Annotated in this window: 55 protein-coding genes and 2 tRNA genes (2 of these 57 cut by a window edge); 50 read left to right on the top strand and 7 right to left on the bottom strand. The window is 38.4% G+C overall.

Translation table 11 applies throughout. The annotated features are described in order from the left end of the window. From JOD28_RS06410 to JOD28_RS06340, 15 genes are all read left to right on the top strand, one after another. A protein-coding gene (locus tag JOD28_RS06410) for an amino acid ABC transporter ATP-binding protein (RefSeq protein ID WP_275587490.1) crosses the window boundary here: on the top strand, positions 1 to 626 show its 3' portion. The gene continues 112 nt to the left of window position 1, outside the view; 626 of the gene's 738 nt are visible here — the last part of the coding sequence; its start codon lies off the left edge, out of view; it ends in the stop codon at positions 624 to 626. Positions 627 to 695: 69 nt separating this feature from the next. Next, a complete protein-coding gene (locus JOD28_RS06405; protein WP_204769998.1) occupies positions 696 to 1,562 on the top strand; it encodes a transporter substrate-binding domain-containing protein in 867 nt (288 codons plus the stop codon). Beyond that, positions 1,562 to 2,203, top strand: a complete 642-nt coding sequence (locus JOD28_RS06400; RefSeq protein ID WP_204769997.1) for an amino acid ABC transporter permease — start codon at positions 1,562 to 1,564, stop codon at positions 2,201 to 2,203. Before JOD28_RS06405 ends, JOD28_RS06400 begins: the two co-directional genes overlap by 1 nt. A 9-nt stretch (positions 2,204 to 2,212) precedes the next feature. Beyond that, positions 2,213 to 2,872, top strand: coding sequence for an amino acid ABC transporter permease (locus JOD28_RS06395; protein WP_204769996.1), 660 nt, complete (start codon positions 2,213 to 2,215; stop codon positions 2,870 to 2,872). A gap of 176 nt (positions 2,873 to 3,048) precedes the next feature. Continuing rightward, positions 3,049 to 4,686 carry a peptide ABC transporter substrate-binding protein gene (locus JOD28_RS06390; protein WP_204769995.1) on the top strand — a complete coding sequence of 546 codons (1,638 nt, stop codon included), beginning with the start codon at positions 3,049 to 3,051 and terminating at the stop codon, positions 4,684 to 4,686. 270 nt (positions 4,687 to 4,956) lie between these two features. Next, the gene (locus JOD28_RS06385; RefSeq protein WP_204769994.1) at positions 4,957 to 6,591 is read left to right on the top strand and encodes a peptide ABC transporter substrate-binding protein; all 1,635 of its coding nucleotides are present in this window, start codon (positions 4,957 to 4,959) and stop codon (positions 6,589 to 6,591) included. A 77-nt stretch (positions 6,592 to 6,668) separates the two neighbouring features. Next, entirely contained in the window at positions 6,669 to 7,586 is a 918-nt protein-coding gene (locus JOD28_RS06380; RefSeq protein WP_204769993.1) for an ABC transporter permease, read from the top strand. Positions 7,587 to 7,597: 11 nt separating this feature from the next. Further along, positions 7,598 to 8,629 (top strand): ABC transporter permease, encoded by a 1,032-nt coding sequence (locus JOD28_RS06375; protein ID WP_204769992.1) that lies wholly within the window; start codon positions 7,598 to 7,600, stop codon positions 8,627 to 8,629. 14 nt (positions 8,630 to 8,643) lie between these two features. Next, the gene (locus JOD28_RS06370) at positions 8,644 to 9,693 is read left to right on the top strand and encodes an ABC transporter ATP-binding protein (protein ID WP_204769991.1); all 1,050 of its coding nucleotides are present in this window, start codon (positions 8,644 to 8,646) and stop codon (positions 9,691 to 9,693) included. Positions 9,694 to 9,695: 2 nt separating this feature from the next. Continuing rightward, on the top strand, positions 9,696 to 10,631 hold the full coding sequence (locus tag JOD28_RS06365; protein WP_204770018.1) for an ABC transporter ATP-binding protein: 936 nt from the start codon (positions 9,696 to 9,698) through the stop codon (positions 10,629 to 10,631). Between the two features lie 136 nt (positions 10,632 to 10,767). Next, positions 10,768 to 12,660 (top strand): M13-type metalloendopeptidase, encoded by a 1,893-nt coding sequence (locus tag JOD28_RS06360; RefSeq protein ID WP_204769990.1) that lies wholly within the window; start codon positions 10,768 to 10,770, stop codon positions 12,658 to 12,660. A gap of 169 nt (positions 12,661 to 12,829) precedes the next feature. Beyond that, a complete protein-coding gene (locus JOD28_RS06355) occupies positions 12,830 to 14,572 on the top strand; it encodes a glycosyltransferase family protein (protein WP_204769989.1) in 1,743 nt (580 codons plus the stop codon). 171 nt (positions 14,573 to 14,743) lie between these two features. Then, positions 14,744 to 15,637, top strand: a complete 894-nt coding sequence (locus JOD28_RS06350; protein ID WP_204769988.1) for a sodium:solute symporter — start codon at positions 14,744 to 14,746, stop codon at positions 15,635 to 15,637. Positions 15,638 to 15,691: 54 nt separating this feature from the next. Continuing rightward, positions 15,692 to 15,774 (top strand) — tRNA-Tyr (locus JOD28_RS06345). 39 nt (positions 15,775 to 15,813) lie between these two features. After that, positions 15,814 to 15,885 (top strand) — tRNA-Gln (locus JOD28_RS06340). Between the two features lie 52 nt (positions 15,886 to 15,937). On the opposite strand, the gene JOD28_RS06335 is transcribed toward JOD28_RS06340, so the two are convergent. The 3 genes from JOD28_RS06335 to JOD28_RS06325 form a co-directional block, all read right to left on the bottom strand. Next, a complete protein-coding gene (locus JOD28_RS06335) occupies positions 15,938 to 17,362 on the bottom strand; it encodes an aspartate ammonia-lyase (RefSeq protein ID WP_204769987.1) in 1,425 nt (474 codons plus the stop codon). 179 nt (positions 17,363 to 17,541) lie between these two features. After that, the gene (gene rpiA, locus JOD28_RS06330; protein WP_204769986.1) at positions 17,542 to 18,225 is read right to left on the bottom strand and encodes a ribose-5-phosphate isomerase RpiA; all 684 of its coding nucleotides are present in this window, start codon (positions 18,223 to 18,225) and stop codon (positions 17,542 to 17,544) included. Next, positions 18,222 to 18,503, bottom strand: coding sequence for a GNAT family N-acetyltransferase (locus JOD28_RS06325; RefSeq protein WP_204769985.1), 282 nt, complete (start codon positions 18,501 to 18,503; stop codon positions 18,222 to 18,224). Before JOD28_RS06325 ends, rpiA begins: the two co-directional genes overlap by 4 nt. Before the next feature lie 252 nt (positions 18,504 to 18,755). On the opposite strand from JOD28_RS06325, the gene JOD28_RS06320 reads away from it, so the two are divergent. The 5 genes from JOD28_RS06320 to JOD28_RS06300 are packed head-to-tail and all read left to right on the top strand — an operon-like array spanning position 18,756 to position 22,366. Continuing rightward, a complete protein-coding gene (locus JOD28_RS06320; RefSeq protein WP_204769984.1) occupies positions 18,756 to 19,295 on the top strand; it encodes a dCTP deaminase/dUTPase family protein in 540 nt (179 codons plus the stop codon). Next, the gene (locus tag JOD28_RS06315) at positions 19,295 to 19,768 is read left to right on the top strand and encodes an NUDIX hydrolase (protein ID WP_204769983.1); all 474 of its coding nucleotides are present in this window, start codon (positions 19,295 to 19,297) and stop codon (positions 19,766 to 19,768) included. The genes JOD28_RS06320 and JOD28_RS06315 overlap by 1 nt, the downstream gene beginning before the upstream one ends. A 4-nt stretch (positions 19,769 to 19,772) precedes the next feature. Then, complete coding sequence (locus JOD28_RS06310) at positions 19,773 to 20,633, top strand: metallophosphoesterase family protein (protein WP_204769982.1); 861 nt, start codon at positions 19,773 to 19,775, stop codon at positions 20,631 to 20,633. Between the two features lie 2 nt (positions 20,634 to 20,635). Then, positions 20,636 to 22,003, top strand: a complete 1,368-nt coding sequence (radA, locus tag JOD28_RS06305) for a DNA repair protein RadA (RefSeq protein WP_204770017.1) — start codon at positions 20,636 to 20,638, stop codon at positions 22,001 to 22,003. Between the two features lie 24 nt (positions 22,004 to 22,027). Next, a complete protein-coding gene (locus tag JOD28_RS06300) occupies positions 22,028 to 22,366 on the top strand; it encodes a hypothetical protein (protein ID WP_204769981.1) in 339 nt (112 codons plus the stop codon). A gap of 97 nt (positions 22,367 to 22,463) precedes the next feature. On the opposite strand, the gene JOD28_RS06295 is transcribed toward JOD28_RS06300, so the two are convergent. After that, on the bottom strand, positions 22,464 to 22,691 hold the full coding sequence (locus JOD28_RS06295) for a hypothetical protein (RefSeq protein WP_239531128.1): 228 nt from the start codon (positions 22,689 to 22,691) through the stop codon (positions 22,464 to 22,466). A gap of 230 nt (positions 22,692 to 22,921) precedes the next feature. Between JOD28_RS06295 and JOD28_RS06290 the strand changes: the two genes are divergently transcribed. From JOD28_RS06290 to JOD28_RS06280, 3 genes are all read left to right on the top strand, one after another. Beyond that, a complete protein-coding gene (locus JOD28_RS06290; RefSeq protein ID WP_204769980.1) occupies positions 22,922 to 25,033 on the top strand; it encodes an MMPL family transporter in 2,112 nt (703 codons plus the stop codon). A gap of 140 nt (positions 25,034 to 25,173) precedes the next feature. Beyond that, the gene (locus tag JOD28_RS06285; protein WP_239531127.1) at positions 25,174 to 26,301 is read left to right on the top strand and encodes a sensor histidine kinase; all 1,128 of its coding nucleotides are present in this window, start codon (positions 25,174 to 25,176) and stop codon (positions 26,299 to 26,301) included. After that, complete coding sequence (locus tag JOD28_RS06280; RefSeq protein WP_204769978.1) at positions 26,294 to 26,929, top strand: response regulator; 636 nt, start codon at positions 26,294 to 26,296, stop codon at positions 26,927 to 26,929. The genes JOD28_RS06285 and JOD28_RS06280 overlap by 8 nt, the downstream gene beginning before the upstream one ends. A 161-nt stretch (positions 26,930 to 27,090) precedes the next feature. On the opposite strand, the gene JOD28_RS06275 is transcribed toward JOD28_RS06280, so the two are convergent. Further along, positions 27,091 to 28,329, bottom strand: coding sequence for a YhgE/Pip domain-containing protein (locus JOD28_RS06275; protein WP_204769977.1), 1,239 nt, complete (start codon positions 28,327 to 28,329; stop codon positions 27,091 to 27,093). 143 nt (positions 28,330 to 28,472) lie between these two features. Here JOD28_RS06275 and JOD28_RS06270 point away from each other — a divergent pair, with 143 nt between their 5' ends. The 18 genes from JOD28_RS06270 to dnaB all read left to right on the top strand — a co-directional run bounded on the left by JOD28_RS06270 (position 28,473) and on the right by dnaB (position 46,941). Further along, entirely contained in the window at positions 28,473 to 29,060 is a 588-nt protein-coding gene (locus JOD28_RS06270; protein WP_204769976.1) for a TetR/AcrR family transcriptional regulator, read from the top strand. Between the two features lie 324 nt (positions 29,061 to 29,384). Beyond that, positions 29,385 to 30,065, top strand: coding sequence for a hypothetical protein (locus JOD28_RS06265; RefSeq protein WP_204769975.1), 681 nt, complete (start codon positions 29,385 to 29,387; stop codon positions 30,063 to 30,065). A 465-nt stretch (positions 30,066 to 30,530) separates the two neighbouring features. Next, the gene (gene gltX / locus JOD28_RS06260; RefSeq protein WP_204769974.1) at positions 30,531 to 32,027 is read left to right on the top strand and encodes a glutamate--tRNA ligase; all 1,497 of its coding nucleotides are present in this window, start codon (positions 30,531 to 30,533) and stop codon (positions 32,025 to 32,027) included. Between the two features lie 146 nt (positions 32,028 to 32,173). Next, on the top strand, positions 32,174 to 33,076 hold the full coding sequence (locus tag JOD28_RS06255; protein WP_204769973.1) for an NADP-dependent oxidoreductase: 903 nt from the start codon (positions 32,174 to 32,176) through the stop codon (positions 33,074 to 33,076). A gap of 176 nt (positions 33,077 to 33,252) precedes the next feature. Beyond that, positions 33,253 to 34,308 carry an alcohol dehydrogenase AdhP gene (gene adhP / locus JOD28_RS06250; protein ID WP_204770016.1) on the top strand — a complete coding sequence of 352 codons (1,056 nt, stop codon included), beginning with the start codon at positions 33,253 to 33,255 and terminating at the stop codon, positions 34,306 to 34,308. Positions 34,309 to 34,506: 198 nt separating this feature from the next. Then, on the top strand, positions 34,507 to 35,046 hold the full coding sequence (locus tag JOD28_RS06245; protein ID WP_204770015.1) for a hypothetical protein: 540 nt from the start codon (positions 34,507 to 34,509) through the stop codon (positions 35,044 to 35,046). 397 nt (positions 35,047 to 35,443) lie between these two features. Then, positions 35,444 to 36,304: an SAM hydrolase/SAM-dependent halogenase family protein gene (locus JOD28_RS06240; protein ID WP_204769972.1), complete on the top strand. Its 861-nt coding sequence runs from the start codon at positions 35,444 to 35,446 to the stop codon at positions 36,302 to 36,304. A 37-nt stretch (positions 36,305 to 36,341) separates the two neighbouring features. Beyond that, the gene (locus JOD28_RS06235) at positions 36,342 to 36,908 is read left to right on the top strand and encodes an ECF-type riboflavin transporter substrate-binding protein (RefSeq protein WP_204769971.1); all 567 of its coding nucleotides are present in this window, start codon (positions 36,342 to 36,344) and stop codon (positions 36,906 to 36,908) included. A 52-nt stretch (positions 36,909 to 36,960) separates the two neighbouring features. Beyond that, positions 36,961 to 38,640: an ABC transporter ATP-binding protein gene (locus tag JOD28_RS06230; protein ID WP_204769970.1), complete on the top strand. Its 1,680-nt coding sequence runs from the start codon at positions 36,961 to 36,963 to the stop codon at positions 38,638 to 38,640. Positions 38,641 to 38,735: 95 nt separating this feature from the next. Then, the gene (locus tag JOD28_RS06225; RefSeq protein ID WP_204769969.1) at positions 38,736 to 39,560 is read left to right on the top strand and encodes an energy-coupling factor transporter transmembrane component T family protein; all 825 of its coding nucleotides are present in this window, start codon (positions 38,736 to 38,738) and stop codon (positions 39,558 to 39,560) included. 54 nt (positions 39,561 to 39,614) lie between these two features. Beyond that, the gene (gene pepV / locus JOD28_RS06220; protein WP_204769968.1) at positions 39,615 to 41,060 is read left to right on the top strand and encodes a dipeptidase PepV; all 1,446 of its coding nucleotides are present in this window, start codon (positions 39,615 to 39,617) and stop codon (positions 41,058 to 41,060) included. Positions 41,061 to 41,133: 73 nt separating this feature from the next. Next, entirely contained in the window at positions 41,134 to 41,439 is a 306-nt protein-coding gene (locus tag JOD28_RS06215) for a hypothetical protein (protein WP_204769967.1), read from the top strand. 166 nt (positions 41,440 to 41,605) lie between these two features. After that, on the top strand, positions 41,606 to 41,902 hold the full coding sequence (rpsF, locus tag JOD28_RS06210) for a 30S ribosomal protein S6 (RefSeq protein WP_013103025.1): 297 nt from the start codon (positions 41,606 to 41,608) through the stop codon (positions 41,900 to 41,902). A 33-nt stretch (positions 41,903 to 41,935) separates the two neighbouring features. Further along, positions 41,936 to 42,478: a single-stranded DNA-binding protein gene (ssb, locus tag JOD28_RS06205; RefSeq protein WP_204769966.1), complete on the top strand. Its 543-nt coding sequence runs from the start codon at positions 41,936 to 41,938 to the stop codon at positions 42,476 to 42,478. Positions 42,479 to 42,514: 36 nt separating this feature from the next. After that, on the top strand, positions 42,515 to 42,799 hold the full coding sequence (gene rpsR / locus JOD28_RS06200) for a 30S ribosomal protein S18 (RefSeq protein WP_013103027.1): 285 nt from the start codon (positions 42,515 to 42,517) through the stop codon (positions 42,797 to 42,799). Positions 42,800 to 42,948: 149 nt separating this feature from the next. Beyond that, positions 42,949 to 44,979 carry a DHH family phosphoesterase gene (locus JOD28_RS06195; protein ID WP_204769965.1) on the top strand — a complete coding sequence of 677 codons (2,031 nt, stop codon included), beginning with the start codon at positions 42,949 to 42,951 and terminating at the stop codon, positions 44,977 to 44,979. A 46-nt stretch (positions 44,980 to 45,025) separates the two neighbouring features. Continuing rightward, positions 45,026 to 45,478 (top strand): 50S ribosomal protein L9, encoded by a 453-nt coding sequence (gene rplI, locus JOD28_RS06190; RefSeq protein ID WP_204769964.1) that lies wholly within the window; start codon positions 45,026 to 45,028, stop codon positions 45,476 to 45,478. A gap of 2 nt (positions 45,479 to 45,480) precedes the next feature. Further along, positions 45,481 to 46,941: a replicative DNA helicase gene (gene dnaB / locus JOD28_RS06185; protein WP_204769963.1), complete on the top strand. Its 1,461-nt coding sequence runs from the start codon at positions 45,481 to 45,483 to the stop codon at positions 46,939 to 46,941. Positions 46,942 to 47,053: 112 nt separating this feature from the next. Here dnaB and JOD28_RS06180 read toward each other — a convergent pair whose 3' ends face one another. Both JOD28_RS06180 and JOD28_RS06175 read right to left on the bottom strand, forming a co-directional pair. Then, positions 47,054 to 47,446 (bottom strand): Rid family detoxifying hydrolase, encoded by a 393-nt coding sequence (locus JOD28_RS06180; protein WP_204769962.1) that lies wholly within the window; start codon positions 47,444 to 47,446, stop codon positions 47,054 to 47,056. Between the two features lie 122 nt (positions 47,447 to 47,568). Then, positions 47,569 to 48,069: an aminoacyl-tRNA deacylase gene (locus JOD28_RS06175; protein ID WP_204769961.1), complete on the bottom strand. Its 501-nt coding sequence runs from the start codon at positions 48,067 to 48,069 to the stop codon at positions 47,569 to 47,571. Positions 48,070 to 48,148: 79 nt separating this feature from the next. Here JOD28_RS06175 and JOD28_RS06170 point away from each other — a divergent pair, with 79 nt between their 5' ends. The 9 genes from JOD28_RS06170 to walK all read left to right on the top strand — a co-directional run. Beyond that, positions 48,149 to 48,877, top strand: coding sequence for a GntR family transcriptional regulator (locus JOD28_RS06170; protein WP_204769960.1), 729 nt, complete (start codon positions 48,149 to 48,151; stop codon positions 48,875 to 48,877). Between the two features lie 264 nt (positions 48,878 to 49,141). Next, a complete protein-coding gene (locus tag JOD28_RS06165) occupies positions 49,142 to 51,595 on the top strand; it encodes a phosphoketolase family protein (protein WP_204769959.1) in 2,454 nt (817 codons plus the stop codon). Positions 51,596 to 51,730: 135 nt separating this feature from the next. Then, a complete protein-coding gene (locus JOD28_RS06160) occupies positions 51,731 to 52,255 on the top strand; it encodes an NUDIX hydrolase (RefSeq protein ID WP_204769958.1) in 525 nt (174 codons plus the stop codon). Positions 52,256 to 52,413: 158 nt separating this feature from the next. Continuing rightward, entirely contained in the window at positions 52,414 to 53,646 is a 1,233-nt protein-coding gene (locus tag JOD28_RS06155; protein ID WP_204769957.1) for an MFS transporter, read from the top strand. 206 nt (positions 53,647 to 53,852) lie between these two features. Beyond that, positions 53,853 to 54,668 (top strand): Cof-type HAD-IIB family hydrolase, encoded by an 816-nt coding sequence (locus JOD28_RS06150; RefSeq protein WP_204769956.1) that lies wholly within the window; start codon positions 53,853 to 53,855, stop codon positions 54,666 to 54,668. A 66-nt stretch (positions 54,669 to 54,734) separates the two neighbouring features. Continuing rightward, positions 54,735 to 55,235 (top strand): thiol peroxidase, encoded by a 501-nt coding sequence (gene tpx / locus JOD28_RS06145; RefSeq protein WP_204769955.1) that lies wholly within the window; start codon positions 54,735 to 54,737, stop codon positions 55,233 to 55,235. A gap of 148 nt (positions 55,236 to 55,383) precedes the next feature. Beyond that, the gene (locus JOD28_RS06140; protein ID WP_204769954.1) at positions 55,384 to 56,364 is read left to right on the top strand and encodes a ribose-phosphate diphosphokinase; all 981 of its coding nucleotides are present in this window, start codon (positions 55,384 to 55,386) and stop codon (positions 56,362 to 56,364) included. A gap of 133 nt (positions 56,365 to 56,497) precedes the next feature. Beyond that, complete coding sequence (yycF, locus tag JOD28_RS06135) at positions 56,498 to 57,205, top strand: response regulator YycF (RefSeq protein ID WP_204769953.1); 708 nt, start codon at positions 56,498 to 56,500, stop codon at positions 57,203 to 57,205. 119 nt (positions 57,206 to 57,324) lie between these two features. Continuing rightward, positions 57,325 to 57,671: the 5' portion of a cell wall metabolism sensor histidine kinase WalK gene (gene walK, locus JOD28_RS06130; RefSeq protein WP_204769952.1), read on the top strand. The gene runs 1,525 nt beyond the window's last position; only the first 347 of its 1,872 coding nucleotides appear in the window; it begins with the start codon at positions 57,325 to 57,327; its stop codon lies off the right edge, out of view.

Genomic DNA, 57,671 nt, shown 5'->3' with positions numbered 1-57,671 from the left:
CCGGTTCAGGTAAATCAACACTTATTCGTACAATTAATGGTCTGGAAGAGATTCAAGAAGGCCAATTACTAGTTAATGGTTTTGATTTACATGATCCTAAAACAGATATGAACCGTATGCGAAAAAATGTTGGTATGGTTTTTCAGCATTTTAATTTATACGACAACAAAACGACGTTAGAAAACGTTATGTTAGCACCTCGGTTAGTTTTGAAACGTGACGAAGCTGAAAATAAAAAAATTGCAATGGAGTTGCTAGAAAAAGTTGGTTTAGCTGATAAAGCGGCTAATATGCCTTCAGAACTATCTGGTGGTCAAAAGCAGCGTGCAGCAATTGCGCGTTCCTTGGCAATGCGTCCAAAAGCTCTGTTGTTTGATGAACCAACATCTGCTTTGGATCCTGAAATGGTTGGTGATGTTTTGGATGTCATGCGTGATATTGCCAAAGACTCATCAATGACAATGCTAGTTGTTACTCATGAAATGAGCTTTGCTAAGGCAGTTGCCGACCGTGTTATTTTCATGGCTGATGGCGAGGTATTGGAAGATAGCACTACCAGGGAATTCTTTGAAAAACCAAAGGAAGTTCGTGCACAAAAGTTTTTGAGTCAAGTTGAACATCATTAAGATTATGGAGGAAATGCGTTTGCCAGTATGAATGAAAGTTGTGCATACTAGTGTTGACGTATAAACATTATGGAAAAAGCTAAAAAACGACAGTTTGGTATTATTGCCACAATTGTCTTGGCTGCCGTTATTGTCCTCGGTTTAATGTGGGCAACAGCAACTGCTAAGAAAAACGAAGAACATCAAGATACGTTAGCCCGAGTAGAAAAACTCGGTCGCATTGTATGGGGTGTTAAAGCGGATACACGTTTATTTGGGCTAATGGATACCAAAACTGGTATCTCCCAAGGATTTGATATTGATATTGCGCGAGCGATTACGGTTCAAATATCCAAACAAACGGGTGTACCCATGTCAGCAGAATTTGTGCCAGTATCATCATCATCAAAGATGCAATTAATCAAAAACACCAACATTGATGGTTCTGTCTCGACAATGACCATCACGCCAGAACGTGAAAAGATCATTGATTTTACTAATCAATACTTTGATGCTGGACAATCTATTCTGGTTAAAAAGGATTCAGGCATTCGTTCAATTAAAGACATGAATAGTTCAAAATACACGGTAATTGTTGTCGTTGGTACAACTGCCGCGACCGAATTAAAAAAGTTTGCGCCTAAGGCAAAAATGCTTGCTGTGCAGGATTATGCGACAGGCATGCAGGCATTAAAGAGTGGTCAAGGTCAGGCAATGTCAACGGATAATGCCATCTTGTATGGGTTCGCCACAGAAAACCCTGAATACCATATCGCTGGTAAGGCGTTTACACACGGTCCGTATGGTATAGCATTTGATAATAATCAAAAGCCTATGATAGATGAAACAAACAAGGCGCTAGCTACCATTAAAGAAAATGGTGTTTATAATAAACTCGTCAAGAAGTGGTTTAGCAATGTACCCGGGCTTGATTGGCATAGTTTGGAGGCGAAATAATGAATTTATTACAAGATAATTTCCCAACATTCTTACAAGGATTTGGTTATACATTGCTTTCAAGCGTGATTGCATTAGTTGGATCAATGATACTTGGTACTGGATTTGCGATTATGCAAATTGTGCCACAAAAATGGGCTCGGAAGATTGGTAATGTTTATGTGCAAGTTTTCCGAAATATTCCCTTGTTGATTATTACTTTCTTTTTCTTCCTTGTTGTTTCCAAATATATTAAGATGAGTGGCTTTACTTCAGGAACAGTCGCTTTGATGTTATATACATCAGCTTTTATAGCCGAAACAGTACGTGCCGGTATCTTATCTGTTGATTCTGGACAAATGGAAGGTGCACGTGCAAATGGCTTGTCATTTGCACAAGCCATGCAGCATATCGTATTACCGCAGGCATTTCGTATTTCACTACCCTCATTGGGAAACCAGTTTATTAACTTAGTGAAAAATTCATCTATTCTGGCCTTTGTTGGCGGTTTAGATTTGATGTATCAAGGTAACATGGTTGCTGCCAATACATTTGATACGTTTAGCACCTACATCATTGTGGCAATATTTTATTTAGTTATCACATTGCCTTTGAGTTACTATATGCAACACCTTGAGCGTAAGCTCAAGCACGCAGCGTAAGGAGGAATTATGGTTACATTAGGAATATTTAGTGCCTTTACACCACAAAACGTCCTTTACCTATTGGGCGGCTTGGGTATTACAGTAGGCGTATCGGTCATATCGGTGATTTTAAGCCTTATCTTTGGTTCGGTTGTTGGTATCATTCAATTTGAACGTTTACCATTCTTTTCTAAGTTTGTTGGGACAATTAATAACGTTATTCGTAATTTGCCGTTACTACTTATCATTTTCTTTGTCTACTTTGCATTACCAAAAATTGGCATCCACTTACCTATTTTTTGGGCAACTGTGATTGCTATGAGTACTTTTGAATCAGCCATGTTAGCAGAAATCGTCCGTGGTGGGCTTGAATCGGTTGATATTGGGCAGTTTGAAGGTGCGCGTGCAAACGGCTTAAGTAATATGCAAACGATGATTTATATTATTTTACCCCAGGCGTATAAAAGAATGATTCCGCCAATTATTTCACAGTTGATTTCATTGGTAAAGGATACAAGTTTGGCATTAGGCATTGTATTAGCCGAAATGACGTATCGTGGTCAAATTGTTTATGCACAAAATTCAACTTACATCATACCAGTCTTAATTGCAATTACATTAGTTTACTTCTTATTGAATTATGGTTTGTCACTTATCGCAAGATGGGCTGATCATAAGTTGGCATAGCCTGGTATGCTCGGATATTTAATCAAAAACTAGCAAATGAGATAGTTATTGATTGTTTTTTAACCATAAAATATTACCAGTTATAATGAGTTGTATATGAGAAACACACATGGTATACTAATATCTGTTAATTAGAAACTTAAAACACTCAAATATATCTCGGGAGGATATGAGCAATGGAAACATGGAAGAAAGTGGCCATTGGTGCAGCAGCAGTTGTTGTTGTCGGTGGCGGTACACGCGCAGCAGGTCTTTGGGGTGGTAGTTCAGCAGGAAATAGTAAAAATCTATCATTCCAGTTGCCCACACCAATTCAGACATTGGATATTTCTAAGAATACGGATACTTATTCCGGCACGATCATTGGTAACTCTGGTGCAAACTTAATGCGTGTTGATTCAAAGGGTAAGGCGCAGCTCGAACTGGCTAAGTCTGTGAAACATTCAAAAGATGGTTTGACCTACACCGTTGTCTTGAAGGATGGCTTGAAGTGGTCAGACGGATCAAAATTGACTGCTAAAGATTTTGTTTATACATGGCAACGTATTGTTAACCCTAAAACAGCATCACAATATGCTTACCTAGCATCTGGTGTTAAAAATGCAGATAAAATTGCTGCAGGCAAGGCAGCTGTTGATACGCTTGGCGTAACAGCAAAGGGTGATACAATCACTTTTGAACTTGAACGACCAATGCCGCAGTTCGAATACTTGTTAACATTTGCTAACTTTATGCCACAAAAAGAAAGTTATGTTAATAAGGAAGGCAAAAAATATGCGACAACTTCGAAAACATCGCTTTATTCTGGCCCTTATAAGGTTGAAGGTTGGAATGGTACTAACAACAGCTTTAAGTTAATTAAAAACGATAATTATTGGGATGCCAAGAATGTTAAAACAAAGCAAATTGACATTCAAGTTGTTCAGAAACCAGAAACAGCTGTGCAATTGTATAAGCAAGGTAAAATTGACCGTGTTTCCATTGCTAATACACCTGAATTATACAAGGCAAACAAAAATAATAAAGATGTTGTGAAGGCACCTGAAGCAACAACGTCCTTTATAGAATACAATCAAACGGGTAAGAATAAATTCTTGGCTAACGCTAAGATACGAGAAGCTTTAAACTTAGCTACAAATCGTAAAGAATTGACAGATCAGGTAACAGCTGGTATTTCAACACCTGCAACTGGTTTAGCACCGGAAGACTTAGCTAAGACAGCATCTGGCAAAGATCTAGCTAAAACTGTAGCACCAGGATACAAGTTTGATGCGACTGCTGCCAAGGCCGCTTTCCAAGAGGGCTTGAAAGAATTAGGTGAAACTCAGGCAACGATCACAATTACGTCTGATGCTGACTCACCTGCTGCAAAATCAACTGTAGATTACTTACAAGGTTCTTGGGAAAAAGCATTACCAGGTTTGAAAGTTAACCAAAAATTAGTACCATTTTCACAACGTCTAAAGGACTCACAGACACAAAACTTTGATGTTGTCGTGACACTTTGGGGTGGTGATTATCCTGAAGGTTCAACGTTCTATGACTTGTTTAAAGATGGGGCATCATATAACAACGGTCAATTCAAAAACGCTGCCTACAATGCTGCAGTTAAAAAGGCAGAAACAACCGATGCTTTGAATGACGCAGCACGTGACACAGATTATAAGAACGCCGAAGCAGCATTGTTTAAGGATAATAATATTAACCCATTGTACTTCCGTTCAGGATACTCTTTGCAAAATCCTAACGTGACAGGTATTATTCTTAATACAACAGGTCTGAACCAAGACTGGAAATCAGCTGTTAAGAAGTAATAGCGTGAAACAAAAAAATCAAGTTGAATGAGTAAATTAAGAATTAACGTTAGTTGATTCTTATTTTATTTAAGAAGGTAATGTCAGGCAGCATATAATAATATTCAAGCGATTAACATTCCTGCTCAAACTATTTATGGCTGTAATCATAAAATCATATTATGAGATATAACGACTAAGTATTAGTTGTATATGATAATGCTAAGTGATATAGTATTATTTACTAATATGTATTTAAAAAGGACTGACATATCTTGGGAGGATAGTAGTATGGATACATGGAAAAAGGTGGCTATCGGTGCAGCAGCGGTTGTTGTTGTCGCCGGTGGCACACGCGTTGCAGGACTTTGGGGCAGTGAAAAAACTGCTGCAAAGAGCACATTAAATTATTCATTGCCAACAGATATTCAAACGTTAGATATCTCAAAAAATACTGATCAATATTCTAATCAAATTATTGGTAATTCAGGTTCTAACTTGTTGCGAGTCGATGCTAAGGGGAAGGCAATTCCTGACCTTGCGACGTCTGTTAAAGCGTCGAGCGATGGCTTAACTTATACTGCTACATTACGTAATGGGCTAAAGTGGTCGGACGGATCAAAGTTAACAGCGCAAGACTTTGTTTATTCATGGCAGCGTATTGTTAACCCTAAAACCGCCTCACAATATGCTTATCTAGCATCAGGTGTGAAGAATGCAGATAAAATTGTTGCGGGTAAAGAAAAGGTAGCTAATTTAGGGGTGACCGCCAAAGGCAACACAGTGACTTTCAATTTAGAACATCCAATGCCACATTTTGAATACCTACTCACTTTTTCAAATTTCATGCCTCAAAAGGAATCGTTTGTTACTAAGCAAGGGAAGACATATGGCACAACATCTGATAAACAATTGTACTCAGGCCCTTACACCTTTAAGGGTTGGAATGGCACGAATGGTACATTTGAACTTGTGAAGAACAAAAATTATTGGGATGCTAAGCGCGTCAAAACACAAACATTAACCTATCAAGTGGTCAAGAAGCCTGAGACAGCTGTTCAACTCTACAAGCAAGGCAAATTAGATGAAGCACCATTAACCACAACGGAGCTTTATAGTGCAAACAAGGGCAATAAGAACAGTGTTAAAGTACCAGAAGCACGAACAGATTACATTGAGTATAATCAGACAGGAACCAATAAATTTTTAGCTAATACTAAAATTCGACAGGCTTTGAATTTGGCTACAAATCGTGAGGAACTTGTTAAAGAAGTGACTGGTGGCGTATCTACAGCTGGAACAGCTATCGTACCAACAGGGTTAGCTAAAACAGCAAGTGGTACTGACTTAGCTAAGTATGTGGCACCTGGATATACGTATGATAAAGATCAAGCAGCTAAATTATTTGCTGAAGGATTGAAAGAAATTGGCGAAACCAAAGCTAATTTAACGATTGAAGCGGCTTCAGACCAACCTGCAAACAAAGTCGTTGTTGATTATTTGCAAGGTTCTTGGGAAAAAGCACTGCCTGGTTTGACAATCAATCAAAAATTTGTACCATTTAAGCAAAGATTACAAGATGCTCAGAATCAAAATTTTGAAATCTTGCTAACGGCGTGGGGTGGTGATTATCCTGAAGGGTCAACTTTCTATGACCTATTTAAAAATAATGGGGCTTATAATGATGGTAAGTTTATCAATGACACCTATACTGATGCTGTTAATAAGGCTGAAACAACAGATGCGTTAGACCAGAAAAGTCGAGATACAGACTATAAAAATGCAGAAAAATCTTTGTTTGAGAATGCTAACTATAGTCCATTGATGTTCAGGGCGCATTACGCTTTGCAAAATCCGGATGTCAAAGCTGTTGTAACAAACACAACAGGTTTGCTCCAAGACTTCAAATATGCGTATCGCAAGTAACAATAGGTCGTAAAAATATTTAATTTCAAATAAGAGTTAACGTAAATCGATTCTTATTTGTTTAGAAAGATGATGTTATGTGGAAATATATTTTAAAACGATTGCTGTTACTTATTTTCACGCTTTTCTTAGTGATTACGGTGACATTTTTCCTGATGCAAATTATGCCAGGAACACCGTTCAATAATCCTAAGTTAACGCCTGAAGCGCTAGCACAATTAAAGACAACATACGGATTAGACTTACCGTTGTGGCAACAATATTTAAATTATCTGATTGGCGCAGCGCACGGTGATTTTGGGACATCATTCCAATATCAAAACCAACCGGTTAGTATGTTAATCGGACAACGTCTGCCAGTGTCTGCCCAATTGGGCGCACAGGCATTAGTTGTCGGTGTCATTGCAGGTCTATTTATGGGTGCTGCATCAGCAAGAAACAAGAATAACAAAATTGATGGAACATTGGGTGTCATCTCAACGTTGGGTATCTCAATCCCTAGTTTCATTTTGGGTATTGTTTTGGTCTACGTATTTGGGTTCAAGTGGCCATTGTTCCCAGTCTCTGGTTGGGGTGATTCATTTTCACAAACGATACTACCAACAATTGCACTTGCTGTAAGTCCAGCAGCAGTCACGACGCGATTTGTACGGTCTGAAATGATTGAATCTCTAGGATCTGATTATGTACAATTAGCTAAAGCCAAAGGATTAAGTGCCAAAGAAATTGTTAACCAACATGCTTATCGTAATTCTATGATTCCAGTATTGACTTTAATTGGGCCGATGGCTGCTGGATTACTAACAGGGTCGACATTGATTGAACAAATCTTTTCAATACCTGGTATCGGTCAACAGTTTGTCTTGTCAATTCCATCAAAAGATTTTCCAGTGATTATGGGTACAACAATTGTTTATTCAGCAATGTTGATGGTTATGATTTTGATAACGGATATTTTGACAGCAATTATTGATCCGCGTGTTCGTTTGCAATAAGGAGGCTTATGATGGCAGCAAATACTCAAGATTTTGTCATCGTTGGCGCACAAAGCTCTGAAGCCAACGAGCATATCTCAAAACCAGCCTTGTCTTTTTGGCAAGATGCCTGGCGTCGACTCAAACTTAATAAACTTGCAGTAATTTCAATGTGGTTCTTAGTGATTATTTTGGCATTTGCAGTCTTGTCAAATTTCTTTGTGCCACAAAAACAAGCAAATGCATTTAATTCTGATAAAGTTGGTGTTTACAAAAACTTGCCACCAAATTCAGGCTTGCCAATTCCGGGCTGGAACGGCAAAATAAAAGCACCTGGTGACACAACAGCAACAGATGTATATGAATCACAAGGTGTACCGGAAAATAAAAAATTCATTTTAGGGACTGACAATATTGGCCGCTCAGTTGCAAAGCGTGTCACTGTTGGTTTGCGTATCTCATTATTAGTAGCCATTGTTGCGACATTGATTGATTTGGTTGTTGGTGTTGGTTACGGTGTCTTTGCTGGTTGGAAAGGTGGTTGGATTGACAATGTGATGCAACGTATCATTGAAATTCTATCATCCATTCCGAACTTGATTATTGTGACGATGCTTGGTCTGTTATTAGGCGGCGGTGTGTTATCTATTATTTTAGCCATCGCTATGACAGGTTGGTTAGGTATGGCGCGACAAGTTCGAAACATGACGTTAACATTAAAAGAACGTGATTATGTATTAGCGGCACAATCATTGGGTGAAAGTTCATTCAAGATTGCCGTGAAACATCTAATTCCAAACATGGCAGGCACTATTATTGTGCAAATCATGATGACGGTGCCAACTGCGATTATGTTTGAAGCAGTCTTATCAGCCATTAACTTAGGTGTTAAACCACCGACTGCTTCACTGGGTTCTTTAATTTCAGATGCCCAAGCGATGTTACAGTTCTATCCCTATCAAGTATTAATTCCATCTGCAGTGTTGGTTTTGGTATCATTGGCTTTCATTCTATTGGGTGATGGTTTGCGTGATGCTTTTGACCCACGTGCGAGTGAAGACTAAGAGGTGTGCAAATTATGAGTAATCCAATTTTAAAAGTTGAAAATTTGCACGTGAACTTCAATACGTATGCAGGAACAGTGCAAGCAATTCGTGATGTATCCTTTGATTTAAACGAGGGGGAGACATTGGCTATTGTCGGTGAATCCGGTTCTGGTAAATCAGTAACGACCAAGACATTGATGGGACTCAATGCCAAAAATGCTTCAATTCCGGATAATTCACGTTTGTTATTTAAAGATCGTAATCTATTAGATTTGAAAGAATCTGAGTGGCAATCAGTTCGTGGGAATGAAATTGCTATGATTTTTCAGGATCCAATGACAAGTTTAGATCCAACGATGAAAATCGGTATGCAAATTGCTGAACCGTTAATTAAACATCGTCAAATGAAAAAAGAAGATGCATTGGCTAGAGCCTTGGAATTAATGAAGGGCGTAGGCATTCCTAATGCTGAAGGGCATATCAATGACTACCCACATCAGTGGTCTGGTGGTATGCGTCAGCGTGCAGTGGTTGCTATTGCATTAGCTGCTGATCCAGAAATTTTGATTGCTGATGAACCAACGACAGCACTTGATGTGACGATTCAAGCTCAAATTCTAAATTTGATGAAAGATCTGCAAAAAGAAACTGGTAGTTCAATTATCTTCATTACCCATGATTTGGGTGTTGTAGCAGGTATGGCTAACCGTGTGGCAGTGATGTATGCTGGTAAAATTGTTGAGTATGGCACAGTGGATGAAATTTTCTTTAATCCACAACACCCTTATACGTGGGGGCTGTTAAACTCTATGCCGACAACTGATACACAAGTTGGTTCTTTGGAAGCTATTCCAGGAACACCGCCTGATTTGTTAATGCCACCCAAAGGGGATGCGTTTGCATCACGTAATGTGTATGCTTTGGCAATTGATTCAAAAGAAGAACCACCGTTTTTCCGAGTAAGTGACACACATTATGCTGCGACTTGGTTGCTTGACGAACGCGCGCCGAAAGTAACGCCGCCATTACAGATTCAAAAGCGCTGGGCACGTTGGCAAGAAATTCAAGGGCAGGAGGCTTAATGATGACTGAAAGCACACCAAAGAAGTTAGTTGAGCTGAAAGATTTACAACTTTATTTTAACAAAGGTAAGGCCAATGAAGTTCGTGCGATTGATCATGTCACTTTTGATATTTATGAAGGTGAAGTATTTGGGTTGGTTGGCGAATCAGGTTCAGGTAAAACAACCATTGGGCGTACGATTTTAAAATTACATGAGCCGACTGCTGGTGAAATTTTATTTAACGGTGAAGATGTAACACACTTGAAAGGCAAACATTTATCTGAGTTCCGTAAAGACTCACAAATGATCTTTCAAGATCCGCAGGCAAGTTTAAATGGACGTATGAAAGTACGTGACATTATTGCTGAGGGTATTGATATTAATAAATTAGCAAAGAATAAGACAGAACGTAATGCTAAAGTTCAAGAACTACTTAAGCTTGTGGGGCTGAATGAAGATCATGCAACACGTTATCCACACGAATTTTCTGGTGGACAACGGCAAAGAATTGGTATCGCACGTGCATTGGCAGTTGATCCGAAGTTTATTATTGCCGATGAGCCAATATCAGCACTAGATGTTTCGATTCAAGCACAAGTTGTTAACCTTATGAAAGAATTGCAGACAAAACATTCACTGACGTATTTGTTTATTGCACATGACTTGTCAATGGTGAAGTACATTTCTGATCGTATAGGCGTGATGCATTGGGGTAAGCTACTTGAGATTGGTTCAGCGGATGCTGTATATAATCATCCTTTGCATCCTTATACTAAAAGCTTGCTGTCAGCTATTCCAGTACCTGATCCCGAAGTTGAAAGTTTGCGTCAACACGTTGCATATGACACAACTATTGAAACAGATGGCAAAGACCGACAGATGATTGAAGTTAATCCAGGACATTTTGTTTTGGCAACAGCAGAAGAAGCTGCTACTTATAAATCACAACAAATCTAAGTCAATAAAAAACTATACACCATAACATTATGGTGCATAGTTTTTTTATGGTCAGTGTCGGCGTGAAATTCAAATAAAAAATGTGTATAATTGTAATCAGTTATTAATGAAATGTTAATTAAGAAAGCGAGTGATTATGGTTCGATTACAAGATGATTTTTATGAAGCGATTAATGGGGAATGGGAAAAAACAGCCGTTATTCCTAACGATAAACCACGGACAGGTGGATTCAGTGATTTGTCTGATGACATTGAACAGTGGTTAATTGCAACAAGCAAGGGTTGGCAACAAGGAAACGATCTGCCTGAAGATACAATTTTGAAGAATTTTGTAGCATATCATCGTCTAACTGCAGATACGAAAACACGTGATGAGTTGGGCGTCAAGCCTGTATTACCGCTTATCGCACAATATCAGAGTTTTAATTCTTTTGCTGAATTTTCGAAACATATTGTGGCACTAGAAAAATCTGGCTTCCCAAATGCTTTGCCTTTGGGTGTTGAACCAGATTTTAAAGATGCACAGACGAATGTTTTGTGGGCTGGGGCTCTAAGTTTGCTTTTGCCTGATACAACATATTACGAAAAAGGGCACGAACAGGGACAAACCTTGTTAAAAAAGTTCCGTGAAGAGCAAGAATTATTATTACCATATTTTGGTTTTTCAGTGGCAGAGACGACTGATTTAATTGATAAATATTTAGCACTTGATGCGAGAGCAGCAGCGGTTGTCTTGAGTCAAGAAGAAAACCATGAATATGCGAAATTGTATCATCCATATGACTGGGAAAAGTTCACAAAATTAGTGCCAGAATTGCCATTAGATGATATTTTAACTGACTTGATAGGTCAACGTCCAGATAAAATTATTGTGCCTGAGGAGCGCTTTTGGGCAGCAGCTGATCAATTCTATTCAGAATCAGCTTGGCCTTTGTTAAAGGCGTATTTGATTGTGACAGTTGCTAACCAATTTACTGGTTATTTGTCTGATGAAATTCGTATTTTAGGTGGGCAATATCAACGAGAATTAACTGGTTTGCCAGAAGCAATGCATACAGAGAAGGCGGCTGTTTATTTGGCGGCACAGCCATTTAACCAAGCTATTGGTTATTATTACGCACAACAAAAATTTTCACCAGAAGCAAAAGCAGATGTTGAAGCCAAAGTAGCAACAATGATTGATGTCTTTAAACAGCGATTGCAATCAAACGATTGGCTTAATGAAGAAACCAAGCAAAAAGCAATTGTTAAACTAAATACGATTGTGCCACACATTGGTTATCCCGAGAAATTACCAGCTAGATTATATCAAAAGGTCGTGTCACCAGAAAAGACATTGTTTGAAGTGGCTACGCAGTTAAGGCAGGTTGAAATTGCCTATTCATGGTCTCAGTGGCAACAACCTGTCGATCGTAGTGAGTGGCATATGCCTGCGCATCTGGTTAATGCTTACTATGACCCACAACAAAATCAAATTGTATTTCCTGCAGCAATTTTGCAAGCGCCATTCTACAGTCTAAAACAGTCGTCATCAGCTAACTACGGTGGCATTGGTGCGGTGATTGCCCATGAAATATCACATGCCTTTGATACCAATGGCGCATCTTTTGATGAATTTGGTAGTCTTAATAATTGGTGGACTGATGATGATTTTGCGGCTTTTCATGAGCGCACAGATAAGGTCGTTAAACAATTTGATGGCCTGGATTCCTATGGTGCAAAAGTGAATGGTAAATTAACTGTATCTGAAAACGTGGCTGATCTGGGTGGCCTTGCAGCAGCCTTAGCAGCAGCTAAATTAGATTCAGATTTCTCTGTGACCGACTTTTTTGATAGTTGGGCAACGATTTGGCGTATGAAAGCACGTCCAGAATATATGAGATTACTTGCAGCTGCTGACCCACATGGTCCAGCTGAATTGCGTGTTAATGTGCAGGTTAAAAATTTTGATGACTTTTTTGACGCATTCCATGTTAATGCGGATGATAAAATGTGGTTATCACCAGAATCACGTGTTCAAATTTGGTAAGGTATATTCAAAAGCGCTAATCACTTATAATTAGCGCTTTTTTATAAAAAATCTTTCTGTTGAATGTATAAAATTGGTAATTTTTATCGTATGAAACTGTAATTATTGTTTGTTACAGTTATTTTTCGTGTATAATTGTGTTTTGACTATGACGATTGGAAGAATGAATATGCACAACATTAAAAAATTAACTGGGTGGCAACTAATACTAGTTTTTATGTTACTGGCTATTATATTTTTGACACCACAATTGCTTAAACAAACCATGTATATTAACTCATGGGATGTACCTTTCCACTTGTCTCGTGTATATGAAATAACAAAGGGGTTTGAAAACGGACAATGGTTACCCGACGTATCAGCCTATACGTTTGGTGAGAATGGTTATGGCGTTAATTTCTTTTATGGCTATTCATTCACTTATCTTGTTTCATTGATTTATTTTTTAACACATCAGGCAGTTACTGCGGTATTAGTGAGCTATGTTATTTTATTGACGTTAGCTATGTCTATTAACTACTATGCAGGATCTTTATTCTTTAAAGGTGTCTATGCACGGTTAAAATCTGTTGTATTTAGTATACTGTATGTTTTGGCGCCAGTCACTTTTGGTGAAATTAAAGTTCGTGGATTACCTGGTGAATTAATTGGTATTTTGTTATTCCCAGCGGTTGTAGCAGCTTTTTATAGTATTATGTTCACCGAGAATCGTAAAAGTTGGATTTTTGCTGGATTAGTCACTGCCATAACCGTAACTAATCATGTATTATCAACGCTTCTATTAATTATTATTTTAGTAGTCATGTTTGTCATTTTCTTATATCAAAAACAAATTAGTCGTGCAAAAATAAGTCAACTTATCAAGGCGGGTATATTGTCATTATTATTGTCTGCCTTTTATATTGTCCCGCTAGCACAGCATTTACTAATGGATCATGTTGCTGGTGCTAATAAAATATGGGGAACAGTGTCTATCTGGGATTCAGTTGCTGCGTCCCTTAACAACCAAGCGACCCTTAATTGGACGGTGATACCGGTAGGCGTATTTGTATTTATAATGAGCATTGTGGTCCTATTGGGCTTGTTATACTTGAAATCATTTTCTAACCAAATGAAGCGGATTGGTGGTTGGTTAGGTGTTAGCATTGTTATTATTTTCTATACGCCGACTGATATTCTAATGAGAACACCATTACATGTTTTTCAAATGATGGGACGATTTTATCCGATTATTATGATGCTGGCGGTGTTGTTTGTAGTAGAAGGGCTAGTTCATTTTTATGAAATTGGATTATTACGATTTAAAACGTTAAATTTAGTTTTTGGTGTTGGTATTTTACTTGCATTATTGAGTGCTTGGCGCATGCAAGCAACAACATATTACACCGCAAATAACGATATAGCAAACTATCAAAAAAATAACCGACCATTTCCAAAAACAGTTTCTAATAAGAATTTTGTGTATCAAATTACCCATTACTATCAGCTACCATTGGGTAGTAAAGACTATCTCGGTAAGGAACGTGTCCGATTTGTTAATGGTTACCAGTTTGCTAGTTGGGGCGATACAAAGGATGCAACACAAATTTATGTTAATGGCAAACTTAGTTCTTTAAAGTTAACGCATCAAGGCTATACGTTTAATGTTGAGAATTTACCAACATCCGCTGCGCAAGTACGCCTACCAATGACAAATTATGAAGGCTGGCAAGCTACTGGCAGTCACGGTCAAAACTTACCGATTGAGACTGTCAAAGGTAAGTTGGCCGTGACACCACAGGGAAGTCGAACTATTAAACTCAAGTATCATAAGACCTTATATCATCGATTGGCTATTTGGGTTTCTGGATTAACCCTAGTAGGTATGTTACTGGGAAGTTTGGTAGTTAGGATCAAAAATAAACGCAATTAAAATCGTATCAGTAAAGCGACACGGTTGGCTAAACAAAGGGCATGAGAGCCTAATTTAGCCAACCGTTTTTTTTACAGGTAATACAAGTCATAAGTCATGTAAAAAAATAAGAAATTATTGGTAAATTTTGATACAATAATAGGTATTGTATTTTTGAAGTGAGCAAATGATATGTCAGAAAAACTTGTGTTATTAATGATTCAAATCGTATTAGTATTGGTGATGTTAGTGATGATTATCACTGTGACTAGAGCTTATGTCGTTCACAAAGAACCGCTTTTTAAGCGATTCGGTTTGGGGATGCTTATTGGATTTGTCACTGATTTTGGTGACACACTAGGTATTGGATCATTTGCAACAACAACAGCCGCTTTTCGTATGACGAGGTATGTTAAAGATGATCGTCAATTACCAGGAACACTCAATACAATGCATGCGATACCAGTAATTATAGAGGCTCTGTTTTTTATCACGGCAGTTAAAGTTGAACTCATGACTTTGATTCCAATGACAACAGCTGCAGTTATTGGTGCCTATGTTGGCACGCATGTGACGAAAAATTGGCATGCACCAACGGTTCAGCGTGTGATGGCAGGCGCATTATTTATTGCAGTAGTGATTATGATTATTCGAATGATAACAACACCAGGCTCAAACAATGCTTTAACGGTTCATGGATTACAAGGCTGGTGGTTGGTCTTAGGTATTGTTTTTAATTTAGGTGTGGGTATATTAATGACAATGGGATTGGGTAATTATGCCCCTGAATTGATTTTCTTCTCTTTGATGGGTGTTAATCCTGCTGTTGCTTTTCCTGTGATGATGTTAGATGCAGCTTTAATTATGCCAACCACAGCATTGAATGTCATTAAAATGAAGCGCATTTCATGGACTGGTTATGCAGGTGTAGCAATTGGCGGTGTGCTAGGCGTTATGGTCGCAGCTAAATTCTTTACAAGCTTAGATGTTGCGTTACTTAAGAAACTGATTATAGTGGTGTCGCTTTGGACGATAGTCGGATTATTACGTGATTCGTATAAATCTAATTTAAAAAAAAACCACTAAGGGTCTTGCTAAGTGTCTTGAAATTTGGTATTATTATATAGTTGTTTGAGATATGGGAGTGTAGCGAAGTCTGGCTAAACGCGACGGACTGTAACTCCGTTCCTTCGGGTTCGTAGGTTCGAATCCTACCGCTCCCATAGCCGATTTAATAGTTAACGGCTAAAAAGATTAACTATTGCCCCTTCGCCAAGTGGTAAGGCATCGGTTTTTGGTACCGATATGCGCTGGTTCGAATCCAGCAGGGGCAATAAAAGCAAAAAAGAGTCCGATCAAATTTGATCGGACTCTTTTTTTGGCTATTTATTTTTTTGGTGGATGCAGTACTAATCCATGTTCTGGTGTCCGCGCGTTAATAACAATATCTTCTATCTTGAAAATATGTGTTAATTGATCAGGTGTAAAGCATGCCTTTTTCTCAGCAATTTGTCGTAACGATTTACCGGTACGAATAGATTCTTTTGCTAATTTGGACGCTTCTTGGTAACCAATAACTGGGGTCATAGCAGTAGCAAAACTGACGGATAAATCAATGTCTTGTGCGAGTCGTGATTTGTTACTAGTAATATCATCAATAGCATTAAGCCTTAGTGTATTCATCGCAGCTGTGAGATGTTCAATACCAGCAAAAAGTGAGCGGAAAATAATTGGTTCAAAGGCATTAAGCTCTAACTGACCAGCTTCAGCAGCAGCAGTAATTGTCGCATCAAAACCAAACATCTCAAAAGCAACTTGATTCACGACTTCCGGAATCACAGGGTTGACTTTACCTGGCATAATGGATGATCCTGCTTGCTTTGCGGGTAAGTTAATTTCAAGTAAACCAGAGCGTGGACCAGAACTTAATAAACGTAAATCGTTGGCTATTTTTGATAAACTCATGGCCAATGTTTTTAAAGTCCCTGATAAGGCAACCAGACCATCAAGATTTTGTGTTGCATCGAATAAATCATGTGACTGTATCAAAGGCAATTTTGTAATACCAGCTAAATTTGGCACGATATGAACCTGATAGTGGTAACTCACATTGATGCCCGAACCAATCGCTGAGCCACCAAGATTGAGTGAATATAAGGCTTCACGTGCCGTTTTAATACGTATGCTGTCGCGCCGTAATGGTTTGAGCCAGGCGTGAAAGCTATTGCCTAGTGTTGTGGGCACAGCATCTTGTAACTGGGTCCGGCCCATTTTATAAGTCGTAGAAAATGTGTCTGCTTTATTGCCTAAGGCATCAACTAAGTCATTCAATTCAAGCAATAAGGGATCAAGTAATCGCAATAAAGCAATTTTACCCGCACTGGGGTAGGTATCGTTAGTACTTTGTGCCAAATTCACGTGATCATTTGGATTGATATAATCATAGTCACCCAACGGCCGGCCGGTCTGTTCTAAAGCAATATTCGCAATCACTTCATTAACATTCATATTAGTTGATGTGCCTGCACCACCTTGAATATCACTAACAGGAAACATAGTAACATCAATCGGATTGCTTAAAAGCGTTTTAGTGGCGCTAACGATATGTTTTGCAAGGGAACGGTCGAGAATACCTGACGTTGCATTAGTTTTAGCAGCGGCCTGTTTGATTTCGAGAAAGGCGCGAATTAATTCTGGATGTGTCGGTTGCGAAGAAATAGGAAAATTATTTAGCGCACGCTGGGTGTGAATCCCATAGTAGGCAGTTTTTGAGATGTTTAGCTGGCCGAGTGAGTCAGATTCAGTGCGCATGGTATGCTCCTTATGAAAATATTATATGCTTATTTTATCTCTTGTTTCGACTAGACCAATTAAATATGTTACCTATCTTGACATGGCTTGATCATTGATATATAAGATTTTATAAGAAGGATAGTTAAAATAGTGATCCAAATTAAAGACGTATACCTTTACGATATACGTCTCTTACATTAATTAATATCTAGTACTTGAACAGTGTGATCATCCTCACCGATAACCACGCGATCAACAACATCTGTAAATAAACCATGTTCAACAACACCAACCATTTTAATCAGCTCATCCCCAAGTTCACGAGGATTGTCAATTAGCGGTAAATGTAGGTCAATCAAAAAGTTTGCAGAATCGGTACGTACGGGGTTACCATTCTGATCTAAACGCCATGTCGGATGAAAACCATCAGCTTGAAAGCGTTTAAAAAGTTGATCTGAGCCATATGGAATAATCTCAACTGGCAAATATTGATTCAGTTTTGGGACCCGTTTTGTTGAATCAACGACCCAAATGTTTTGCCGTGAGTTGAAAGCAACGATTTTTTCCCAAAGTAAGGCGGCACCACCACCTTTGATCGCTGAAAAATCATCAGCGATTTGATCAGCCCCATCAATTGTTAAATCAATTTTATCAATATCATCAACATTGTACATTGGAATGCCAAGCTGCGCAGCATTTCGACGTGTTTTTTCAGAGGTTGCCACACCAACAATTTTTAAGTTTTCCTTGGCTACTCGCTCGCCAAGAGCATCAATGACATGAGCAATTGTTGATCCTGAACCAATACCCACAACCATACCGTTTTGGACGAATTCAGCGGCGCGTCGGCCAGCAATGATTTTTTGTAACTCTTGGCTCATGATTTGTATTCAATCTCCTGATATTTAGCGGGATTTTGGGCAAAAGCTTTCTTAACATAGGGGCAGACTGCCTTAATTGTCATATGATTGTCTTGCGCGTCTTTGATGACAGTATCAAGGAGCATGGCAGCAATACCTTGCCCACGTAGAGAAGGATCAACACGTGTTGCGTTAATAGAATATGTTTGTCCATCATTAATAGTAGTATAAATGATTTCGGCTAATGTTTTGTCATTGTCTTGCAAAAAATAACGTCCTGGTTCATGTTGAAAGTCCATAATTTTTTCTCCGTTCCGTTGCGATAGCACAACTTATTCAATGATAGTTATTGATACTTTCATTGTACCGCATAATGTGATGCTTAGCGATTGATAGCATGATATTTTGATCAAATCAATACAATTTCAAAGCGTTATGAAATCTCTTTTAAAAACAACTGGTTTTTACCGTATAATAGAAAAGAAAGATTAACTATAAATGGAGGAAACGTATAGCTTTGACGGACTGTTTGAGTTGTACTTTGATATAATATGCGCGGATTTGAAATTGTTTCAACTAAGGCCAGTGCAGGTCTTAATTTACCAAAACGTAGTACACAAGCAGCAGCGGGATATGATTTTGAGGCTTCAGAAGATATGATTATTCCAAGTGCCACAAGTAATCCATTTTTTAAAGGATTAAGTATTTTATCATTAGGAAAATTAAAGGGTGTTCGTGATAATACTGACTTGCAAAATATGCTCAAGCCCGTATTGATTCCAACAGGTATCAAGGCGTATATGGCGGAAGGGGAATATTTGCAACTTGTATCACGTTCAAGTGGTCCGATTAAAAAACGGATAATGATGCCTAATGCTGTCGGCATTGTTGATGCTGATTATTACAATAATCCCTCAAATGAAGGCGAGATTTTCTTTCAGTTCATTAATTTTGGTATGAAAGATGTGCACATTAAAAAAGGTGAGCGTATTGGTCAAGGTATTTTCTTACCTTACTTGTTGGCTGATGGGGATGAAAGTGATACTAAGGCGCAACGAAATGGTGGCTTTGGATCAACTGGTCAAAATTAATGGCTGATGAGGAAACAGACATTGTTTGGCGAGGAAATCAACATGATTTTAAATTACGCGTGACAGGTGTTTTGTTCAATGACAAACATCAAATGGCGGTGAATGTGAGTAAGGACAACAAATTTTCGGCACTTCCAGGTGGCAAAATCAAATTCGATGAGACCAGTCAAACTGCGATTGAACGCGAATTTGTTGAGGAGATGGGGATTCGTGTCAAAGCCAAGCGTTTGATTGCTGTGACAGAAAATTTATTTGAATGGGACGGCAAGCATACAAATGAAGTTAATTTCACTTGGCTTGTTGAACAAATTGATCAAGTGACATTATTTGCTAAAGATGGTTGGGAACAAGAAGTGTCATGGCGAGATGTGACTGATTTATCAGATTTTAAGCCAGTGGTTCTACAGCCGTTCATGCGCAGTTTACCAGTGACACCAGTCCACCTCATGAATCGAGATTTGGAGAGTAATTGATAACATGCAACAAAAAATTGGGGTTTTAGCAGATGTACACGGCAATTTGACGGCATTAAAATCCGTTATTGCTGATGCCAAAGCAAATGGTGTAACAGAATTTTGGTCGTTGGGTGATATTGCAACCTATGGTCCTGGTACGGTGGCGAGTTATCGTCTGCTTAAGCAGGAAAATACGACCATTTTTTTGCAAGGTAACTGGGAATCTTCATATTTCGAAGTTGAAACAGGTGCGGATGTAAACTTTAATGATGCGTCGGATATTGCTTTTCTTGATTGGATGGCCCACGATTATAGTAACTTTACTAATGAAGAAATTGCGGCAATTAGACAGTTGCCGATGAAGTGCCAAGTGCAACGGGCCGGTCTCACGATTGAACTCATGCACAATCAGCCTAATAAAAATTATGGTAGTGATTTATCACCGGACGCGCCACAAACTAATTTTAACAATGTATTCCATGATATTGACGCTGATATGGCGATTTACGCGCATATTCATGCACAAATTATGCGTTCGGACAATATTACATATGAACCGTACCGCATGCATCGGATCTTGAATACTGGTACAGTAGGTCAATCCTACCAACTTACCAAAATGGGGATGGTGGCGCAGTATTTATTACTAACATTAGATGATGATATTGGCGTGGCGAGTGCTGATTTTCGTCGCGTTAATTATGATACAGCCCAAGAAATTGCACTTGCCCGACAAGTTGATTGGCCATTTTACGAGGCATATGTTCGTATGTTAGAAACGGGCCAATTCACACGTGACGCTGATAGTTTGGCAGCGGATAAGCGTTTTCCTGAATATCAGGCCCAAGCTAAAGCATTTTATCAACAACTTAAAGGAGAATAATTATCGCTAAAGTTAAAACACAATTTATTTGTTCGAACTGTGGTTTCACGTCGGCACGTTATCTTGGGCGTTGTTCAAACTGTGGTGAGTGGGGTACATTTATTGAAGAAAAAATTGCGCCCGAAGTTAATGATCGTAAAAGTCGCGTGAGCCTTGATGGTCGCACGGCGAAAGTTGAGAAAATTAACGAGATTACTTCTGAAGAGACACCACGCGTGGCAACAAATCTGAAAGAACTTAATCGTGTTTTAGGTGGCGGTGTTGTTCCGGGCTCCATGGTGTTAATTGGTGGCGATCCTGGTATTGGAAAATCAACACTTTTGCTACAAGTTTCGGGACAATTGGCACATGAGGGCCGTGTTTTGTATGTTACCGGTGAAGAATCAGCCACACAAGTTAAGTTGAGAGCTGACCGTTTGGGTGTCGGAAACGATGAATTTTACTTGTATCCAGAAACTGATATGACGGCTATTAAAAAACAGATTGATGAATTACAACCTGATTTTGTCGTAATCGATTCCGTGCAAACGATGCAAGAGCCAGATGTCACATCTGCTATTGGATCAGTATCACAAATTCGTGAAGTGACGGCAGATCTTTTACAAATTGCCAAAACAAATAATATTTCTGTCTTTATTGTCGGACATGTGACCAAAGATGGTGCGATTGCAGGGCCTAAAATATTGGAACACATGGTTGATACGGTACTTTATTTTGAGGGCGATAGTAATTATAAATATCGTATCTTACGTGCGGTGAAGAATCGATTTGGCGCAACCAACGAATTGGGTATTTTTGAAATGCGCGATGGTGGTTTAATTGAAGTAGCGAATCCCTCTGAAATTTTCTTAGAGGAGCGGTTGGCTGGTGCAACTGGTTCGGCAATTGTTGTTGCACTTGAAGGCTCACGACCGATTTTGGTGGAGTTGCAAGCTTTGGTAACACCAACCGTGTTTGGGAATGCACAACGAACTGCTTCGGGATTAGATCGTAATCGTGTCTCATTGATTATGGCGGTGCTGGAAAAGCGCGCGAATTTGTTGTTACAAAATCAAGATGCCTATTTAAAAGCAGCGGGTGGGGTTAAACTAGATGAGCCAGCGATTGATTTGGCAATTGCTGTCGCGTTAGCTAGTTCATATCATGACAAAGAATCACGTCCGAGTGATGTTTTTGTTGGCGAAATAGGATTAACCGGTGAAGTACGAAGTGTTGCTGATATTGAGGGACGATTGAAGGAAGCGCGTAAACTCGGATTTAAACGTGCCATTGTGCCTAAAAACAATTTAAATGGTGTCGAATTACCCGCAGGTATTCAAGTGGTTGGGGTGACAACCTTGAGTGAAGCTTTGAAATTGGCTTTGGATTAGAAGTTATAAAAATGGGGGAGACTAATGGGTATAGAGATTTTATTTGATTTTGTGTTTTGGTTTTATAATTACGTTTCACGTGGGACAGCCTATAGTTTGAGATGGTGGTTTGGGTTACTTTTTTCGAGTATACTTTTAATTTTAACTATGGGGACTATATGGTTACTCGTATTAACAGTAACAGCGACAACACTATTTGTTACGGGGAAAATTGCGTTATCTGTGCTATTATTAGTTGTTATGACAGGTATTGGGTTCGTCTTTTTTCGCTGGGGGCAGTTATTATACCAATTGACTCAGCAAGAGGATGAATCAGGTCGATTGGTTGCTAAACGAATCAACCAAGAAGATGGCATTGTTTAGTACGTACTAAAAATAAGATTCTAGAAAAAGACTACCATTGAATTTGGTAGTCTTTTTGTGGAATCAAGCAATTAAAATTAATCGCGGTTATAGGTTACTAGTGCTTTGAGTAAACGTCTTTCCTATTAAATGCTTTGTTTAGTATCCTTGATTTAATTTGTTCAAATTTCGGATCATTCTTATATTGCATATAAAGTGTTTTTAAACTTTTTGTGCCTAATAATTCTGCACCAGCATCTTGCGCTGCACCTGACACACGTGTTCCTTGATTTTTGTAGGTAATGAGGTCATCATTGATTGTGAAGTAACCTTGTTTATATGACACATTGTTAACCGTACGGGTTCTTGAAAATGTATGAGGGGGTTTCCTTTAATTCACTTATCGACTTGTATCGATGTCATACATAGTATGAAAAATAAGTTAAGTCATCACCAAATCTTATGTTTTTTTGAAAAAGACTGCCCGATAGGGCAACAACACTGCCCCATAGTACAATGATTCTTGTGACATAAGTTGATATATTAGACATATACCAATTTTAAGGAGAAACATTAATGGGCAAGTTACTTGCAAAATTAGGTGCATGGATTGACGGTCATGCAAAAATAACAATATTTGGGTTCATTATAACAGTCATTATTTCTGTTGTTGCGGCGTTAAGTATGGGAATTAACTTTGATAGTGCTGGTATGTCGATTCAAGGATCGCAATCAGAAAAAGCGAACAAGTTGATGGAAAAAGAATTTCCTAATACGAAGCAAGATGGTGGACAAATACAAATTGTATTGCATTCTAATAATGGTGAAGCATTGACTACGGCTGAGAATCAAAAAGCCATGAATGATATGTTTCAAGATGTGAAAAAAAATAAACATGTCAAAATGGTTGTTGTACCACAAATGTTACAAAGTTTTAGTAAAAATAACATGACAGCTACTGCTAGAGTAATGTATAAACAAAAAGGAGAGGCTGTCTCTCCTAAAACTATCAAAGAATTAGAAAAATCAATTAAAATAACGCGTGCTGAGAGTATCCAAACTGAATTAACATCTCACGATGTGACAATTTCAGGTATGGATAATGGCGAAAAAGCAGAAATAGTTGGTTTAGCAATTGCGTTTGTCATTCTCGCAATCACATTCGCATCATTAATTGTGGCAGGTATTCCAATTGTATCGGCTATTCTTGGACTGATTGCAGGTATGATGTTGGTGTTGATTTCAACAAACTTTCTTTCTGTTGCAACATTTTCAATGTCATTGGTTGGTATGATGGGTTTGGCTGTTGGTATTGATTATGCCTTATTCTTGATTTCCCGATATCGTCAGGAGTTACAAAACAAAAATAAAAAAGAGGCCTTGATGACAGCAATGTCAACCGCTGGAACGTCAGTTATTTTTGCAGGGGTTACGGTCATCGTGGCACTACTAGGCATGACAGTTCTTGGAATCGATATGTTATCTGTTATGGGAATTACGGCCGCCATGTCGATATTGACAGCCATTTTAACATCATTAACATTTGTTCCAGCTATGCTTGTGGTGTTGGGCGATCGTGTGACAGGAAAACGACCTAACCGCGCTCTCTATCTATTGAGTTCGTTGCGCGTAAAAGGTGGTTGGGGTAAAGTAGTCACTAAGCATAAATTTGTCTTGACTGTTGTAACAGTCGCTATTTTGGCTGTTGCAGCAACACCTTTTGCTCATATTAATCTTGGATTACCTAACGATTCAGTTAAATCAGAAAAATTGACTGAAAGACGTGCCTATGATTTATTAACTGAAGGTTATGGGCAAGGTAGTCAGGCAACACTTGTTGTGTTAGCTAAAACTGATAGCCAACAAGAGATAAAAAAAGTTACCGAAAATATTAATGATTTAAGTAATGTTGTATCAGTTTCACGAGCAACACCAAGCAAAGATAAAGATTATCAGATGATTACTATACAGCCTGGTACAGATTCTAATGCAGTAAAGACCAAAAAACTAGTCCAAAATATTCGTCATTTGCATCAGAAAAATGATCTACCTGAGATATTTGTCACTGGCGCAACAGCAATCAATATTGATATGTCGGATGCTTTGATGAAAGCTTTACCTAAGTTTGCTATTCTAATTGTGCTCTTTGCCTTCATCCTTCTAACTGTTGTCTTCAGATCATTATTAATACCTGTTGTGGCAGTTGCTGGATTTATATTATCATTAGGCGCAACCTTAGGGACTATTGTATTTATTGCACAAGATGGCCATTTTATAGATTTCTTTGGTATACCGGCAAAAGGTGCAATACTTAACTTTTTACCCGTACTAGTAATTGGTATTATGTTTGGTCTCGCAATGGATTATGAAGTATTTTTGGTCAGTCGCATTCGAGAAGAATACATGAAATCACATAATACTAAACAAGCAGTGATAGCAGGTATGAAAGATAGTGGCCCAGCAGTTATAGCGGCGGCACTCATCATGATGGTTGTGTTCTCAGGATTTATATTTGCTAGTGATGCTATTGTTAAATCTATGGGGCTTGTATTAACGTCAGGAATTTTGTTTGATGCGATACTTGTAAGACTCATTTTAGTACCTGCAACAATATCTCTATTTGGCGAAGCGAGTTGGTATCTGCCAAAGTGGTTAGATAAAATATTGCCAAATATTAAAATTGATTAATTGAAAAAAATCTAAGCTATAATAAAATAAGCTTAGATTTTTTTGCCATAGAGGAAATAAATATGAAGACTGACATTAAAGCAGAAATACGAAATCATTCTTTAATACTTTATAGATGGCCAATGATTTTTTGGAGTCTCATGATGTATTTTTTATCTTTTTATTTAAGAACTGAACAGAGTACATTGAGTAATGTCAACTCGGCAATGTTTTTTACCGTGTTCTTTATACAGGCACTTGTAAATTTTAACAATATTAAATTTATAAACTTCAATAAATCAGTTTATATTTTACTCCAAATCATCATTATTATTGGTGCAGGTATGCTGATTTCTCCAGGAGAAATTATTTTGTATCTGAGTATGTTACCGGTACTTAGTATACAAATCATGTCTTTATTTGATATAAGGTTAAAAACCTTACTATTGCTATTAGCACCAGCACAAATAATTGTTATTGTCATTCAAATGATCAATAGTGGATTCTTTTTAGCTTTAATGGCTGCAGAAGCATCTTTATTTTTGAATGTTGTATTTTTCTATGCTTGGCACTTTTATCATCAGCAAGTCAGTCAAATGGTTAAAACAGAACATATTCTTCAAGAACTACAGATTACTTATACTGAAGTTAAAGAAATTTCACAACAAAATGAACGAAATCGTATCGGTCGTGATTTGCATGATACGTTGATGCAAGGTTTGGCTGGTGTTACTATGCAATTAGAAGGCATTAAAGCATTATTGGCCAATGGCAAAATTGATCGGGTAATGACAGAAATTGATAAAACAATTGATTTATCGCGAACTTCTTTAGTCGATGCCAGAACAACAGTTTATGAAATGCGTCAAACCAAAACAAAAGATGTGGATTTGTATAATAGGCTAGATAAATTAACAAAAGTGTTTTATGAAAATTATGGGTTAAGTGTGAATATAAAAGTTAGTGCTAACATGACATTACCACAGGCAACATTAGACGAAATATTAAGAATTATTTCAGAAGCATTAACTAATGTTGTTAAACATTCAAAAACAGATGTTGCTATTGTTAAAATTAGTCTGGATGATTTTCTTAATATTGACATCATCGATTATGGTGTTGGGTTTAATGTACGTGCAGGTGAGAGCAAAAAGAATCATTTTGGTTTGAATTCGATTTATGAAAGAGTGGAAAAGTTGAAAGGAAAGGTCTATATTGATAGTCATGTCAGTGAAGGGACTAGAATTCAAGTAAAAATCCCACAAAAATTAAGGTGGCAAAATGACTAAAAAGATTATGGTAGTTGATAATCATTTTATTATTCGGGAAGGGTTAAAGTTAATTTTCGAAAGTATTGATGATTTTGATGTCATTTATGAGGCAAATGACGGTCAAGAAGCGATTAATATGCTAAAAAATAAAAAACCGGATTTAATATTGTTGGATATTATAATGGAAAATATTGATGGGTTTGGCGTTATGACTTATGTGAATCAATATTGTCCAGAAATTCCGGTTGTCGTTTTAACGACAGTAGACACTGGTGAAAATATCAAAAAAATGTTATCACTGGGTGCTAAAGGATATTTATTAAAGGATGCTAGCACTGCGGTGATTTCTAATACAGTCATCAATGCTATCCAAGGAAATACAATCTTACAAAATAAAATTACAGAAATAATTTCAAATGATGAGCTATATGAAACGCAAAACAATGAAAATATATTCAATTTGAATCCTACGGAAGTTGAAATACTTAGTGCAATTAGCCAGGGTTCCAAAATTAAAGACATCGCCCTCAAGTTACATTTGTCTGAAAGAACTATCAAAAATTACTTGACTGTAGTTTATGATAAAATGAATGTATCCAGTGGTGTCGAAGCGATTGCATTAGCAGTGAGAAATCATATCATTTAACTGGTATGATGTGTCATTTATGGATTTAAGAATTGTTATCATATATATGTGCATTGTAACAAAAGTAATAATCAAACGAAAAAGCCAATTACCACATCAGGTAATTGGCTTTTTTGCGCGATTCATGACGCATTCAGTTTCTTCTGTTGGCCTGTTATAAGTTAACTCGGCTTGATGATACCAGAATTATTTTTTTGAAAAGCGACAATCACCAAATGAAGTGCGATTGCAACGATTCCAATCATCAGGAGTTGTAGCCATAAGGTTTGTGTGCCGTTACCACCATATAAAATATTAAAATCAGATTGAATCGCGTAGAAACTAGGCGAGATGTAGCTCATTAGCTTAAAGAAATCTGGCAATATACGTTGTGGTATCATACCAGCGCCTGAAATAACCTGTATAAGCATAAATGGCATGTTAACCATGATACCAAGTTGTCCTAAAATTAAGGAAAAAATGAGGTTAACGTTTAATGCGCTAAATAATTCAATACTATGTGTTAGCCATAGCTGCCAATAGGTACTGGTATTAAAGTTCAACATGTATTTACCCAAGCCCACGATGATTAATGGTGCGAGAAGTGATAAGAGGCCAATTGTTATTTCAGTGTATAGATAGGCACGCCAGCGACCGATTAATGGTGCAAATGACTTATAACTTGTGACAATCAACATCGCAGCAATCATGGAACCAATATAGAATGATAAGGTTAGAAAAAATGGTGCCATGCTGTGATGCATGCCTAAGGGAACAGGATTGATTTTAATAATACTGTCTTTATATGAGTTAGCTATCTTGCCATAAGTACTGTTAATCTGATCAACAGTCTCAGCTTTTGTTGTGTTTGCTTGTTTTAATATTTTTTCTTGTTGGTCAGGATTAGCTGTAACAGCCTCTGTGACTTCTTTGTGTAGTTGATTGAGTTCAGCGGCAGCTAAAATACCTTGACCCTGCTTTAACAAAACACTTTTTTGAATTTGACTACCCAATGCTTTTGAGGCAGTTTCCATAGTTGTTGTCACAGTTGTTGGATTAGAGTAGTTAATATAAAATTTGAGACTAGCGGTACTATTGTGCGTGACATCTTTAATGTTATTGTTGAAATGTTCAGGCACATTAATAATGAGATAAACTTTGCGATCTCTTAATTGCGCTTTTGCTTCACTTAGCGTTAGATTGGTTTTGATATGTTTGAATGGTAACTTATCTTTCATTTGAGTCGTCAATGGTCGACTATCAGAATCTTGATTAACAATAGCAACGGGAAGTTGGTCCACTTTATTGGGAATTGCTTGATAACCAGAAAAGTAAACACCCACCATGAGTAGACCATAAAACAATATAATAATCAAAGATCCGATGACACCTTTGCTTTGTAAAAATTTTTTAAAAGACATGTTATTTCTCCTTTTATTTTGCTGACAAAAGCTTAACACTTTTCACAAGTGCATGCAAGTGAATGCTTGCATTTATAAAAATGTATGAGAGCAACTGTCATTGGTACAATATTATGTTAATATAACTACAAAGAGGTGTTGCTATGTCTAAAGAAAATGAAGATAAGAACTATGAATTGATTTTAAATGCCTTTGTGTCTTTACTCATTCAGGTGGGTTATCAGGCGACAACAATTAATAAAATAGCTGAGGCTGCTCATGTTAATCCGAGCACAGTCTTTAGAAAATTCAAAGATAAAGAAGGTCTTTTAGATGTTGTGATTGATAGGCACTTGCAAGATTTATCAACAATATTCGATGATTTTTCAGTTACAGGAAATATCGAAAATGACTTGGTAACGATGTCTAAAATATATCAAGAATTTCAATTGAGACACCAAGAAATCGTCGTGGTGGGTTTTCAGGAATCATTCAAAAGACCGGACATTGCGAAAGCTGTTGAAGATATACCGATTCAATTTAAAACAATTTTATTGGCCTACTTTGATGAGATGAAGCGTCAACAAAAAATAGCAGCTACAATTGATACGGAAGCTGCTACGATGAATTTTGTCTGGTTAAATTTTGGCTATTTTATATCCGGTATTCGGTTTAGCAATCCTAACTTGTTGGTGACACCAAACGAATTTTACAATAAGCAAATTCGTTTTTTTGCTAGGAGTTTGCAGTGATATTAAGATGTCTATGTGTCAAGAGCAGCTTGCCTATGGAAATATCATATGATATTTCCATAGTTGAAAAGTATATATTTTCACAAATTAATTGACAAGCGTCAGTCATTCATGATTTAATTATATTTAAGAAGCATATTAAATATAATTTCAAAGGGAAGTACATGAATAAAGGAATGACAGTATTAGCTAGCGTAGCAGTTGTAACTGGGATTATTGCAACAACAGTTACTAACTTCTATAAGACCGCATACTAATAAACTATCGGACGCTAGATACAGTGCTTTAAATGCTAAACCTTTAAAGCAGGCTGATAACAATGTTATGCTTGAAAATGGTAATTCAAAGCATAACAATGATGAGATCAAGGTGATTAAAACAGCGACCACTGTTCAATCACCAATAGATAAAGAGTTTAATGAGGTTGCAGATTCTGTTGATACAACAGCCACGTCTGAATCGTTAGACGGTGTTAAAGTTACAACAGCAGTTAACAATGATGACCAATCAATTGCTGGAGTTAAGGTTGTTGATTCAGAAAATGATCAGACAGTTTCTATTGTTAATAATGATGGCAAGCTAATAGTTACTAAAATAATGCTAGAATCTAATTCAGGTCTCTATAAGACAGAGTCAAGTACATTTAATGTAAATACTAGTAATATTGGCGTTGAAAATGTTAGTACTGGTTGGAGATACACGAATTTGGCTGTAGGGACTAGAGCATTTGGGTACAGTGTTGATACAGCTGTCGTGGGACTTGGGACAGCCGCAGTAGCCGCTGCACTGCCAGCTGCCGCAGCAACTGCTCTCGGTGTCTCAACTGCGGCTATGAGAAGCATCGTTAGTACGACAACTGGTTTTGGATTTGGGTATCTTGCCACGGTTAAAAGTCCTGGAACTTATCTTGCTTCAAAACTTGACACAAATCATAATGGTTGGATTGGCATTTATCAACGTACAGTCAATAATAGAAATGTGCCAAACTATTATAAAACTAATTGATTGAGGTGATCCTTTTATGAAAAAAGAATTATTGCAAGTCCTTATACCTATTTTCGTGTTAATGTATCCACTCCGTCTATTATTTGACAAGCTACCGAGGTTAATGTGGTTGTGGACTATTTTGTATTTTGTAATTGGAATAACTAGTATTATTGTAATTAAAAAAATACAAAAGAAATAATTCATTTTTTAGCTCATTAACCTATGAAAATATTGGTTATAAGCATGGCAAAAAGCGCTTGAAGTCAGTTGAGTGCTTTTTTATTATGAGCCTAATTCAGTTATCAAAAAATGAGCTAACTGAAGAATAATGAATGAATCAGTCTAATCTTTTATGCACGTTATCGCAATGATTTGAAATGAACAGTTATAATATGTACAATAGAACATGTAAATAATTGCGGTAAAACCGCGTAATTAGGAGGAAACGTGCTTAATTTTGTTTGAGTAAGCACGTCATAAAACATGACTGAAGAAATTCGTGTTCGTTATGCACCATCACCAACGGGCCACTTACATATTGGAAATGCACGTACAGCAATTTTTAACTGGCTTTTTGCGCGTCATTATAACGGCAAATTCATTATCCGTATTGAAGATACCGATACAGCACGTAACATTGCTGACGGTGAAAAATCACAACTGGACAACCTAGCTTGGCTTGGTTTGGACTGGGATGAATCACCAGCAAACCCTGGTGAATATGGGCCATATCGTCAGTCAGAACGCAACGAACAAGGTGTTTATCAACCCTTTATTGACGAGCTGTTAGCCAAAGGGCTTGCCTATAAGTCATATAAGACAACGGATCAAATTGCCGCTGAGCGTGAAGCACAACAAGCAGCAAAGCAAGCACCACACTATGTTTATGAGTATGAAGGTCTAACGAATGACGAACGTGAGGCTAAGTATGCTGAATTTGAGGCGCAAGGCTTAAAACCAGTTGTGCGTTTCCGTGTACCTGAAGAAAAAGTTTATGCTTGGGATGATATTGTTAAAGGGCATATTGAAATTGGTGCTAAAGAAGTAGGTGGCGATTGGGTTATTCAAAAAGCTGATGGGATGCCAACCTATAACTTTGCCGTCGTGGTAGATGACCATTTGATGAAAATCTCTCATGTACTACGTGGTGATGATCATGTATCAAACACACCAAAGCAAATCATGATTTTTGAGGCACTGGGTTGGCATGTGCCAAAGTTTGGGCACATGGCGTTAATTATTAACGGTGAAACAGGTAAAAAGTTATCAAAACGTGATGAAAATCTGTTACAATTCGTCGAACAATATCATGAATTGGGCTACCAACCACAAGCCATGGTAAACTTTATTGGTTTGCTTGGTTGGTCACCAAAGGGTGAGGACGAAATTTTCTCGCTTGAAGCGTTTAAAGAAATGTTTGACGAGACACGTTTATCGAAGGCAAATGCTAAATTTGATCAAAAGAAGTTGGAATGGATCAACAACCAGTGGATGCGCCGTGATTTAGATCACGTGATGCCACAATTAATTCAAGAATTAGTCAACGCTGACTTTGTTTCCGCAAGTGATGCAGAAACTAAAAAGGAATGGCTTGCTGAGGTGATCAAGGTTGCGGGTGTGGAAGGTATTTCTTATACGCGCGAAGTTGTTGAATTGGTGCGTCGACCATTCTTTGAATTAGGAAATATCACTGATGAAATGGTTGATTATTTGACATCAGAGGATGGACGTAAAGTCTTTTCCGCATGGGAATCAGCTTATACAGCACTACCAGAATCAGCAATTGCAGAAGATTATATGACGACCATTCGCTCAATTCAAAATAATCTTGAGATCAAGGGTCGCAATCTATGGAATCCTATTCGTATCGCGACAACACATGAAATTCAAGGACCAAACTTACCAGAGATGCTAGTTGTATTGGATAAAGCACAAGTCTTACAAACAATGTCTGACGTTAAGGCTAAATACTTAGTTTAATGTCGTAAAAGTATCATTTGTTTTTTCGCGTGTACAGGCGATTGACAGATGATTTTTTTTGAGTAGTAAATAAACACTTTTGAGGTGATTTGCCATACAATAGAATTAGATAATCATGTTCAAAACAGACAAGAAAGTGTGAAAAAATGTATGCGATTGAAATGAATAATTATGGGGATGTGGGTGTTTTAGTTGAAACAAAAACAGCGCCTAAACCAGAAATCAAGCCAAATCAATTACTAGTTAAGCAGCATGCGACGGCAATTGATCCCTACGATGTCAAATTCAGACAGGGGTTAATGGGTAGTGATCGTGAAGTGCCTTTAATTCCAGGCTCTTCTGTTGCTGGGGAAGTGGTCGCGCTGGGAGCAGAGGTTACTGGTTTTTCGATAGGTGATCGTGTCGCTGCTTCGCCTCATTTGAAAAGTTATGCGGAATATGTTGCGTTGGGTCGTTCATCTGTGGCTAAGATACCAGAAAATGTGAGTTATCCACAGGCTGCCGCTGTGGTATTGGGCGCGCAAACCGGCTATCAAGTTGTAACGAAAGATCTAGATATTAAGCCAGAGGAGTCTGTTCTGATACTAGGTGGATCTGGATCGGTTGGTTTAACAGCGCTACAAGTTGCAAAGTTACGCGGTGCAAGTGATATCTATACTACTGCTATCGGTGCTGGTGTTGCGTTCCTTAAGTCCTTTGATGACACGATTCATGTTATTGATTCACATGCGCAACCGTTGACGACTACTATACCAGATGGTGTCGATGCGATTTTAGATCCTATTGGTGGGGCGAGTCTTACTGAATCTCTAGGCGTTTTGAAACCATCCGGTCGATTAGTATCAATTGCTGGTAACGCTGATGATGCGCGCGTCACTAATACGTATTTGAGTTCAAATGGCGCACAACTAGAGGCACTACTTAAATTGATATCAGATGCTAAAATTAAAGTAGTCATTGCTGAAGTTGCGCCATTCAATGTTGAAAACTTGAAAAAATTTCAGGCATTAAAACATGTCTTAGGCAAGCTTGTGTTAACTTTTGAATGATTGTCAAACTACGTGTCATGACACGTAGTTTTATTTTAGACACTAAAGTGATAGTTATCACGTTTTCGTGCGAGAATACATTTAAATCTGTTTAAAATCTTTACAATTATTATAAAAACGAGTACAATATATTTGTAAAATAATTCACATAAAAAAAGATAAAAAGAGGTATGATGATGAAAGCAGCAGTTGTACGTGAAACACCCGATGGTTATGTTGATTTAATTGACAATTGGCAACCAAGAACGCTAACTTTTGGTGAAGCGCTCGTAGATGTTGAATATGTTGGTTTATGCCACACGGATTTGCATGTTGCTGGGGCAGATTTTGGCAACCCTAATAAATTAGGGCAACGTAATGGCGATTTTCGCCGCGTAATTGGGCATGAAGGCGTTGGCCGTGTGTCTAAATTAGCTGAAGGCGCTGGTGATTATTTAAAGATTGGTGATCGTGTGTCGATCGCTTGGTTTTATGATGCTTGTGGCGTTTGTGATTACTGTGTATCAGGAAATGAAACATTCTGTCGCAATGTGCGTAATTCTGGTTATACGGTTGATGGTGCCATGTCACAACAAGCAGTTGTGAATGCTAAGTACGCAGTGAAAGTACCAGAAGGTTTAGATCCACTTGAAGCCACATCAATTACATGTGCTGGTGTCACAATGTATAAGTCACTTAAAGTTGGTGAAACTAAGCCTGGGCAATGGGTTTCAGTCCATGGTGCCGGAGGACTAGGTAACTTGGCTGTGCAATATGCGCATAATGTATTTGGTGCCCATGTTGCTGTTATTGATGGTAATGATGATAAACTTGCAGCGGCACATGCCAATGGTGCAGAAGTCTTGATTAATCGTAAGAAGGTCGATGATGTTGCTGCTGAAGTACAAAAAGCTACTGGTGGGGTGCACAATGCTCAGGTAACAGCTGTTAATGCAGCGGCTTTCAACCAAGCTGTTAATTCACTACGACCAATGGGAAAGTTAGTCGCCGTTGCTTTGCCAGAAGGTGATATGGCATTAAACATCGCTAAAACGGTCTTAGATGGTATTGAAGTGCGTGGTTCATTGGTAGGTACACGTGCTGATTTGAAGGAAGCTTTCCAATTTGGCGCCGAAGGAAAGGTTAAGCCAATTGTTGAAAAAGTTGATTTCAAGGATATGAACGACGTTATTGATGAAATGAAAGCTGGTAGTATTACTGGTCGTAAAGTATTTGACTTTACAACACTTTAAATTGATTTAACGCTTAGAATCATTGTTCTAAGCGTTTTTGTATGACGTCATAATTGAAGTGATTCATCCACCAATCCTCAGTTTGTGATTATGGTGATTGCCGGTGGCTTGTGTTAGAATTGGGTAACAAATATATTGGAGGAAATGCACCTGTAGCTGATGACGTGAGCGTTATTAGAATGAGGGCACTGATAAATGATGGCATATTTTACGCAACAACTTTTTAACGGGCAAAGAGACCGTATTCTACGCGTGGTTGATTCAGCTGATGAATCACAAGCAACTGCAGGGTTTATCCATATTTTTGATGAACGGCGCCCCTTTGATTTTGATTATGCGCTGGAATTGACCGATGGTCATATCACGCAGGCAGATTTTGACAAAGAAGGTGAGGCAAATAATACATTCAGTGTTAATTTCATGCCAATCACAGATGACGATGATGAGGTTCCTGAGGAAGTATTTGAGGAATGGGCGGCGCTCATTGGGCGTGATTATGCTTTGATGCCTCATGTTCATATCAATATGTACCAACAAGCATTGAAGCAGGCAATTGAAGAAATCGAGAAAGACACTTTTGAAGAAAGATTGCTCGAATTAGTTACCCGTATTTTGGGGTCTTCAGTTGCTGGTTTTGAAGAGAAATCGTTAACATTATTCCCAAGTTACCTTGTTCAAGAACAGCAAGACACACCAGCACCTCAAGGTCCTTCAACCCAAATTATCTTACCAGACTGACTAATTAAAAAGGATTGACACGTAATCAATTTTGTATTAATATAGTGTTATGTTAATAAATCAATGAAGCGAAGAGTAAGTATAACGCGTCGAAATAGCGAGTCGGAATAGTGCAAGCCGGTACGATGCAATATATTGAAGATGAACGTGGATGAGGCAAATGGTGAAAGCTATTTGCTCGGTGGGCGCCGTTATAGACCAAGAGTATTTAAATCAAATCAGTGTTGTTTGGTTTGAATTAAAATTGGGTGGTACCACGTTTTACGTCCCTGTTAATCATTATGATTAACAGGGACTTTTTTGTTAACATAACATTCGAAAGGAGATATGTTCCGATATAGAAGCAATGTACATTTATGTGATATATATGCTACCTTAGCGAGAACATACCGATAATATGACAAATAAACACCTCGTTTTACAAACAGACTTTGGTTTGCAAGATGGTGCAGTAAGCTCAATGCGTGGCGTGGCCTATAGTGTTGCCGATGATATTGTGGTAAGTGATTTGACACACGGTATCACACCATTCAATATTTTTGAAGGCTCATTTCGCCTTTTGCAAACAGTCCATTACTGGGCGCCAGGGACGGTATTTGTCTCTGTTGTTGACCCAGGCGTGGGTTCAAAGCGCTTGTCCATTATTGCCAAAACAACGGCAGGACACTACATTGTCACACCGGATAATGGTACATTGTCACATTTATTAGCACACGATTTGATTGAAAGTGCTAGAGTAATTGATGAAGATACACAAAGATTACCAGGATCTGAAAAGTCTTCTACTTTCCATGGTCGTGATATTTACGCCTTCAATGGTGCAAAACTTGCGAGCGGTGCAACGCACTATGAGGATTACGGAGAAGAATTAACACCAGATGAATTGGTACAATTGCCAATCCGTCCTGGTAAGTATCAGCAAACAGATGATGGTAAGGCACAATTAGTGGGACATATTGACATCACGGATGTTAACTTTGGATCATTGTGGTCAAATATTTTGGTTAGTGAGTTTGAGAAACTTAATGTAACCTACGGGGATAAATTACGTGTTCAAATCAAACATCTTGATCAAATACTGTTTGATGATAATCTACCCTACATGCATACATTTACTGATGTTAACCCTGGTGAACCGCTAATATATATTAATTCTGTTTACACTGTAGCCTTTGGTGTACACACAGGTAATTTTGAACAAATGTATCACGTCGGTGCCGGTCAAGAGTGGTCAGTTGTGATAACAAAAGAACAGTAAACAATCGCTACGATATAGTGAGTATGAGGATATAGATATGAATGATAGAAAAAAACGAGAGACGTTTTCAGTACGTTCAGTTGTGGCAACAGGTATTGGTGCAGCAGTATTTTTTGTATTAATGAAGTTCATTGCAATTCCAACTGGTATACCAAATACAACCATTAATGTGGCTGAAGGTTGGTTGGCCTTAATTGCCAGTTTGTTTGGACCAATCGTTGGTCTGTTAGTTGGCTTTATAGGGCATACGCTAAATGATGCCGTAACGTATGGTTCACCATGGTGGTCATGGGTGATTGCTGATGCTATTTTTGGCCTATTATTAGGCTTTGGTAAAAGATACCTTGCCCTTGAATACGGTGACTTATCGACTAAAAAGCTCGTTCAATTTAATATCTGGCAAGCAATTTCAAATATCCTTGTGTGGATTATCATTGCACCAATTGGTGATATTCTGATCTATAAAGAACCAGCACAAAAAGTGTTCCTTCAAGGTGCCGTCACAGCCTTAGTTAATACATTATCAGTTGCAATTATTGGCTCACTGCTATTGGTAGCGTATGTCAAGTCACGCCCTAAGAAGAGCAGTCTTCGAAGTGAATAAGCATTAAGCAAGCAACTGCTTGCGTACATAAAATTAAACCCAAGGAAGTATTATGACAGCCCCAATAATTGATTTCCAACACGTGACATTTAAATACCACGCGCAGGCTGAGCCAACGCTAAATGATATTAGTTTTCAAATTTATCCAGGTGAAAAGGTGTTAATCGCTGGCGCCTCAGGATCAGGCAAAACAACGCTGTTACGTTTGTTAAATGGTTTGATTCCACAAGCATATGCTGGCGATACGCAAGGTACACTGACGTTGCATGGCAAAAATATTCTTGACCAGACGTTGTTTGAGCTATCACTACAAGCAGGCACAGTGTTGCAGGACTCTGATGCACAGTTTGTTGGATTGACAGTAGCGGAAGATATTGCTTTTGCTTTAGAAAATGATCATCAACCCGTATCGCATATTAAAGCAGAAGTTGCAAAATGGGCAACGCGTTTTGGTCTGGGTGATCGTTTAAATCTCGCGCCACAAGTGTTATCAGGTGGGCAAAAACAGCGAACATCTATGGCTGGTGTGCTCGTTGATGATGGTAAGTTACTATTGTTTGATGAGCCCTTAGCAAGCTTGGACCCAGCGGCAGGTGTGGTGGCAATGGATATGATTGACAAACTACAGTCTGAGCGTGATTTAACGGTGGTCATCATTGAACATCGCATTGAGGAAGTACTTCGGGCTAATGTTGATCGTGTTATTGTGATGGCTGGTGGCAGAATTGTTGCTAATGGTACGCCAACTGAAATTATTAAAGCGGGCATTTTGCCTGAAAATGGTTTGGATGAACCATTGTACGTTCAACTATTGCGTCAAGCGCATATTGATGTGAGCCGTTTGTCGCATGTTGCAAATGTTAATCAAATTGATGTAGTAGAACAAAAGACGGCTATTGAATCGCTTAAAAAGCCAGTTAAAAGTAACACGCATCAAATAGTTAAATTAGTGGTTAAAGATCTTGATTTTGGTTATGATAAAAATAGTCCACTGTTTAAGAAGCTTAACACAGTCATCAACCAAGGCGAAATTCTTGGTATCGTTGGTAAAAATGGTTCTGGTAAAACAACCTTGTCACACTTATTAACAGGATTTTTAGTGCCGGATACTGGCGATATTATATTGGATGGTGAATCTGTACTTCAGCAATCGATCAAAGAAAGAGCCGACAATATTGGTTACGTTTTGCAAAACCCAAACCATATGATTACTAAAGCTACGGTATTTGATGAAGTTGCTAGTGGATTAATTTTGCGGCATGTGTCATCTGATGATATTGAAAAACGTGTCCGAGAAATTTTAAAACTAATTGATTTGGACGCCATGCGTCATTGGCCTATAGCTGCGCTAAGTTTTGGTCAAAAAAAGCGTCTAACAATTGCTGCTGTTTTGGTTCTAAAACCACAAATTTTGATTTTAGATGAACCAACTGCAGGACAAGATGCAACACATACAAATGAACTATTACAATTTTTAACTAAAATCAATCAGCAGGAAAAAACAACTGTTGTCATTATTACACATGATATGCATTTACTTGCAAATTTTGTCGAACGTGCCTTAGTTATCGTTGATGGTCAATTGCTTGCGGACACAACGCCTTCTGAATTATTGGCTAATGAGGCATTAGTTAAATTAGCAAGCTTACGTACAACAAGTGTTTATCAGTTAGCAAACCGATTGGATATCACGCATCCAGAGGAACTGAATGCAGCTATTGTCCATAACTAATTTTTATTTTTAATATTTTGAAGGGAATACGCGATATGTGTGGGCAATGCTGCATTTAAATGATATGAGATGTGCACAAAATTAGCGTCATAACTATGAACAACTTATTTGGATATAAACAACGAGATACTTGGATTAATCACACAACGGGTACGGCTAAATTAATAGGTTTTTTGGCATTATCAACGATGGGAATGATTTCCTACGATACACGCTTTTTGCTTGGCTTAGTTGTTTTGGCAATTGTACTCATGCAGATGGCACAAATTAAATATCGCGAATATGCACTAATGGCTAAATTAGTGATTATTTTTGCAATCATCAACTTAGTCATGGTAGCTGTTCTTGCACCACAATATGGTGTTCAACTATATGGTACGCGCCATGTCTTGTTTGGTACAGGTTACTGGACGATGACACAAGAACAAATTTTTTATGAATTTAATTTATTATTGAAATATTTATTTTCGCTTCCCTTGGCAATTATTTTGCTTTTTACAACCAACCCAAGTGAATTTGCTGCTGGTTTAAATAAGATTGGCGTGCCTTACAAAATTGCGTATTCATTTGCTATTACGCTACGTTACATTCCTGATGTGCAAAGTGATTATCGAACAATTAGCTTGGCACAACAAGCCAGAGGTTATGAAATATCCAAAAAAGCGCCCTTGCTGGCGCGTTCAAAGGGTGCTGTGCAAATTATATTACCACTCGTATTTGCCAGCTTAAATCGTATTGAAACAATCAGTCAAGCGATGGAACTTAGACGTTTTGGCCGTGAAAAGAAACGTTCTTGGTACCAAGAACAAGCATTTGCAACACGTGACATTATGATGATTTTGGGTGCCGCCGCTGTTGTCATTATTGGTGCGATACTCTTCGTTCAAAATGGTGGTCGCTTGTATAATCCATTCAAGTAAAGGAGCATAGATGGTTGTGTTGTGGTGAAAACATTATCATAATAAGGTAAGCATATGGTTGAAACGGTAAGACAATGGCAAGAAAATGCCCAAAAATATCAACCGGCACTACAAAGGGATTTGTTACAATTTTTGGCTATCCCATCAGTGTTGGCACCAGAAACAGCGACGTTCCAAAGGCCATTTGGCATTGGCATTGAAACAGCGCTGCAATTTTTGGTTGATATAGCCAAGCGTGATGGATTTAAAGTGACACGCGTGGCTGACAACATGGTTGTTGTTGTTGATTATGGGCCTGAGGATGCAACGGAAACACTAGGCGTTTTGTCACATGTTGATGTTGTCCCTGGTAATGATAATGCTTGGCACGTCACGTTACCATTTAGCCCTAAAATTGTTGGCAAACGCCTTTATGGACGTGGCAGTCATGACATGAAAGCTGACCTCATTGCAAGCTATTATGCGTTAAAACAATTAAAAGATAGCGGTTTTTTACCTAAGCGTAAAATTCGTTTGATTTTTGGTAGTGATGAGGAATCCGATTGGCGTGATATGAAAACGTATTTAGCGCAGGTTGGGGAACCGACCCTTGGATTCTCCCCAGACGGCTCGTTTCCCGTAGTACCTGGCGAAAAGGGTGTTCAGACCATTGTGATCCAATTTGAAGGAGAAAACGTACACGAAGATCACTGGCAGTTGCTTAAATTTGATGCTGGGGAGCGAGATAATGTGGTCCCAGGTGTTGCCAAAGCATTGGTTCGGTTACCGAGTCATTATGATATTAACTTGTTTCTAGCGCGTTACGAACAGTATGTTACCAAAACACCATTAATCACCGGTATCGGTCAATATGATGACGGCAATATTTTACTAACGCTGTACGGTAAGTCAGTTCATGGTGCGTATCCCGAAGATGGGATTAATGCGGGAACCTATTTAGCACATTTTCTGAACGAATTTGCTTTTGAGGGTCAGGCACATGCCTATTTGACTTTTTTAGGAGATGATAATCATCAAAATGTTTTTGGCGAAAAATTAGGTCTTATTTTCCATGATGCAATCATGGGTGATCTAACAATGAATATTGGTGTGATGCACTATGAAAAAAGTCGTGCCGGTCAAATTCGTATCCAATTTCGGTTTCCTATCGGCATAACGGAGACAGCAATATTGACACAGGTGCAACGACATATGGGTGATTTGGACGCGAAAATTTTTAAAGAGTCGCAATTTGGTAATCAGCCACATATGGTTAACCTTAATGATCCAATTGTTAAAACATTACAAGATGTCTATGCGCAACATACGCATACGCAAAAAACCTATAAAATATCGAATGGCGGCTCATATGCGAGACTGTTAAAACGTGGCGTGGCATTTGGTGGACAATTTCCAGATGTTGAAGTGATGAGTCACCAGCCTGATGAATATGTGTTGTTAGATAATATCCCAAGGGCACAAGCGATATTTGCACAAGCGTTATATGAGTTAGCAAAGTAGTTCTTGACAAAACGAACAAGCGTTCGCATAATTTGAGTTGTAGATAATCTTGTTTTTCAACAGGGAGAAACATATGCAATTACCAATCTTTAGACAGGCATTAGAAAAAGTATTACCAGTACAAATTGTTGACGATGTTTTGATGAAGGCATACACCTTTCAAGACGCAAAAAATCAAGTAAGAAAAGCGCGCGCACAATATGGGACTGTGAAGCTCGAGCGTGAAGCGGATGCTATGTGGGAACAAATTATTGCAAATATTTTGGTTAGTATGCAAGGGTATCCAGACGCTGATATTTTAAAACAATTGGCAGATGCAGATTTTATAGAATCGCTTAACGAGATGTTAGAAGAGGTCACATTTGATGAACAACAATAAGTAGATGTTGTTCTTGTAACGTATTATTGAAGAACCAGATGGAAAATTCTACGAAACACTTGAAATGTTAGGTCGCTTTGTAGTATCATTAATAATTGTGAGTATACAAAAGTATGTTCACTCCTTGCAGCCAAGGCTGCCAGAGACCAAAAGGAGGAAATAACACATGGCTACATCATACGAAATGACTTATATCGTTCGTCCTGATTTAGAATCAGATGCAAAGAAGGCACTCGTAGAGCGCTTTGATGGCATCTTGACGAATAACGGGGCAACAATTACTAAGTCAGCTGACTGGGCAACACGTCGTTTTGCATATGAAATTGCTGGATACCGCGAAGGCGTATACCACATTATTAATTTCACTGCAGAAGACGACAATGCTATCAACGAATTTGATCGTTTGGCAAAGATTTCACAAGATATCTTACGTCACATGATCGTTAAGCGCGACGCAGAATAATTCTGAAATTCCACTGGTGAAGGAGCTTTTAATATGATTAATCGAGTAGTATTGATTGGGCGATTGACCCGTGATGTGGAATTACGCTATACGCAATCGGGTACAGCGGTCGGCACGTTTAGTTTGGCGGTTAACCGCCAGTTTACAAATCAAGCTGGTGAACGTGAGGCTGATTTTATTAACGCTGTGATTTGGCGTAAATCAGCTGAAAATTTTGCTAATTTTACTGGAAAAGGTGCACTAGTTGCTATTGAAGGTCGATTGCAAACACGTAATTACGAAAACAACCAAGGGCAACGAGTTTACGTTACCGAAGTTGTTGTTGATAATTTTTCACTGCTTGAGTCACGTTCTGAAAGTGATAAGCGACGCGCCCAAAATGGGACGTCTGATTCATCACATAATGGTGGCGGCTTCAGCGCGCCAAGTGACAATGCATTTAGTGGCGTTGATCCATTTGCTAGTGCGAGTCAAAATTCAAACACGCAATCAACTGCAACAAATGAAGCAGCTAATCCATTTGCGACTAGCGGCAAAACAGAAATTGATATATCAGATGATGATTTACCATTTTAAAAAAATAAATAAAACGTTATGAAAGGAGCTTTAATCATGCCAGAACAAAATTCACGTCCACAAAACTCAGAACGTCCACAACGCTCGCGTCGCCCCCAAGGCGGTCCACGTCGTCGTCGTAAGGTTGACTTTATTGCAGCTAACCATATTGAGTATATCGACTATAAGAATACAGAATTGCTAGAACGTTTCATCTCAGAACGCGGTAAGATTTTGCCACGTCGTGTGACTGGAACTTCAGCAAAGAACCAACGTAAAGTTACGACTGCTGTTAAACGCGCTCGTATCATGGCTTTGTTGCCATTCGTTACAGAAGATTAAGCATTTAATAATCTCCAAAAACTCAGGTTATCTACCTGAGTTTTTTTGTCTTATTGGACAAACTACAACTGTGGTAAAATATAATATGGAATGCATTTTGATGTATACATCAAAATACTACCATAGTGTATAAAAAACTGAGGTTACTTGTGAAAAAACTATTTAATTTTAAAACATTACCCATTTTTTTTCAGAACTCAAAATTAGGCACAGTCACATTGCTATTGATTTTGGTAAGCGGTATGAGTGTTATTTTTGCGTTACTGACAAATTGGGTTTTTGGTCTAATATGGGTGATTGTTGTTGTCGTTGGTCTGGTTTATTCAGCGCAAGCGTTGAAAGAAGTCAATGAAAATGCGCAAGAATATTTATCAGGTTTAGGTTACCGTATCTCTCGAAGTGAACAAGAAGCGTTGATTCGTATGCCAATCGGTATCGTTTTATTAAATGAGGTTGAAAAAATCGACTGGATCAATCCCTATATGCAGGCCTATTTAGATAAGCGAGATGTACTTGGATTAACATTGGCTGAATTTGATAAAGGCCTGGCTGCAGATGTTAAAAGTTATTCAGATGCTAAAGTCACAAACACGATTACTTGGCAAGGTAAACAATTTTCACTCTATGTGCAACAAAATTTACGTGTGATTTATATGATGGATATTAGTGAGTACGCGGCCATCGCTCAAGAATATGAGAATCACCAGTTATTTAGTGGCTTGATTTCTGTAGATAATTATGAGGAAGTTACGGAGGGGATGAGCGAGTCAGAGACATCGACATTACGTACCTATGTTACTGGCGCACTTGGTGATTGGGCCACTGCGCACCACATCTATTTGCGGCGCTTAAACACAATTCATTATGTCATGTTTGGGTATCAAACTGCTTTGCAAGAGGCTGAACGTGATAAATTTTCAATTCTAAAATCCATTCGTGAAGCTACAGCACAACAAAATTCACCGGTTACTTTGTCCATGGGTATATCCTATGGTGAAAAGGACATTATAGATCTTGCTAAAATAGCTCAAACAAACTTGGATTTGGCTTTGGGACGTGGTGGGGATCAAGTTGTTGTGAAATCAAATCAAGCGGCAGCTCGTTTTTATGGTGGTGCTACCAATCCGATGGAGAAACGAACCCGAGTTCGTGCTCGTATGATTTCACAAACTGTTGCCGAGTTGATGGAACAATCAGATAATATTATGATTGTTGGACACGCTACGCCAGACTTAGATGCTATTGGTGCAGGTCTTGGTATTTGGCGAATGGCCCAAACTAAAAATAAATCGGCCTTTGTTATTATTGATGAGAAAACGGTTTATAGTGATATTACGTTACTTCTGGAAGAAATTCGTAAAAATCCGCCAGACATTGTGGCACCTGGGTCAAACATTAACGATTCCATTGTTGACGAGGCAAGAGCGTTAAAACTTGTCCGAGAAAATACGTTATTGATTTTGGTTGATCATGCGAATGCAGCGATTACCAGTGCGCCGCATTTACTAGAAAAGCTGGCTAATCGTGTGGTTGTTATTGATCATCACCGTTTAGCAGAAAAAAGTTTAGCAGAAAAACCTTTACTCAGTTATGTTGAACCGTATGCCTCATCGACATCGGAACTTGTGGTAGAAATGTTGCAGTACCAAGATCAAAGTCATGCACCAATTACTAAATTAGAGGCGACTGCGATGCTTGGTGGTATACAAATTGATACTAAAAACTTCACTTTGCGTACGGGATCAAGAACTTTTGATGCTGCAAGTTATTTACGTGCAAACGGCGCGGATAGTAACCTAATTCAGTCCTTTATGAAGGAGAAGTTTACTGATTTTAAGGCGCGAACACACTTAATCAATCTTGCAATTGTTCATGCTGGTAGTGCAATTGCTACGGGTGAAAATAACACAACTTATTCTGGTTTAATTACCGCACAGGCTGCGGATGAATTACTACAGATAAGTGGGGTGGATGCCTCATATGTTATTACTAAGCGTCAGGATGGTCGAGTTGGTGTGTCGGCTCGCTCAACAGGGCAACATAATGTGCAACGTGTGATGGAATCTATGGGTGGCGGTGGACACTTGTCCAATGCGGCGACACAAATTTCAGATATGACGACAGAAGAAGTCACGGCACAGCTACAACATATTTTAGCTGAAAATATTGAAGAAACGTAAACTGTGATTACGCACGAATTAATAAGATAAATGGGAGAATGAAGACATGAAGGTTGTATTTTTAGAAGATGTTAAGGGTCGTGGTAAGAAGGGTGAAATTAAAGAGGTACCCGATGGTTATGCAAACAACTTTTTAATCAAAAATAAGAAAGCAGAACCTGCCACTGGTAAAAATTTAGGTGCCGTTAAGGGACGTCAAAAGGCAGAAGAAAAAGCGGCGGCAGAGGATTTGGCAGCTGCAGAATCTTTGAAGGCAAAAATTGAGGCTGAAAACTTCGTCGTTGAATTAACAGGTAAGTCTGGTGCTGATGGTCGTTTATTTGGTGCAGTTTCTACGAAACAAATTGTTGCAGCATTAGCCGAACAAAAACAACTTAAAATAGACAAGCGTAAGCTTAGTCTCAATCAACCAATTCATTCACTTGGATATACAGACGTGCCATTAAAGTTACATCGCGAAGTGACAGCAAACTTACGTGTACATGTCAGTGAGGGTTAAATATGGATAATCCGGGATCATACGAATACAGGCAAGTACCACAGGATGTGGATGCAGAGCGTGCGGTACTCGGTGCCATTTTTTTCGATGTTAAATCAGATAATGCGGTGGTTGCCGCCAGTGCGATTATAGAAGCGGATGATTTTTACAGGCAAGCACATCAAACCATTTTTAAAGCTATGCAGCAATTGATTGATGAACAGCGCCCGATTGATATGCTCACGTTGCAGGATAAACTCAACAGTATGCAACAACTAGATAATGTTGGTGGTATGGCTTATTTGGCAGAAATATCTGAGTCATCGGCTTCTTCTGCTAATTTAAAGCATTATGCAAACATTGTGCGTGAAAAAGCCATTTTACGACGTATGATTGACACATTAACACGGAGCATGTCATTAGCTTATGACGCATCAGAGCCCAGCGAAGAAATATTAGACGCACTTAATCGTAATTTGGACAGCTTGGCTGAAAATCGCGGGGACGAAGATTTTCAAAAGATAAAAGATGTCTTGCAAGAATTTCAATCTAACTTAGATAGTGCTGTTGAAAATGATAATGACGTGGTTGGTCTAGCGACAGGATATCCAGAATTTGATAAATTAACGCACGGATTCCGAGAAGATCAGATGGTTGTGCTTGGTGCGCGGCCAGCCGTGGGAAAAACAGCCTTTGTCCTAAATATTGCAAAAAATGTTGCAAAATCTGAACAAGTTCCTGTCGTTGTGTTTAGTTTGGAAATGGGTGCAGTTGATTTAGTGACGCGTCTAGTCGCTGCAGAGGGTGCAATTGATTCAAATCATTTGACAACTGGACAAATGACGCAAGAAGATTGGCAATCGCTCACGTTAGCTATGCAATCTTTAGCTAATATGCAGATTTATATGGACGACACACCGGGTATTAAAATTAACCAAATTAGTGCAAAATTGCGAAAACTTGAAAAAGATATTGTCAGTGATATGAAACCTGACCAGCGAATTAATAATCCACATCCAATAGGTATGGTAATTATTGATTATCTTGGGTTAATCGAATCTAATAATAAGGAAAGTCGCCAACAAGCGGTTTCCGAAATATCACGTTCAATTAAAAAGTTAGCAAAAGAGTTGCATACACCTATTTTAGCGCTGGCACAGCTGAGTCGTGGTGTTGAACAGCGAACAGACAAACGCCCAGTATTGTCTGATTTGCGTGAATCAGGCTCTATCGAACAGGATGCTGATATTGTCGCCTTCTTATATCGAGATGATTATTATCGTAATGATGGTGATGAGGATGATAGCGATCCACGTGATGAAGAAGAGTCAGTCCCAATCGAAATTATTTTGGAAAAAAATCGTGCAGGAGCGCGAGGAACTGCCAAGTTAATGTTTAACAAACCAACCTTTAAATTTAGTCCTATGGCACCTTTATTTAGAAACGATCCAAATGCAGGACCAAATGGTACTGCTGGTTGGTAACAAAAAATAACGATGGTATGATAACAACAAAAAAGTGACTATCAATTTGATAGTCACTTTTTTGTTGTGTTACCAGTAAGCCCTTTTAGTAGAATAATCGAGCAAAAAATGATTATTTTGTTGCAATAATTTCGATTTCAATTTTAGCCTGTCTGGGTAAGGCAGCTATTTGAACGGCTGTTCGTGCTGGTAATGCATCAATTGCGTTAGCACCAAAATAGGTTTCGTAAAGCTTGTTAACACTAGCGAAATCAGTGAGGTCTTCGAAGAATAATGTAGCCTTGACAACGTCTGCTCGTGAAAATTCAGCCGTGTGTAAAATGGCATCGATATTTTTAAATATTTGTTGTGTTTGTTCTATCGTTGTGTGACCAATAAACATGTCAGTTTCGGGGTCAATACCAATTTGACCAGAAATGTAGAGCGTATGGTCAGTTTGAATAGCTTGAGAATAAGGACCAAGTGCTTTTGGCGCTTGTGTTGTTGCAATGACTTTTTTTGACATGGATATGTCCTCCTGCCAAATATTTTATGATAAAGTCAAAAAATTAGCAATTAATAACAATCAAAATATGGATATAATTTTAATGGTTAAAAGCGATTGTTACTGGGAACTGAGGTAATAGGTTAATCGTGCTCTGATAAATCTGCAAATGGCGCACCAATCATCGAAGACACGTCAGCGGGTTTTATTTTATCTGAACGACCAAGTTCGCCGCCACTAACCAAAAAATAGTCAGCATGCTCGGCAATTGCATCAATAAAAATAGGGTAGTGTTTATTTTGCCAAATACCTATTGGATTATTGGCGCCGTGAACATAGCCAGTTGTTTTTTTTAAATCTTTTAAGGGCAACATGGTCACTTTTTTGTTACCGGATGCCGCTGCAAGTTTTTTCATTGATAAATGTTTTGTGATCGGCAAAACCGCAACGACTGGACCTGTTTTGTCGCCAAATGCCGCAAGCGTTTTATAGATATCATCATGTTTAATATTGAATGCATGAAGTATTGCCTGACGTTCTGCTTCAGTCTTATCTAAAATATCTAATGTCAATGATTCATATGTAATATCATGTTTATCCATGATTTGTTCTGGAAGTGTTTTTTTAATTTTTTTCTTTGCCATAATAAGTTTATTTTACCATAAAATTGGAACAACCAAAAAGTCGCGCGGTCAGACCAATTTGTGATATAATTTTAACATTATGTCAGAAGCCATTTATGTCACCGTGCAAGCGGATATTAAACAAAAAATTTACCAAGGTAAATTTCCTAACCTAAAATTACCTGATGAAAGATCACTTGCAGAGCAATATGATGTGTCGCGCTCTTCAATCAAACGCGCACTTAATGTGCTAGTACAGCAAGGTGTTATATTTAAAAAACGAGGAAGTGGGACGTTTGTTAACCCACTTTATTTGAAGAACAATGCTATTTTTCAACATGAAGGATCGAATTTAGGTGTCTCGGATTCGTTTCGTGTGGCGGGTGAAGCACCAAGTATTGAATTGCTTGATTTCCAAGTTATTCCAGCGACACCGGAACAACAACAAGCATTGTTTTTGAATGATGGTGATTTTGTATACGAGATCAAACGACTACGTCGTTTGGAAGGTGTGCCATTTATGATTGAACGGGGTTATGTGCCAATTGCAGTTGTACCAGGGCTGAATAAAGAAATTGTTTCAGGATCAGTATATGAATACATTGAAAAAACCAAACATCGTACGGTTACAAAATCATTCATGACCATTATGGCTGAACCCTCAACGCCCGAAGATCAAACACTGTTAGAGTTGAAGTCTAACGAGCCAGTAGGAATTATGGAAGGTATTTTTTTCATGGATGATGGCACACCTTTAGAATTTTCGACAATGCGTTTACATTATAAATACTTGAGATATAATGCGTTTGTCAGTCTAGATACTGAATAATAACAACTAGTTTTCATGTCATTGTATGGTGACGTGAGAACTATTTTTGACTGCATTAAAACACATAAAAAAAGACAGACGATTATCAAATCGAATTGGGTCGTACCAATGGTTATAGCGAGTCAACCACACGTCAGACAGACGTGAACCAATCAAAACTATTCCCTTGAACAAAACATGATAATCAGTTATACTTGAAGAGTAAATAACGGAGAAAAGTTCGCGGTTTACGATTCTCTCAAAAAATAAGGAGTATTAAATCTCATGGTAGATTTTAATTCAAAAGAGTACTTGGGACTCGTTGATAAGTGGTGGCGTGCTACCAACTATTTGTCAGCAGGGATGATCTTCTTGAAGAGCAACCCGTTGTTCTCAGTTACTAACACACCAATCGAAGCTGAAGACGTTAAAGTTAAGCCAATTGGTCACTGGGGAACAATTTCAGGACAAACATTCTTGTATGCTCACGCCAATCGTTTGATCAACAAGTATGATTTGAACATGTTCTATATCGGTGGTCCAGGACACGGTGGCCAAGTTATGGTTACTAACGCCTACTTAGATGGCGAATATACTGAAGATTACCCAGAAATCACACAAGATTTGGAAGGCATGAGCCGTTTGTTCAAGCGTTTCTCATTCCCTGGTGGAATCGGATCGCACATGACCGCTCAAACACCTGGTTCATTACACGAAGGTGGTGAATTAGGCTACTCACTATCACACGCATTCGGTGCCGTTTTGGATAATCCAGAACAAATCGCTTTTGCTGTTGTAGGTGACGGTGAAGCCGAAACAGGGCCATCAATGACTTCATGGCATTCAACAAAGTTCTTATCAGCTAAGAACGATGGTGCTGTATTGCCAATTTTGGATTTGAATGGTTTTAAAATTTCAAACCCAACACTCTTTTCACGTATGAGTGATGAAGAAATTACAAAGTTCTTTGAAGGATTGGGATATTCACCACGCTTTATTGAAAATGATGATATTCATGATTATGCTGCATATCACGAATTAGCAGCTAAAATCTTTGATCAAGCTATTGAAGATATCCAAGCTATCCAAAAAGATGCTCGTGAAAACGGTAAATACGAAGATGGTACAATCCCTGCATGGCCTGTGATTATTGCGCGCTTGCCAAAGGGTTGGGGTGGTCCAACAATCGATGCAAAGGGTAACCCAATCGAGGATTCATTCCGTGCTCACCAAGTACCATTGCCTTTGGAACAACACGATTTGTCAACTTTGGATCAATTTGAAGAGTGGATGAATTCGTATAAGCCTGAAGAATTGTTCAATGCTGATGGTTCATTGAAAGATGAATTGAAGGCGATTGCTCCTAAGGGTGACAAGCGTATGTCTGCTAACCCTATTGCTAACGGTGGTCGCCGTCGTGGTGAAAAGGCGCAAGATTTGACATTGCCTGACTGGCGTAAATTCACAAACGATATTACTAATGAAAATCGTGGACATGAATTTGCAACAGTTACTCAAAATATGGATATGACAACCCTTTCAAATTATTTGGAAGAAGTTATGAAGTTGAATCCAACGTCATTCCGTGTGTTTGGTCCTGATGAAACAATGTCAAACCGTTTGTGGAGTCTCTTTAACACAACTAACCGTCAATGGATGGAAGAAGTTAAAGAACCAAACGACCAATATGTCGGTCCTGCAGGCCGTATTATTGATTCGCAATTATCAGAACATCAAGCAGAAGGCTGGTTAGAAGGTTATACATTAACTGGTCGTGTAGGAATCTTTGCATCTTATGAATCATTCTTACGTGTTGTGGACACAATGATTACACAACACTTCAAGTGGTTGCGTCATGCTTCAGAGCAATCTTGGCGTAATGATTATCCATCATTGAACTTGATTGCAACGTCAACTGCGTTCCAACAAGATCATAACGGTTATACTCACCAAGATCCAGGTCTATTGACTCACTTGGCTGAGAAGAAGTCTAACTTTATTCGTGAATACTTGCCAGCCGATGGTAACTCATTGTTAGCTGTTCAAGCACGTGCTTTCTCAGAGCGTCACAAGGTTAACTTGTTGATTGCTTCAAAGCAACCACGTCAACAATGGTTTACTGCTGATGAAGCTGATGTATTAGCTAACGAAGGTTTGAAGATCATTGATTGGGCTTCTACTGCACCTTCTGGTGATGTTGATATCACGTTTGCATCTGCTGGTACAGAACCAACGATCGAAACATTAGCTGGATTGTGGTTGATTAACCAAGCCTTCCCAGAAGTTAAGTTCCGTTATGTTAACGTTGTTGAATTGCTACGTTTGCAAAAGAAGTCAGAACCTAACATGAATGACGAACGTGAATTGTCAGATGAAGAATTTGGTAAGTATTTCCAAGCTGATAAGCCAGTTATCTTTGGTTTCCATGCATACGAAAACTTGATTGAATCATTCTTCTTCGAACGCAAGTTCAAGGGTGATGTTTATGTTCACGGTTATCGTGAAGATGGTGATATCACAACAACTTACGATATGCGTGTTTATTCACACTTGGATCGTTTCCATCAAGCTAAAGAAGCAGCCGAAGTTTTGTCAGCTAATGGTACAATTGACCAAGCTGCTGCGGATACATTTATTGAAAAGATGGATGCAACGCTTGCAAAGCATTTCGAAGTTACTCGTAACGAAGGACGTGATATTGAAGAATTCACTGATTGGAACTGGTCACCTTTGAAGTAATTTAATTTAAAGGCCAGCCTGAATCATTGTATGATTTAATTCGCTAGTAAATAAAGTGAACCAAGCACACGCTTGGTTCACTTTTTTATGTCTTGGTAATTAGACTGTTAATTGAATTAGGAAAAGGACACGGATTTGTATAAAAAAGATGAGCGTGCAGATAAATTAGGTGAAATCTGGGATATTTATGATGCAAATAGACATTTAACAGGGCGTAAACATTTAAGAGGACGTAAACTAGGTAATGGGGACTATCACCTGGTAGTCAATGCTTTGATTTTTAATGTTGATGGTCAAATATTAATGCAACAACGATCATTCAATAAAATGAGCTACCCAGGTGTATGGACATCGGCTACAGGTGGGTCTGCCCTGACTGGCGAGAGCAGCAGACAAGCTTTAATGCGTGAATTATCAGAAGAATTAAATTTATTGGTTACGTCGGATCGCTTACAATTTGTTAATTCAATCAAGTATCCCGATTGGATTGAAGATTGGTTTACAGTGTGTATTGACGCATCATTGACCAATTTAGTTTATCAAAGTTCAGAGATTGAAGCGGTACGCTGGACGTCCTTAGAGGAAGCCATAAAAATAAATAATTATAATGATGTAAACGACAGTACCTTATTAACTCGAGCGCAAGCCTTACTGTTTTAATGATGAAACCAGAAGTAATGATAGGTCGTATTTATATTGTAAATTACTGTGGAATTTGATATGATAAGCTTCATATGCATGGCTTTTAAAATAAGAAAATAGTCATACTTTATTGGAATGAGATGATAGAATCAAGCTTAGATAATGAGGGGATTTTCATGTCAGATTTTTTTAAACTAGATCGTAATATTCAATTACGCATTGTAATTATGTTTATTACGATTGCTATCGGATCATCTGTTGGTCCTAACATGACAATCTATTATGTTGCCTATTTTGGTGCCGGTATCACGGGGATTTTGTTAGTTTTTGTCCAAGTAGCAGGGTTCATTGCAGGACTATACGGTGGACATCTGGCTGACGTTTGGGGCCGTAAACGGGTTATGTTAAGCGGTATCGGAGCAATGGCAATTGGCTATACGATTGCAGCAGCTATGAATTCACCAATTTATATTAATCCATACGTGACTTTTTTTGGATTTCTACTGGCCACAGTGGGGATGAGCTTCGCCTCACCGGCAGAAGAAGCGATGATGATTGATGTTTCAACATTGCAAAATCGTAAGTTTATATACGCAATGATGTATTGGGTCGTGAACCTTTCTGTTATGATTGGTGCTGCATTGGGCGGTTGGTTCTTCAAAACAGCACGATTTGAATTACTGGTTGGGACAGCAGTAGGTGCAATTATAAGCCTATTGATTGTTTTGTTTTGGATTACTGAAACATTTCAAAAAGAGAAACGCCAAAGTAAGGGACAGTCGGTGTGGGATGTATTAAAAAGTTACCGCACAGTATTTTCAGATAAGCGTTATTTAAAGTTTATGGTAGCTGGTATTGGCGCCGTTGTTATTTTCTCATCACCAGATTATTATTTAGCAGCCCATCTGGCGCAGACGTTTCATAGCATTACTGTGATGGGTATTCCCATTTTTGGACAACGTATGTTGTCAGTCATTACTATTGTAAATACTTTCTTGATTGTACTATTGATGGGGACCATGACAAAATTGTTTGCAAACTGGTCAAATCTCAAAGCGAGTCTTGTAGGTATTGCCATACAGGGTGGTAGTTTTGCTTTGATGTTTTTACTCACTGATTTTTGGCCGCTATTGATTGTAGCGGTCGTATTAACAATGGGCGAAATGATTGTGACTCCCGCTAATCAATCGCTTCGAGCTGAGATGATGAATCCAAATAAAATTGGTGCATATAGTGGCTTTAGTGCAGCAACAAGACCGGTTGGCTATATTTTATCATCAGGGATTGTCAGTGTTTCGGTGTTCATCGGTCACATCGGTGCAGCAGTATTGTTGCTTGGTGCAACAGTGGTGAGCATGTGGTTTACGTATCTGGCTGTTGTGATGCTTCGTGAAAACAGGACGGAATAGTACCTTAAATAGATTAATTAGTGCTGTGGTTTTAATGCACTGTAATCGCTTTCTTTGCTATAATGTAATTATGAACTTACAAAGTGCAAGATTCATGATAGGTACTAACGCAATTATTTTTAACGAAGGAGAAAGTAACTGTACACGCGTCCAGTGTCAAGGCATTGACAATGACGCGTAATCTGATTACAAAGACGACACATACCATGTCAAAAATTAAAATTGTTTCAATTGATATCGACGGCACACTACTTAATGATCAACGAGAAATTACACAAGAAGTGAAAGCAAGTGTTCAGCAAGCTTTGGCAAACGATGTTAAAATAGTTATTACAACTGGGAGACCTTTGCCAGGGGTCCGTGATATTTTAGCTGATTTGGGTATTCAGGGTAACGATCAATACGTGATCACATATAACGGTGGTTTGGTCCAAACGGCAGACGGTGAAAAAACATTATTTCGGCAACCACTAGCTGTTAAGGAATTTCAAGAAGTCAACAATTTTATGCTAACGCAAGATACTTACGTACAAGTTGAAACGCACGATGCTGCCTATACGACAAATCATAAAATCCATCCTTGGGCTAGTTTTGAAAATAGTCTAGTTAATTTGCCATTATTTGTTTTAGACACAGAAACTGACTTGGAAAAGGTCGAATTTATTAAGGCAATTGCCAATGCTGAAAGTCAAGAATTAGATAAAGTGCAAGCAGCAATACCAACTGAAATTTTAAATCATGTTAATGTGATTCGATCAACGGCTAATAACTTAGAATTTATTGACCGTCAAGCTTCTAAGGGAAATGCGTTGCTTGCCTTGGCGGATGTTTTAGGCATTGAACATATACAAACAATGGCTATTGGTGATCAAGCAAATGACTATTCAATGATAGAACAAGCTGGTGTTGGTGTGGCAATGGGGAACGCAATTCCAGAATTAAAAGCTATTGCTGATTATGAAACAGCTACCAATAATCACTCAGGTGTGGCACAAGCCATCAAAGCGTTTGTGCTGGATTAACCTAATGCGAAACAATTAATTTTGGAAAACTGTTTTAAGCAGAAAAAAATATGCGGAGGTCGCAAAATGAATGTATTATTATCAGGAGAAGTAACAGAATTAGTTGGAGAACCACTAAAAGTTGGTGAAACACTACCACATTTCAAGCTAGAGGATGAACATGGTGATAAGGTTAAGACCGCTGACTTAGTTGGTAAGCTAACTTTGATTTCCGTTGTACCAGATCTAAACACTGGCACGTGCTCTTTGCAAACACGCCATTTTAATCAAACAGTTGATCAATTTAATGATGTACAATTTTTGACTGTTTCGACGAATTCTGTTGCAGAACAGCGCGACTGGTGTGCGGCTGAAGGTGTGCATAATTTGCGCATGCTATCAGACGAGCAAGAATCGTTTGGTTATGCTACAAAGCTTTATGTACCAGCACAAGGATTTGATGCACGTGCTGTTTACATTGTTGACGAACAAGGTGTTGTACGTTATGCACAAATTGTACCTGAAATATCAGAAGAACCTAATTATGATGAAGCATTGACAGCATTGAAGTCATTTTTGATTGCATAACCGTATTTTTTAGGCAAACATAACAATCATGCTTATCAAATTTATGTTTAAAAGATTAACAAAGCGTTGAACGTGAGTGGCTTTTGTTAATCTTTTTTGTTAAAATAAACATGGACGTGAATTTCACATAAAATAGTTGGAGCTAAACATGCCAGAACCTAAATTGAAACTTTTTTCTTTAAGCTCAAATGAGCCACTTGCAAAAAAAATTGCTGAATCAGTTGGCGTGCCTTTGAGCGAGATATCTGTGAAGCGATTTGCTGATGGTGAAGTACAGATTAACATTGAAGAGAGTATTCGCGGCGATAACGTTTTCGTTATCCAATCGACTTCTGCCCCAGTCAATGATAACTTGATGGAGTTGTTGATTATGATTGATGCGTTGCGTCGTGCATCTGCCAATCAAATTAACGTTGTCTTGCCATATTATGGCTATGCACGTCAAGATCGTAAGGCGCGATCACGTGAACCAATCACGGCAAAGCTCGTTGCCAATATGTTGGAACGTGCAGGAACAACTCGCGTTTTGGCACTAGACTTGCATGCTGCACAAATTCAAGGTTTCTTTGATATTCCGATGGATCATCTACAGGCTGCACCATTGTTGGCTGACTATTTAATCGAGTCGGGCATTGCGGATAAGCATAATTCAGTTATTGTTTCTCCAGATCATGGTGGTATGACACGCGCACGCAATTTGAATAATATGCTGTCGTTAGAGTCACCGGTTGCTGTTATTGACAAGCGCCGACCAAAACCAAATGTTGCTGAAATTGGTAGTATTGTTGGTGATGTTCAAGGTAAAACAGCAATTATGATTGATGATATGATTGACACTGCTGGGACCATTACACAAGGCGCTGAATTAGTCATGGCACACGGTGCTAAAGAAGTATATGTTGTTGCTTCACATGCTGTATTTTCAGGACCTGCAGTGGAACGCCTTCAGAATTCTGTTTTTACAAAAGTTATTTTAACTGATTCTATTAATTTGCCAGCAGATAAAAAATTCGACAAACTCGAAATTGTATCCGTTGGTGAATTGATTGGCGAGGCGATTCGACGTATCAGCAATAATGAAGCAATTTCGTCATTATTCAAAAGTCGTTTCCACCGGCGATCACATTAAACGACCAATATCGTGTTATTTTGACATTGAAACCGAGTAAATCGGTTTTTTGTGTGTTAAATATTACAGAATGACAGAAAAATGATATACTTAAACATAGACAAACTATTAGAAACACGTTAGGAGAACGTCCATGAGTAAAATTTTGGTTGTGGATGATGAGAAACCAATCTCAGATATCATTAAATTTAATTTAACAAAAGAAGGCTATGAAGTGATCACCGCAGCTGACGGTCAAGAAGCGTTGACCGTTTTCAACGAAGAGAAGCCGGATCTGGTTTTACTTGACCAAATGTTGCCTGAAATTGATGGTGTTGAAGTATTACGTCAAATTCGTTCGAAATCAGAAACACCCATCATTATGGTGACAGCTAAAGATTCTGAAATTGATAAAGTTTTGGGATTAGAAATGGGCGCTGATGATTATGTGACTAAACCATTTTCAAACCGAGAATTGGTAGCACGAGTTAAGGCTAATTTACGTAGTCGCAAAGCTGTAGCACAACATAGTGATGATACTGTGGCCAACACAGAAGATATAGAACTCGGTGATTTGACAATTCATCCCCAAGCTTATATGGTTTCAAAAGTGGGGCAAGACATTGAATTGACACATCGTGAATTTGAGTTATTATACTACCTCGCACAACACATTAGCCAAGTTATGACACGTGAACACTTACTGCAACAAGTTTGGGGATATGATTATTTTGGTGATGTCCGAACAGTTGATGTAACAGTACGCCGTTTACGTGAAAAAATTGAAGATAATCCAAGTCACCCTAATTGGTTGGCAACACGTCGTGGTGTTGGGTATTATTTACGTCCGGATGCGGAGTGAGCCATATCTAAATCACATTAATTGCTTTGCTCTGTAGCTGGTAGCGCATAGCGTCAGCGTCGTGAAGAGGCTTCTTCTGTTTGATACACTAAGGAGACAGACGCAATGCGTCAGCAATTATGAACAGTAATACGAATTTTTTTAAATCTATACGTTTTCGCATCACACTTGTTTTTGTGTTGCTGATGATTATCGCACTCGAGCTTTTGGGTGCGTTTTTTGTACGTCAAATAGAACAACAAAATTTAGCAACATTTCAGCAGCAGATTACTTTACCAAAATATGTGACTGATCAAATTACAACGGCACTAAAAGATCGAGACGTGAATGCTGGTAACCATGCGATTCAAGATGTATTGTCTGATTTAAACAATACGAACTTGCAAGAAGCACAGGTTATTGATAAAACAGGGACAATTCGCGGTACTTTATCCGTTTCTGGACAACAAACGATTGGTCAAAAAAC

The sequence above is a fragment of the Leuconostoc rapi genome (assembly GCF_016908715.1).
Classification (GTDB): domain Bacteria; phylum Bacillota; class Bacilli; order Lactobacillales; family Lactobacillaceae; genus Leuconostoc; species Leuconostoc rapi.
The sequence above is the reverse complement of the archived record's forward strand: the minus strand, read 5'-3'. Positions and strand labels throughout refer to the sequence as shown.

Coding starts and splice junctions, on each gene's coding strand:
- JOD28_RS06405 (WP_204769998.1), top strand. CDS start 696: ATGGAAAAAGCTAAAAAACGACAGTTTGGTATTATTGCCACAATTGTC.
- JOD28_RS06400 (WP_204769997.1), top strand. CDS start 1,562: ATGAATTTATTACAAGATAATTTCCCAACATTCTTACAAGGATTTGGT.
- JOD28_RS06395 (WP_204769996.1), top strand. CDS start 2,213: ATGGTTACATTAGGAATATTTAGTGCCTTTACACCACAAAACGTCCTT.
- JOD28_RS06390 (WP_204769995.1), top strand. CDS start 3,049: ATGGAAACATGGAAGAAAGTGGCCATTGGTGCAGCAGCAGTTGTTGTT.
- JOD28_RS06385 (WP_204769994.1), top strand. CDS start 4,957: ATGGATACATGGAAAAAGGTGGCTATCGGTGCAGCAGCGGTTGTTGTT.
- JOD28_RS06380 (WP_204769993.1), top strand. CDS start 6,669: ATGTGGAAATATATTTTAAAACGATTGCTGTTACTTATTTTCACGCTT.
- JOD28_RS06375 (WP_204769992.1), top strand. CDS start 7,598: ATGGCAGCAAATACTCAAGATTTTGTCATCGTTGGCGCACAAAGCTCT.
- JOD28_RS06370 (WP_204769991.1), top strand. CDS start 8,644: ATGAGTAATCCAATTTTAAAAGTTGAAAATTTGCACGTGAACTTCAAT.
- JOD28_RS06365 (WP_204770018.1), top strand. CDS start 9,696: ATGACTGAAAGCACACCAAAGAAGTTAGTTGAGCTGAAAGATTTACAA.
- JOD28_RS06360 (WP_204769990.1), top strand. CDS start 10,768: ATGGTTCGATTACAAGATGATTTTTATGAAGCGATTAATGGGGAATGG.
- JOD28_RS06355 (WP_204769989.1), top strand. CDS start 12,830: ATGCACAACATTAAAAAATTAACTGGGTGGCAACTAATACTAGTTTTT.
- JOD28_RS06350 (WP_204769988.1), top strand. CDS start 14,744: ATGTCAGAAAAACTTGTGTTATTAATGATTCAAATCGTATTAGTATTG.
- JOD28_RS06335 (WP_204769987.1), bottom strand. CDS start 17,362: ATGCGCACTGAATCTGACTCACTCGGCCAGCTAAACATCTCAAAAACT.
- rpiA (WP_204769986.1), bottom strand. CDS start 18,225: ATGAGCCAAGAGTTACAAAAAATCATTGCTGGCCGACGCGCCGCTGAA.
- JOD28_RS06325 (WP_204769985.1), bottom strand. CDS start 18,503: ATGGACTTTCAACATGAACCAGGACGTTATTTTTTGCAAGACAATGAC.
- JOD28_RS06320 (WP_204769984.1), top strand. CDS start 18,756: ATGCGCGGATTTGAAATTGTTTCAACTAAGGCCAGTGCAGGTCTTAAT.
- JOD28_RS06315 (WP_204769983.1), top strand. CDS start 19,295: ATGGCTGATGAGGAAACAGACATTGTTTGGCGAGGAAATCAACATGAT.
- JOD28_RS06310 (WP_204769982.1), top strand. CDS start 19,773: ATGCAACAAAAAATTGGGGTTTTAGCAGATGTACACGGCAATTTGACG.
- JOD28_RS06300 (WP_204769981.1), top strand. CDS start 22,028: ATGGGTATAGAGATTTTATTTGATTTTGTGTTTTGGTTTTATAATTAC.
- JOD28_RS06290 (WP_204769980.1), top strand. CDS start 22,922: ATGGGCAAGTTACTTGCAAAATTAGGTGCATGGATTGACGGTCATGCA.
- JOD28_RS06285 (WP_239531127.1), top strand. CDS start 25,174: ATGATGTATTTTTTATCTTTTTATTTAAGAACTGAACAGAGTACATTG.
- JOD28_RS06280 (WP_204769978.1), top strand. CDS start 26,294: ATGACTAAAAAGATTATGGTAGTTGATAATCATTTTATTATTCGGGAA.
- JOD28_RS06275 (WP_204769977.1), bottom strand. CDS start 28,329: ATGTCTTTTAAAAAATTTTTACAAAGCAAAGGTGTCATCGGATCTTTG.
- JOD28_RS06270 (WP_204769976.1), top strand. CDS start 28,473: ATGTCTAAAGAAAATGAAGATAAGAACTATGAATTGATTTTAAATGCC.
- JOD28_RS06265 (WP_204769975.1), top strand. CDS start 29,385: ATGCTTGAAAATGGTAATTCAAAGCATAACAATGATGAGATCAAGGTG.
- gltX (WP_204769974.1), top strand. CDS start 30,531: ATGACTGAAGAAATTCGTGTTCGTTATGCACCATCACCAACGGGCCAC.
- JOD28_RS06255 (WP_204769973.1), top strand. CDS start 32,174: ATGTATGCGATTGAAATGAATAATTATGGGGATGTGGGTGTTTTAGTT.
- adhP (WP_204770016.1), top strand. CDS start 33,253: ATGAAAGCAGCAGTTGTACGTGAAACACCCGATGGTTATGTTGATTTA.
- JOD28_RS06245 (WP_204770015.1), top strand. CDS start 34,507: ATGGCATATTTTACGCAACAACTTTTTAACGGGCAAAGAGACCGTATT.
- JOD28_RS06240 (WP_204769972.1), top strand. CDS start 35,444: ATGACAAATAAACACCTCGTTTTACAAACAGACTTTGGTTTGCAAGAT.
- JOD28_RS06235 (WP_204769971.1), top strand. CDS start 36,342: ATGAATGATAGAAAAAAACGAGAGACGTTTTCAGTACGTTCAGTTGTG.
- JOD28_RS06230 (WP_204769970.1), top strand. CDS start 36,961: ATGACAGCCCCAATAATTGATTTCCAACACGTGACATTTAAATACCAC.
- JOD28_RS06225 (WP_204769969.1), top strand. CDS start 38,736: ATGAACAACTTATTTGGATATAAACAACGAGATACTTGGATTAATCAC.
- pepV (WP_204769968.1), top strand. CDS start 39,615: ATGGTTGAAACGGTAAGACAATGGCAAGAAAATGCCCAAAAATATCAA.
- JOD28_RS06215 (WP_204769967.1), top strand. CDS start 41,134: ATGCAATTACCAATCTTTAGACAGGCATTAGAAAAAGTATTACCAGTA.
- rpsF (WP_013103025.1), top strand. CDS start 41,606: ATGGCTACATCATACGAAATGACTTATATCGTTCGTCCTGATTTAGAA.
- ssb (WP_204769966.1), top strand. CDS start 41,936: ATGATTAATCGAGTAGTATTGATTGGGCGATTGACCCGTGATGTGGAA.
- rpsR (WP_013103027.1), top strand. CDS start 42,515: ATGCCAGAACAAAATTCACGTCCACAAAACTCAGAACGTCCACAACGC.
- rplI (WP_204769964.1), top strand. CDS start 45,026: ATGAAGGTTGTATTTTTAGAAGATGTTAAGGGTCGTGGTAAGAAGGGT.
- dnaB (WP_204769963.1), top strand. CDS start 45,481: ATGGATAATCCGGGATCATACGAATACAGGCAAGTACCACAGGATGTG.
- JOD28_RS06180 (WP_204769962.1), bottom strand. CDS start 47,446: ATGTCAAAAAAAGTCATTGCAACAACACAAGCGCCAAAAGCACTTGGT.
- JOD28_RS06175 (WP_204769961.1), bottom strand. CDS start 48,069: ATGGCAAAGAAAAAAATTAAAAAAACACTTCCAGAACAAATCATGGAT.
- JOD28_RS06170 (WP_204769960.1), top strand. CDS start 48,149: ATGTCAGAAGCCATTTATGTCACCGTGCAAGCGGATATTAAACAAAAA.
- JOD28_RS06165 (WP_204769959.1), top strand. CDS start 49,142: ATGGTAGATTTTAATTCAAAAGAGTACTTGGGACTCGTTGATAAGTGG.
- JOD28_RS06155 (WP_204769957.1), top strand. CDS start 52,414: ATGTCAGATTTTTTTAAACTAGATCGTAATATTCAATTACGCATTGTA.
- JOD28_RS06150 (WP_204769956.1), top strand. CDS start 53,853: ATGTCAAAAATTAAAATTGTTTCAATTGATATCGACGGCACACTACTT.
- tpx (WP_204769955.1), top strand. CDS start 54,735: ATGAATGTATTATTATCAGGAGAAGTAACAGAATTAGTTGGAGAACCA.
- JOD28_RS06140 (WP_204769954.1), top strand. CDS start 55,384: ATGCCAGAACCTAAATTGAAACTTTTTTCTTTAAGCTCAAATGAGCCA.
- yycF (WP_204769953.1), top strand. CDS start 56,498: ATGAGTAAAATTTTGGTTGTGGATGATGAGAAACCAATCTCAGATATC.